General features: G+C 59.3%; 37 protein-coding genes and 1 pseudogene (1 of these 38 running past the window's edge). 24 read left to right on the forward strand and 14 right to left on the reverse strand.

All coding sequences use genetic code 11. The features are described 5' to 3' along the window. Both ACUY2T_RS06050 and ACUY2T_RS06055 read left to right on the forward strand, forming a co-directional pair. Positions 1–63, forward strand: the 3' portion of a protein-coding gene (locus ACUY2T_RS06050; protein ID WP_448307939.1) for a hypothetical protein. It extends 528 nt beyond the left edge of the window; the window shows 63 of its 591 coding nt (coding positions 529–591); its start codon lies beyond the left edge, outside the window; the stop codon is at positions 61–63. A 263-nt stretch (positions 64–326) separates the two neighbouring features. Next, entirely contained in the window at positions 327–677 is a 351-nt protein-coding gene (locus tag ACUY2T_RS06055) for a transglycosylase family protein (protein ID WP_293791710.1), read from the forward strand. A gap of 28 nt (positions 678–705) precedes the next feature. Here ACUY2T_RS06055 and ACUY2T_RS06060 read toward each other — a convergent pair whose 3' ends face one another. Beyond that, positions 706–1473, reverse strand: a complete 768-nt coding sequence (locus ACUY2T_RS06060) for a PaaI family thioesterase (protein WP_448307940.1) — start codon at positions 1471–1473, stop codon at positions 706–708. Positions 1474–1629: 156 nt separating this feature from the next. Here ACUY2T_RS06060 and ACUY2T_RS06065 point away from each other — a divergent pair, with 156 nt between their 5' ends. The 3 genes from ACUY2T_RS06065 (at position 1630) to ACUY2T_RS06075 (ending at position 4174) form a co-directional block, all read left to right on the forward strand. Beyond that, positions 1630–2418 carry an HNH endonuclease family protein gene (locus ACUY2T_RS06065; RefSeq protein WP_448307941.1) on the forward strand — a complete coding sequence of 263 codons (789 nt, stop codon included), beginning with the start codon at positions 1630–1632 and terminating at the stop codon, positions 2416–2418. A 154-nt stretch (positions 2419–2572) separates the two neighbouring features. Continuing rightward, a complete protein-coding gene (locus ACUY2T_RS06070; RefSeq protein WP_448307942.1) occupies positions 2573–3736 on the forward strand; it encodes a cystathionine gamma-synthase in 1164 nt (387 codons plus the stop codon). Between the two features lie 12 nt (positions 3737–3748). Continuing rightward, on the forward strand, positions 3749–4174 hold the full coding sequence (locus ACUY2T_RS06075) for a hypothetical protein (RefSeq protein ID WP_293791706.1): 426 nt from the start codon (positions 3749–3751) through the stop codon (positions 4172–4174). Between the two features lie 9 nt (positions 4175–4183). Here the strand turns inward: ACUY2T_RS06075 and ACUY2T_RS06080 are convergent, their stop codons facing one another. Next, complete coding sequence (locus ACUY2T_RS06080) at positions 4184–5188, reverse strand: hypothetical protein (RefSeq protein ID WP_448307943.1); 1005 nt, start codon at positions 5186–5188, stop codon at positions 4184–4186. Positions 5189–5344: 156 nt separating this feature from the next. Further along, positions 5345–6352 (reverse strand): hypothetical protein, encoded by a 1008-nt coding sequence (locus ACUY2T_RS06085; protein ID WP_448307944.1) that lies wholly within the window; start codon positions 6350–6352, stop codon positions 5345–5347. A gap of 146 nt (positions 6353–6498) precedes the next feature. Between ACUY2T_RS06085 and ACUY2T_RS06090 the strand changes: the two genes are divergently transcribed. Then, positions 6499–7275: an SDR family oxidoreductase gene (locus ACUY2T_RS06090; RefSeq protein WP_448307945.1), complete on the forward strand. Its 777-nt coding sequence runs from the start codon at positions 6499–6501 to the stop codon at positions 7273–7275. A gap of 27 nt (positions 7276–7302) precedes the next feature. Here the strand turns inward: ACUY2T_RS06090 and ACUY2T_RS06095 are convergent, their stop codons facing one another. Next, positions 7303–7620 (reverse strand): YbjQ family protein, encoded by a 318-nt coding sequence (locus ACUY2T_RS06095; RefSeq protein WP_448307946.1) that lies wholly within the window; start codon positions 7618–7620, stop codon positions 7303–7305. Positions 7621–7897: 277 nt separating this feature from the next. On the opposite strand from ACUY2T_RS06095, the gene dcm reads away from it, so the two are divergent. Next, the gene (gene dcm / locus ACUY2T_RS06100; protein ID WP_448307947.1) at positions 7898–9145 is read left to right on the forward strand and encodes a DNA (cytosine-5-)-methyltransferase; all 1248 of its coding nucleotides are present in this window, start codon (positions 7898–7900) and stop codon (positions 9143–9145) included. On the opposite strand, the gene ACUY2T_RS06105 is transcribed toward dcm, so the two are convergent. Further along, positions 9125–9895, reverse strand: a complete 771-nt coding sequence (locus tag ACUY2T_RS06105; protein ID WP_448307948.1) for an Eco47II family restriction endonuclease — start codon at positions 9893–9895, stop codon at positions 9125–9127. The genes dcm and ACUY2T_RS06105 overlap by 21 nt on opposite strands. Before the next feature lie 78 nt (positions 9896–9973). Here ACUY2T_RS06105 and ACUY2T_RS06110 point away from each other — a divergent pair, with 78 nt between their 5' ends. Further along, positions 9974–10804: an NAD-dependent deacylase gene (locus ACUY2T_RS06110; RefSeq protein WP_448307949.1), complete on the forward strand. Its 831-nt coding sequence runs from the start codon at positions 9974–9976 to the stop codon at positions 10802–10804. A 16-nt stretch (positions 10805–10820) separates the two neighbouring features. Here ACUY2T_RS06110 and ACUY2T_RS06115 read toward each other — a convergent pair whose 3' ends face one another. Together ACUY2T_RS06115 and ACUY2T_RS06120 are read right to left on the reverse strand one after the other, a co-directional pair. Then, positions 10821–13220: an acyltransferase family protein gene (locus ACUY2T_RS06115; protein ID WP_448307950.1), complete on the reverse strand. Its 2400-nt coding sequence runs from the start codon at positions 13218–13220 to the stop codon at positions 10821–10823. Between the two features lie 109 nt (positions 13221–13329). After that, positions 13330–13741 (reverse strand): annotated as a pseudogene (locus ACUY2T_RS06120) (gamma carbonic anhydrase family protein). Between the two features lie 89 nt (positions 13742–13830). On the opposite strand from ACUY2T_RS06120, the gene ACUY2T_RS06125 reads away from it, so the two are divergent. Then, positions 13831–14340: an NAD(P)H-dependent oxidoreductase gene (locus ACUY2T_RS06125; protein WP_448307951.1), complete on the forward strand. Its 510-nt coding sequence runs from the start codon at positions 13831–13833 to the stop codon at positions 14338–14340. 6 nt (positions 14341–14346) lie between these two features. Here ACUY2T_RS06125 and ACUY2T_RS06130 read toward each other — a convergent pair whose 3' ends face one another. After that, positions 14347–14700, reverse strand: coding sequence for a hypothetical protein (locus ACUY2T_RS06130; RefSeq protein ID WP_448307952.1), 354 nt, complete (start codon positions 14698–14700; stop codon positions 14347–14349). A 121-nt stretch (positions 14701–14821) separates the two neighbouring features. On the opposite strand from ACUY2T_RS06130, the gene ACUY2T_RS06135 reads away from it, so the two are divergent. The 3 genes from ACUY2T_RS06135 to ACUY2T_RS06145 all read left to right on the forward strand — a co-directional run bounded on the left by ACUY2T_RS06135 (position 14822) and on the right by ACUY2T_RS06145 (position 16807). After that, positions 14822–15793 (forward strand): NAD(P)H-dependent flavin oxidoreductase, encoded by a 972-nt coding sequence (locus ACUY2T_RS06135; protein ID WP_448307953.1) that lies wholly within the window; start codon positions 14822–14824, stop codon positions 15791–15793. Positions 15794–15901: 108 nt separating this feature from the next. Then, the gene (locus ACUY2T_RS06140) at positions 15902–16285 is read left to right on the forward strand and encodes a DUF488 domain-containing protein (protein ID WP_448307954.1); all 384 of its coding nucleotides are present in this window, start codon (positions 15902–15904) and stop codon (positions 16283–16285) included. A 204-nt stretch (positions 16286–16489) separates the two neighbouring features. Continuing rightward, complete coding sequence (locus ACUY2T_RS06145; protein WP_293791689.1) at positions 16490–16807, forward strand: GlsB/YeaQ/YmgE family stress response membrane protein; 318 nt, start codon at positions 16490–16492, stop codon at positions 16805–16807. A gap of 41 nt (positions 16808–16848) precedes the next feature. Here the strand turns inward: ACUY2T_RS06145 and ACUY2T_RS06150 are convergent, their stop codons facing one another. Beyond that, on the reverse strand, positions 16849–17178 hold the full coding sequence (locus ACUY2T_RS06150) for a hypothetical protein (protein ID WP_448307955.1): 330 nt from the start codon (positions 17176–17178) through the stop codon (positions 16849–16851). Positions 17179–17665: 487 nt separating this feature from the next. Here ACUY2T_RS06150 and ACUY2T_RS06155 point away from each other — a divergent pair, with 487 nt between their 5' ends. Next, positions 17666–18334: a DNA-3-methyladenine glycosylase I gene (locus ACUY2T_RS06155; RefSeq protein WP_293791685.1), complete on the forward strand. Its 669-nt coding sequence runs from the start codon at positions 17666–17668 to the stop codon at positions 18332–18334. An 8-nt stretch (positions 18335–18342) separates the two neighbouring features. Here the strand turns inward: ACUY2T_RS06155 and ACUY2T_RS06160 are convergent, their stop codons facing one another. Then, the gene (locus ACUY2T_RS06160) at positions 18343–20679 is read right to left on the reverse strand and encodes an FAD-dependent oxidoreductase (RefSeq protein WP_448307956.1); all 2337 of its coding nucleotides are present in this window, start codon (positions 20677–20679) and stop codon (positions 18343–18345) included. A 352-nt stretch (positions 20680–21031) separates the two neighbouring features. Between ACUY2T_RS06160 and gltB the strand changes: the two genes are divergently transcribed. From gltB to ACUY2T_RS06185, 5 genes are all read left to right on the forward strand, one after another. Further along, positions 21032–25639 (forward strand): glutamate synthase large subunit, encoded by a 4608-nt coding sequence (gene gltB / locus ACUY2T_RS06165; protein ID WP_448307957.1) that lies wholly within the window; start codon positions 21032–21034, stop codon positions 25637–25639. Further along, complete coding sequence (locus ACUY2T_RS06170; protein WP_448307958.1) at positions 25640–27178, forward strand: glutamate synthase subunit beta; 1539 nt, start codon at positions 25640–25642, stop codon at positions 27176–27178. Further along, positions 27175–27870 (forward strand): LysE family translocator, encoded by a 696-nt coding sequence (locus tag ACUY2T_RS06175; protein ID WP_448307959.1) that lies wholly within the window; start codon positions 27175–27177, stop codon positions 27868–27870. Before ACUY2T_RS06170 ends, ACUY2T_RS06175 begins: the two co-directional genes overlap by 4 nt. A 20-nt stretch (positions 27871–27890) precedes the next feature. Beyond that, entirely contained in the window at positions 27891–28271 is a 381-nt protein-coding gene (locus ACUY2T_RS06180; RefSeq protein WP_293791678.1) for an RNA-binding S4 domain-containing protein, read from the forward strand. A 78-nt stretch (positions 28272–28349) separates the two neighbouring features. After that, positions 28350–29162, forward strand: coding sequence for a VOC family protein (locus tag ACUY2T_RS06185; RefSeq protein ID WP_448307960.1), 813 nt, complete (start codon positions 28350–28352; stop codon positions 29160–29162). A 4-nt stretch (positions 29163–29166) separates the two neighbouring features. Here ACUY2T_RS06185 and ACUY2T_RS06190 read toward each other — a convergent pair whose 3' ends face one another. Continuing rightward, complete coding sequence (locus tag ACUY2T_RS06190) at positions 29167–31287, reverse strand: M13 family metallopeptidase (RefSeq protein ID WP_293791676.1); 2121 nt, start codon at positions 31285–31287, stop codon at positions 29167–29169. A 219-nt stretch (positions 31288–31506) separates the two neighbouring features. Here ACUY2T_RS06190 and ACUY2T_RS06195 point away from each other — a divergent pair, with 219 nt between their 5' ends. From ACUY2T_RS06195 to ACUY2T_RS06205, 3 genes are all read left to right on the forward strand, one after another. Then, on the forward strand, positions 31507–32319 hold the full coding sequence (locus tag ACUY2T_RS06195) for a hypothetical protein (protein ID WP_448307961.1): 813 nt from the start codon (positions 31507–31509) through the stop codon (positions 32317–32319). After that, positions 32312–33280: a PrsW family intramembrane metalloprotease gene (locus tag ACUY2T_RS06200; RefSeq protein WP_448307962.1), complete on the forward strand. Its 969-nt coding sequence runs from the start codon at positions 32312–32314 to the stop codon at positions 33278–33280. Before ACUY2T_RS06195 ends, ACUY2T_RS06200 begins: the two co-directional genes overlap by 8 nt. A gap of 123 nt (positions 33281–33403) precedes the next feature. Next, on the forward strand, positions 33404–34825 hold the full coding sequence (locus ACUY2T_RS06205) for a glycoside hydrolase family 25 protein (RefSeq protein ID WP_448307963.1): 1422 nt from the start codon (positions 33404–33406) through the stop codon (positions 34823–34825). A gap of 251 nt (positions 34826–35076) precedes the next feature. Here ACUY2T_RS06205 and ACUY2T_RS06210 read toward each other — a convergent pair whose 3' ends face one another. From ACUY2T_RS06210 to ACUY2T_RS06220, 3 genes are all read right to left on the reverse strand, one after another. Then, positions 35077–38544: an arabinosyltransferase domain-containing protein gene (locus ACUY2T_RS06210; RefSeq protein WP_448307964.1), complete on the reverse strand. Its 3468-nt coding sequence runs from the start codon at positions 38542–38544 to the stop codon at positions 35077–35079. Between the two features lie 158 nt (positions 38545–38702). Beyond that, positions 38703–40802: a galactan 5-O-arabinofuranosyltransferase gene (locus tag ACUY2T_RS06215; protein ID WP_448307965.1), complete on the reverse strand. Its 2100-nt coding sequence runs from the start codon at positions 40800–40802 to the stop codon at positions 38703–38705. A 48-nt stretch (positions 40803–40850) separates the two neighbouring features. After that, positions 40851–42209, reverse strand: a complete 1359-nt coding sequence (locus ACUY2T_RS06220) for an NYN domain-containing protein (protein ID WP_448307966.1) — start codon at positions 42207–42209, stop codon at positions 40851–40853. A 166-nt stretch (positions 42210–42375) separates the two neighbouring features. On the opposite strand from ACUY2T_RS06220, the gene ACUY2T_RS06225 reads away from it, so the two are divergent. The 3 genes from ACUY2T_RS06225 to ACUY2T_RS06235 are packed head-to-tail and all read left to right on the forward strand — an operon-like array spanning position 42376 to position 45046. Continuing rightward, the gene (locus tag ACUY2T_RS06225) at positions 42376–42750 is read left to right on the forward strand and encodes a GntR family transcriptional regulator (RefSeq protein WP_293791666.1); all 375 of its coding nucleotides are present in this window, start codon (positions 42376–42378) and stop codon (positions 42748–42750) included. Next, a complete protein-coding gene (locus ACUY2T_RS06230; RefSeq protein WP_448307967.1) occupies positions 42747–43679 on the forward strand; it encodes an ATP-binding cassette domain-containing protein in 933 nt (310 codons plus the stop codon). The genes ACUY2T_RS06225 and ACUY2T_RS06230 overlap by 4 nt, the downstream gene beginning before the upstream one ends. Positions 43680–43684: 5 nt before the next feature. Next, complete coding sequence (locus ACUY2T_RS06235) at positions 43685–45046, forward strand: ABC transporter permease (RefSeq protein WP_448307968.1); 1362 nt, start codon at positions 43685–43687, stop codon at positions 45044–45046. The last annotated feature ends 249 nt before the right edge of the window (positions 45047–45295 follow it).

Here is a 45295-nt window from a genome sequence, read left to right on the forward strand (position 1 = left end):
GCCATTGCCTATGTGGTGCCGACACGCATCGAGTCGGCAGCGGTGTACGGGCCGCGTCGCTAAAAGCCCCCGAGCAGTGAACTACAAACCCCCGGGATGTCCCGGGGGTTTCGTCGTGAACAGGGGCGGAAAGCCAGGTTTCGGGCAAAGGCAGGTTGATAGCGCAGGTTGATGAGGAGTACCTGAGTATTCGTTATCAATTCGAGATTTTTTGCTGATTTAGGGCTTTTTCGTTTGACGTACCCCCGGGGAGGGTGCGTAAGTTAGCGAACTCAGTGGCAGATTGCCTCTAAACGAAAGTCCCCTAAAAAGGAGTGTTCGACTACATGAAGAAGTCCGCGAAGACCGCTTTTGCCCGTATCGGTATGGCCGCAGGCCTGATTGCCGCCCCGGCTGCCGCAGCTGCAGCCGCTGCTCCAGCTGCGGAAGCCGCTCCTGTCAGCGCCTGGGATCAGGTCGCGCAGTGCGAGTCCGGCGGCAATTGGAAGATCAACACGGGCAACGGCTACTACGGTGGACTGCAGTTCAACGCACAGACCTGGGCTGGCTTCGGCGGAACGAAGTACGCACCGACGGCTAACCAGGCCACGAAGGCGCAGCAGATCGAGATTGCCGAGAAGGTGCTGGCCAAGCAGGGTGCCGGCGCATGGCCCAACTGCGGCAAGGTGCTGGGATAACCAGCGACATGCCTGACCTGGGCGGGCGCTAAGCGTCCAGGTATTTTTCGGGAATATCCAGAGCCACCAAGTCCTCCCGGGACTTGGTGGATTTTTCTAGCGCAACCTTAACGACATGGCGCATCTGCTCCTCCGGATCGGGGATGCGCCTCTGCTCGGACATGAGGACAGTCAGTATCTCCGGCTGATCCTTGAAGCAGTGCCACACTACGGCGTTGGCCAGCGATTCCAGCACCAGACCCCGTGGCTGCAGAGCCTGCTTGGGGCGCTCGGCGCGCTTTCCGCCGCCGCGAGGGCGCACGTGGAGATCCTGTTGGCCGATACCAACGACGGAACCATCCGTGTTGTAGATGATCGAGGTGTACGGCACATTGCAGTAACCATCCTCTTCAACGGTGGCGATAATCCAGTCGATCAGTTCGCGGCTGAGTTCTACGTCCATGTATGCCCCGCTGCGACCCGGCTTGAGGAATTGGAAGGTGCCGGTGCGCGTCCACGCCTCATATTCGGTGCCAAGGCGGCGGGCGATAAGGGTGCCGAACAGCACGTCGGTCATGGAAAATAGCGTGCCGCCGAATGCTGCTCCGTGCATGTTCGCGTTCCACCAGCGCAGGTTCAGCACGATGCGTGCGAAGGACCAGTCGTCCGAGACGCGTGTCATCTTAATGCCGGAAAACAGCAGTGGTGGCCAGAGGTTCATCATTCGCCGCATGCGGTCCGGCTTCTTCGTCATCTTGTTGACGAAGCCCGGAACTGCTTTCATCTGTGCTTGGTAAATCTTCTTAAGTGGTTTCATGATGCGTTTATGCTACCGCGCCCGGTCAGCGCGGGCAGGTATAAAAGTATTCTCTTTTTGTGACGCCACTACGTTCGCGCCGGGCCGCACGCGTATTCGAAATTATAGGCGGAGACCAAACGGGTCTGTCTGGAGCGATTGCTAGCGTGATGAACCATGAGCAATAGGTTGAGTGGCGTCGGATTGGCGCTGATTGCGGGAGTGAGCCTGCGGCTAGGCAGTTGTGCAGAGGGAGCGGAGTTTCTAGAGGGTGCAAGTTCAGCGTCACAAACTTCGCACGCTCCCATAGAACAACCTGCCGAAACGGTGACAGCCGAGCCGGAGCAGCCGCAACAACCGCAACAACCACAAGAACCGAAACAATCAGAGCAACCGGTCACGCCCGAACGGTCGCTTCACCAGCAGAACATGCTCGACCTTCTGGAGACGTTGGCGGTGAAGGGACGTGCGCCGAAGACGGGTTATAGTCGCGACCAATTTGGCCAGCGCTGGAAGGATATCGACCGTAATGGTTGTGATCAGCGCAACGATATTCTTGCCCGCGACCTCACCAATGTGGAAGCTCCGAAGGGTTGCCGGGTGCAAAGTGGGGACTTGCAGGATCCCTACACCGGCCAGCTGATTCATTTTGTCCGTGGGCAGAACACCAGCCAGGCGGTGCAGATCGACCATGTGGTGGCGCTTGCCGATGCGTGGCAGAAAGGAGCGCAGCAGCTCACGCCGGAACGGCGCGAGGAATTCGCCAATGATCCGTTGAACCTGCTGGCCGTGGACGGGCCGTCCAATATGCAAAAAGGCGCTGGTGATGCCGCCACGTGGCTGCCGAAAAACAAGGGATTCCGCTGCACTTATGTCTCTACCCAGGTGCGGGTAAAAGCGGAGTATCAGCTGTGGGTCACCCCGGCGGAAAAGGAGGCTATTCAGCGCGAACTGGGACGTTGCTAGCAAGGGCGCGGGCATCGCGACTGTGAGTTGCGATCTATCCATTATTGCCGCTAACTAGACTGCTTGGTCTATACTTGTTGAAACATTGCGCGCTGAATCGTCAGACGCAGCGCCACCTAAGCACTGACAAGCGATAGTTCGAAGAGGAGTTTCCATGGCCCACAACACAGATGCCATCCATGCAGGGTACGAGCCCGACGAGTTCATGGGCTCCATCAATATCCCGATCTACGCATCCACCACCTTCGCCCAGAACGCGCCGAATAACCTGCGCGGCGGATACGAGTACGGACGAGTAGCTAATCCAACCGTGGACTCGCTTGCCCGTACCATCGCAGCCCTTGAGGGCGGGGAGTTCGGCCGGGTGTATGCCTCTGGCATGGCCGCAACTGATCACCTTTTGCGGGTTTTGCTACGCCCCGGCGATCACTTGATTATGGGACACGACGCCTACGGTGGCACATACCGCCTGATTGCGACCGCTTTCAAGGACTGGAACGTGGACTTCACCGTAGTGGACACCACCGACGCAGAGGCAGTGCGCGCCGCGCTGACCCCGCAGACAAAGCTGGTGTGGTTGGAGACTCCGACGAACCCGCTGCTCGCTGTGTCCGACATCACCGCCATCGCCGATGTTCTCGCCGATGAATATGATGGCGACGCCCCCACACGCCCGAAGCTGATCGTGGATAACACCTTCTTTAGCCCCTACCTGCAGCGACCTCTAGACCTGGGGGCGGACGTGGTGCTGCACTCGACCACAAAGTACATTGGCGGGCACTCCGATGTGGTGGGTGGCGCGATTGTAAGCAATGACGCGAAACTGGATGAAGATCTGGAGTTCCTGCTCGGTGGAGCCGGCCCCATCGCCTCGCCTTTCGACGCTTATCTCAATGCCCGTGGTTTGAAAACCTTGGGTGTTCGCATGGATCGTCACTGTTCGAATGCACAGGCCATTGCGGAGTACCTCGACGAACGCGCGGAGATAGCGACCGTTTTGTACCCTGGCCTGCCACAGCATCCGGGCCATGAGGTGGCCAAGCGCCAGTCCACGGGTAAGGGATTCGGCGGAATGATCTCCGTTCGTTTCCACTCGGAGGAGGCAGCGTTGAAGTTCTGCCAGTCCACCAAGTTGATCTGCCTGGCTGAGTCGCTGGGCGGAGTGGAATCTCTGCTGGAACACCCGGCGACTATGACTCACCAATCGGTGGCAGGGTCGCAGCTGGAGGTTCCCCGCGACCTGGTTCGCATCTCCATCGGTATTGAAGATCTGGAGGATCTGCTCGCAGATATCGCACAGGCTCTGGAGCAGCTCTAAACTATTGGACTTATGAGGATCTTTTCTTCTTCCAAGTCCCTAACCGCACTAGTCACCGCAAGCACCATCACCCTCGGCGCGGTCAGCGTCGCCGGCGCTGCCCCGGCGCAAGCGATCGCACCGTCGGAGGGCAGGGGTTCCAGCACCGCCCCGATTACTCAGCCGGTCGACCCGGATCACAACCCCACAAATCCGCAGGCAACCAACGAAGGTTCGTTGGCCAGCAGTGTGGAGTCGGCGAACCCGGGCGCAGAATGGCTGCTGAAGACCTTCCCCCTGGGTAGCACTGACCCGGCAGGTTCTCTGGGCAAAGAAGCGCCGCCGATCGCAGGCATCCTAGCCTGGGTCGGCGGCATCGTCGGGGCAGTTGCGCTGGGTGCTGCAGCGGTTGGCGGCTACCAGTACGCCGTGCAACAGGGCTGGATCAAGCCACTCTAAGAAGTCTTTCTACTTCTTGTAGCCCAGCTGCTCCATCAGCTGCTCAGCTTCTTCGGTGTCGCCACCGAAGAGTTCAGATTCCATCGTGATGTGCTTGTCCTTATTGATGACAAAGACATAAATCTTGGCGGTTTCTTCGATGTAACCCGCGAATGCGTTCGGGTCATCGTTGATAATTGTCGCATCGTGGTCTTTGAGGTCCTTTGCCTGCTGATTGGCGTACTCCGAGTCATCAACGAAGTCCACGGACCAGTAAGCCCAAGGGCTGTCCTTTACGCCCTTACACTTAGCGCCCTTAACGTCGCGGTTGGACTTGGAGCTGTAGTCGTAGCGCAGGTTGAAAGTGCCAGTCTCGCACTTGTTGATCAGGTCGTTGATCTTTGAAGGCATTGCGCCCTTGTACGGCTCGGTGAGAGAATCGTCCGGGCCACCAATGTCGCCGCGTTGTGCCACAGTCGACGTAGCGGCACTGGAGCTGCTTGACGAGCTACTGGAAGAACTGCTGGTCTCCTCGGCGCCGTTTTCCTCAGAACTTGTCTCCGAACCCGGATCTTCCTCAGCGGTTGTGGTCTCGGATTCCTGTGCGCTGGTGTTTTCATCGCTAGAACCGTCATCCTTGGTCACGAAGAAGTAGCCACCTACTGCTAGGCCGATGACAAGGACGAGCGCAGCGATGATGCCAACGACCTTTCCGCCGCCTCCGCCGCCACTCGGGGTCTGGCCATAGGCGGTGGGCTGACTACCGGCAAAAGGATTCTGCCCCGGCTGGCCGGAAAAGCCGGGCGCAGCTTGGTTGCCTTGGTTACCCGGGGTGCCTTGTGAGCCGTAACCGTTCTGAGAAACGGGCTGTCCATAGCTACCGGGTTGGCCTGGCTGTTGGCTCTGTGGCTGTGCTTGGTTTTGGTTCCACTGGGTCGTCTCATTCGACGCGTTGGAACCGTTGCCGAAGGGGTTAAAGTCGCCATTGTTCTCACCCGGATTGGGGGTGTTACCGAAAGGGTTATTGTTCGTCATGTGGGTTAAATCCTTTAGACCTCATAGAAACGTATCAACCTTGTGGTCGCGCCTTTTTCAGCGCGTTCAGTAGTCGAATGCGTTTGGCTGCGTGCGATGTTCCGCGCTGGCGAACATCAGAGAGATAGGGGTAAACAACGGGGGTACGCGGAAGCGTTAGTTCTTCTTGTAGCCCAGTTCCGTCAGGACCTTTTCCAAATCGTCCTTCTTCTTCAGGGGCATCTTGGTCTCCATGACGATTCCCTTGTCCTTGTTGATGACGAAGACAATCGGCGAGATATCGCTTTCCAAGTATCCCGCGAAGTTATTCGGGTCATCGGACCAGATTTGCGCATCGTGGTTCTTCAGGTAGTCGATCTCATTCTTTGCGAACTTGGGATCGTTGACGAAGTCGACGAGCTTGAATTCCCAAGCGGTGTACCAAACGCCGTTGCACCGCATTCCGTCGACCTTGCGGTTGTTCTCTCGTGCAAGCTCAAAGCTTCCGGATTTGCAGTCTTGAACCATGTCCTTCATCTTCGCGGGCATCGCATCGGCGTACTTCTTCAGCATCGAATCATCCGGCCCGCCGATATCACCACGCTTTGCCGGTTCTTTTGTGGAAGACGTCGAGGACTCAGAAGACTCAGAGGAAGACGACTCACTGCTGGACTCGGAAGAGCTGGAGGACGTCTCCTCGCCGGTGTCTTCTGACGAACTGGAGGATTCGGACTTCGCGGTGTTCGAGTCATCGCCACCATCGTCCTTATTCAGTAAGAAATAGCCACCAATGACGAGACCGATGACGAGAAGTGCGGCGACGATGATGCCGATGATCTTGCCGCTGTTCCCATTGCCGCCGTTTCCACCGGAGTTATTTGGCTGGCCATAAGCGCCATAGGGCTGAGAGTTGAAGGGATTGTGAGCCTGCTGACCTGGCTGACCCTGTTGGCCATAGTTTGGCTGACCATATGACTGTTGGCCCGGCTGACCCTGTTGCCCATAACCCTGCTGGCCGTAGCCTTGCTGACCATACGGCTGTTGGCCTTGGTTCTGTGCTCCCGGGTACTGCTGTCCACCCTGAGGCTGCTGACCAAATGGGTTCTGGTTCGAGTTTTGGTCAGGGTTGTTCTGGGGGTTGTTGCCGGGTTCCGGGAAGCCCCCGCCATTGTAATTGTTAGACATGGCAGATCCTTAGGGTTAATTAAACGCTACTTATTACCCAAGAGGTTAATGCATAGGTTAGAAACCCGCATTGCGTTGGATGAATCCCTAACACCCGTTATGGAATAACGCTTTCCCGGACTTTTCTAGCAGCTACATTGGAGCCTATGACCACTAACAATGCAGCATCCACGATCACCCCACCGTCTCACACTCGCATCGCTGTCGTGACCGGAGCCAGCGCAGGAATCGGCGAAGCTACTGCGAAGCTTTTAGCTGCAGATGGTTGGTACGTCATTCTGGCGGCTCGTCGCCTAGAAAAGCTCGAGGAAGTTGCGCAAGACATCGCTCAGGAGGGCGGCAAGGCAACGGCCCTTGCACTCGATGTGACGGATAAGGCGTCAATAGATAATTTCACCGCCGCCCTGGCTGAGCTGACGGGCTCCAAGCTGGATCTGCTGGTCAACAACGCGGGTGGCGCTCGCGGACTAGATCCGGTTCTCGAAGCTGACCCGGCGGATTGGCGCTGGATGTTTGAGGCGAATGTGATGGGCACGTTGGAGGTAACCCGTGCGCTTTTCGATCAGTTGAAAGTCACGGAGGCACCGCAGGTGGTTAATGTTGTTTCCGTTGCAGGTCGCGGCGCATATCGCGGTGGTGCGGGCTACAATGCCGCCAAGTTCGGACAAACTGCGCTGACCGACGTAATGCGCATGGAGTTCGCCGAAACGGGTGTGCGTGTGTGCCAAGTCGATCCGGGGCGGGTTGCCACGGACTTCAGCCTGAATCGCTTTAAGGGAGACGCCGAGCGAGCTGAAGAGGTATACGCCGACAAACTAAACTTGCAGGCCGAAGACATCGGCGAGGCTATTCGTTGGATTGCGGATCGTCCCCGCCACATGGACGTCGAATCAATTATGATCCGCCCGCTCGACCAGGTGTAAGCCCGGCTCGCACCGGGTTAAACGTCCTTACTGAAAAGTGACGGCAGTGCCGGTTGCGCTGACCATCACCATGCCACCCTGACCCAGGGTTTCGTAGTCCACATCTACACCGACGATGCCGTGCGCGCCCATCTCCAGGGCGCGATCCACCATTTCCTTCAACGCGGTCTCGCGAGCCTGCAGGATCTCGCCCTCGTAGCTGGAGGAACGGCCACCGGTGAGGTTGCGGAAGCCCGCGCCGATGTCCTTGAACATGTTGATGCCGGCAACGGTCTCGCCCGAGACGATGCGCAGGTACTGGGCGATGCGGTGCCCCTCGACGGAGTTAGTGGTGGTGACGATCATGGTGTGTTGACCTTTCTGCGATTCTCTCTTAGTGGCTCTGTCCTCGTGACGCCCACATTTCCGCGGGCGCGCCTATGCCACCGACTATAGAGGACTGTGGTGGCGTTACGCCCTCAAAAACGTCACTTGGTGGTGGGGTGTTTTGTGAAGTAGCGACTCAGGGCGCGATTGGTCGATAGGTGATAGGGAATTTTCTGACGTCGACATTTGCTCGAAGGAATGTTGTTTGACTAGGGTTATGGTAACCATTGCATAGGTGAGGATGGGCAGACAGAGAATGAGCTTGATCCAGATTTCGGAAGCTGCAGCCAAGTTGGATGTGTCGGTGGACACCATTCGACGCTGGGAGAAAAAAGGCCTAGTGAAGGCTTATCGGAATGCCCGCGGACAACGAGAGTTCGACTTCGATGAGATCGAGCTACTGGCTAAGAAACTAAGTGGGGAATCTACTGGTCGGGGTTTTCAGGTCTTTAGGAATAGCCCTACTGGTCGAACTGCGATTGACCTTTTCGCTGGTGCTGGCGGTACGGCGTTAGGGCTAGAGAACGCCGGTTTTGAGCACGTCCTGGTAAACGAAATTGATAAGTGGGCGGCGAGCACCTTGCGGGTTAATCGACCGAATTGGAATGTCGTCGAGGGGGATGTTCACGAGCTCACTTTTGCAGATGAGTTTCCTGATCTCGACCTCGTAGAGGGAGGTTTCCCTTGCCAGGCATTCAGTTATGCAGGAAACAAGAAAGGGTTTGCTGACACACGCGGCACGCTTTTCCATGAGTTTGCGCGGGTTGTGGATGAAACACGACCTAAGGTAGCTATGGGTGAGAATGTTCGAGGACTTCTCCGACACGACAATGGGCGAACCTTGGAAACAATGATCGGGATCCTGCAAAACTTGGGCTACAAGGTGGCATACAAATTGTTGCGTGCCCAGTACCTAGATGTTGCGCAAAAGCGCGAACGGCTCATTTTGCTTGCGGTACGTGGCGATCTCGATATGCCGATACTTTTCCCGAAAGAAAAGAACTACACGCTTTCCCTTCGGGAAGTAATCTTTGATGTGCCAGCAGGGCCTGGGATGGAATACAACGACTGGAAATATGAGGTCATGGCACGAGTTCCGGAAGGCGGGAACTGGCGTGATCTTCCTGATGCTGTCCAGCGGTCTTATATGAAGGCTAGTTACTTTTTGGGAGGCGGTAAGACCGGGATGGCGCGCAGACTTTCCTGGGATGAGCCTTCTCTGACACTGACCTGTAATCCAGCTCAAAAGCAGACAGAGCGGTGCCACCCGACAGAAACTCGACCTCTGAATGTCCGTGAGTATGCCCGCATCCAGTCATTTCCTGACGAGTGGGATTTCCAAGGAAGCGTTTCGCAACAGTATAAGCAAATCGGGAACGCTGTACCGGTAAATTTGGCTTATCATGTTGGCGTAGGAATTCAAGCAATGCTCGATGGCCGAATTCCCGAAGGGTATGAAGAAGTGCAGCCTGTAGGAAAAGTTTTAACGACCGTCACCAATTAGAGCGGAACGAGCTGGAAGGCTCTGCTTAATAGACTGGTCGATATAAACATTCGTAATGAGATTCGTTTTATCGATACCGCTTTCCTTGGATTCATCCATAATTTTTCCAAATACTTTTGGTAACGCATGAAGTAGCTGATTGAGAGCATCTGGTTCACCGGTAACAAGATGGTAAGCGGTAGTGCCATCCATGCATCGGACATAGGGAAGGGGACTTCGTCCGGACACCTTCCATGGACGATCGTATGCTTCTTGGGTCTTTGGAACGATTTGGATTAGGTAGGCAACGCACTGAGAACTACCGCCACGCGAGTTAACCGCGTCTTTTAGTTTGTCCCATGTTTTTGCCTCATCAGATGCTTTGATGGTGTTGTAACGCATTTTCACTTCCGCTACAACATTGCGGTCGCCGGCAAGAGTGACCTTGTCATTTGAGTAAATGTCAAAAACTCCGCCATTGGCGCCGGAATCTGTCCATCCAGCGACTTCACCAAGAATGGCTTGATGGAAATTACCAATCGCGTTCTGCAGAGTTTTCACAACGGAGACATCGTCGGCAATGCGAATGACGTCTTTGTAAGGTAGATCTAGGAAGGAGCTCAGCGCGATAACGAGGGTAGGGTCTGTCTGAAGGTTTTTCTTTTGTTTTGCCTTCACACGCTTAATTATGCCCGCGAAACTCTTACGGGCAATGGTTTCTACCTGCTCTTCTGAAATCCAATCAATAGTCCAGCTAGCGGAATCTGTCACAACTACCTCCGATCCTCTCTCTTAGTTTAGTCGTTCTAGTTTGATCATGAGAGCCCATTATCCCGCTAGCCTGGGGGCATGGTCACAGTGATTACCAGCCCAGAATCCACCGCCGGGAGGGTCCATCCATTGCAAAAAGAGGATCTCCCGGAAGACCTCGTTGCGGTAGTCCGCGCAGCGAAATATGTAGAAGTATTCACCGGTGCGGGCATGTCCGCCGACTCTGGGCTGGATACCTTCCGCGATGCGCAGACCGGCATTTGGTCACATGTTGACCCACAGGCAATGGCCAGTTTGGATGCCTGGGCAAAAGATCCCGAGCCCATGCTTGCCTGGTACCTCTGGCGGGCGGTGCTTTGCCGCCGCGCCGACGCAAATGCGGGGCACCGAGCGATAGGTCAGTGGGCGGAACGAGGGGGCGTCACCGTACACGTAACCACCCAGAACATCGATGACCTGCACGAGCGTGGCGGCAGTAAGAATGTGGCGCACTTACATGGGAGCCTGTTTCGCTATCGCTGCAGCATTTGTAGCAAGCCCGCGCGGATGCCGGAGCTGCCCACAGAACAGATTGAGCGCGCAACACCCCCGACGTGCACGCTGTGCGGAAATCCGGTGCGCCCAGGCGTGGTGTGGTTCGGCGAGCCACTACCGCACCGGGAATGGGAAGCCGCGGAAGAGGCCATGCGGATGGCGGATTTGGTGGTGATTATCGGAACGTCCGGAGTGGTCTGGCCGGCTGCGGGGCTCCCCAGTATCGCAGCTCAGCGTGGCACCCCAATAGTGGAGATCTCTCCTGCGCGCACCGACCTGACGGATATGTGTACGTGGTCGCTGCGCACTACCGCGGCGAATGGGGCACCATTGCTGGCGCAGGCAGCCGAAGAAGCTAGAGGATCCGGCGACTAGCCCCGCTAATCCTCAGCTAGTTCTGCTGGTTCTGCGGGTTCGGCGGCTGGGGCTGCTTGGGCTTGAGCCCAACATTCATTGGGGGGATCTTGTGGTTCGGGTCGAACATCTGCGCTTCCATCTCCGGGGCGAGGGTCTCGGCGAAGATGTTGTTGAAGTGGTGCGCATCGCGGTAGACCGCCATGTTGCCGATGATGGACGGGCACCAATCCTCGCGGCAGATCGCGGCCGTCAGATCCATGAGGGTCACGTCCATACCCTTGTACGCCTCGATGGAGGGATCCACAGGCAGCAGGGAATCCCAGACGCTCTGGCCGCACTCGGCGTTGATGGCCAGCACCTCGTCGAAGTTCGGGCGGCCGGGGTTGGCCAGGCCGGGGAAGTCCTCATTCTCCGCAACCTCGCCTTGCTTGCCTTCCATCATCTCGGCAACGCAGGCGCGCATGTCGCGAGGTGCACCCTTGTCAGTGGTCTGCCACGGGTTATCGCGCATCAGCCAGCTGTGGATGCCCTGGTCCGTGAAGCTCTGCACTAGGTCTTTGTACTCCTGTGGCACCTGCTCCGGGCCAGCGCCGCCGATCGAAGTTGGGCGCGTACCGGTCATGAAGATGCCCTCTGTCGGCGGATTCTCCTTGATGTAGTCCACGACCTTCTCCGACCAACTGATGCAGGAGGGGTACTCTTCGCCATTGACGCGCGTGATCTTGGCGTTTACCGGGCAGCCCATCTTCAGCAGCGGGATCATCTTCACGTGCCGGTTGCGGCCCACGATGTCCAGCGCCGGAATGTAGTGCTCGGAGTGCGAACCACCGATGACGTAGATCGTCTTATCGGAGTGAATATCGCCATAGGCGCACTCTTCATCGGAGCGGTTGTAGTTCTTCTTCAGAATCAGCGCATCGCTATCGAAGCCGATCTGGCACCCATCCGGTTGAGTCTGCGGCAGGAGGGAATGGAAGTCCTCTAGCGGCGGAACCAACGGCATGTTCTCCGGCACTGGGGCATTCACCAGGAAGCTTGCCGCACCCGGGTAGATTGCCTTGTCCTTGGCTAGATCCCACAGCTGTTCGCTGTTTACATCTTCCCGGTGTTGTAGATACTGGGGCGACGCCACCACAGCGCCAGCGATAACCAGAATCAGAACGGCGTAAACAGCCTTCGGCCAAGCGGACAGGGACTTAGCCCAGTATCGGGGACTAAACAGAATCCAGCTGCGCTCGGGCTTCTTACCCTGACGTAGCGGACGCTCCACTAGCTTGTTGGAGATCCAGGCCAAAACAACGCTGCCTGCGATTACCGCTGCGCCGAGGGCAGGCGTGACCTTGGGAACGTTGAAGTAGTAGACGCACAGCACCAAGATCGGCCAGTGCCAGACATACAGTGCATAGCTGATACGGCCCAAGAATTGGAATGGGCGAGTCAGCAGCAGTCGAGTAACACCTACCGGCTCGCCGGAGTGGCCAGCCAGTACAACCAGCAGTGCGCCGATGAGCGGAACGAGTGTCCACGGGCCGGGGAACTGGTCAGCACCGTCCAGGAACAGGCCGGTGCTGATGATCATGGCCAGACCCACAATGCCCATGATGGTGCGCGTCCAGCGACCCATGGGGCGCAGGACAGGATTGCCGTTCTCGTCGCGGCGCAGCAACAGCATGCCGAGCAGACCACCCAGGCCAATCTCCCAGAAACGGCTCAGTGTGGAGTAGTAGTTGATGGTCTGGTCTTCCATGTGGAAGTACGTCGCGTAAGCGAACGAAAGCACAGTGGCAGCAGTTAAGACCACCAACAGTGCCTGGCGGGCGTACTTCCTGAAAATCAGGGCAAGTAGAGTCACTACCAGGAGAGATCCGACGTAGATCTGCAGCTGTGCGGACATGGACCACAGGTGTTGGAATGGACTGACTGTGGTGCGTACGGAGGTGTACTCACGGCCGGAATATGCAAGCTGCCAGTTGATGTAGTAGCCCAGGGAAGCCACTGCATCCTTTGCCATCTGCACATGCACAAGCCGGTTCATCAGCAGCAGCGATGCCGCCAGCACGCTGGCGACAACCACCGCAAGCAGCGGGAAGAGGCGTCGAATAATACGAATCAGGGACTGCAGGAACGTGAGTCCCTTCGGGTTCTGTGCATTGCGCAGCTGGCTGCCGAAGAAGAAGATGCCGCCGAGCAACAGGAACACGTCCACACCAGAGCTGACCTTGCCAACAAAAACGTGGAAGATCACGACCAGGCCGATGGCTAGGCCACGCAGTCCCTCGATGTCGTAGCGCATCGTGGAAAGACGTGCGCCGGATTTACCGGAAGTGCCCGCTTTAGCAGCTTTCTCCGAGCCGCGGGGCTCCGTCGGTTTCTTGATTTTTGTGGAGTTCGACTGTTCGGTCGAATCGTCCGTCGAAGATTTTCCCTGTTCCATAACTCGAATAAGTCTATTGACCAGTGGGATAAAATTCGAAACGACTCACCCGGCGAGCCTAAAGGGAAGGCGTTAAGAGCCTCACAGTTTGTTATAGGTGCGTGGCGTGTTAGTCGAAGTACACGTCTTCCAGAGATAGCGCTTCAGCCGGATTTGCCTGGTTGCGTGCCGTTTCTACGTAGCGTGCCGCGTGGACAATGAACCCTTCTCGCTCTTGCTTGGAGAGTTCGCGCCGTACCTTCGCAGGCAGGCCAGCTGCCAGGGATCCGGCGGGAATTTCTTGCCCTTCCAGCACCACTGCGCCCGCGTTCCACATGCATCACCGAGTTGTCCTGCACATTTGTGCGCGTGCCAATGCGGATCGCCCCGACATCACCGCGCAGAACGCAGCCATAGAACACCGAGGAATCCGCCCCGATTTCCACATCCCCAATGATGGTCACGCCAGGGGAGATCATTGCGCTGCGGTGGATCCTTGGCGCCTTGCCCTGAAACGGAAGGATAAGCGGTGCTGCGTTCATGTTCCTCATCCTAACTATTTATTGACGCCCCCACGTCTCCTTTCCCTGAATAGTCCACGCGGAATCACAGGATCTGTAGCGTTGGCGTCATGAGCGAAAACCCTGTGACCGCTAAGTCAGTAACAATCCTCGTCGTCCATCACAGCCCGACTGAAAAAGCTCAGAAGTTGGCAGACACGGTACTTTCGGCGGCGCGCGCCGCTGCCGACGAGGTGAATACAGAGCTCGACGGTGCTGCCGTGGAAATCGTGGAGCGGCAAGCTCTAGAACCGGACGTGGAGGAGCTGCGCGGGGCGGATGCTGTCATCTTGGGAACCACCGCCAACTTCGGCTATATCTCCGGTGCGCTCAAACACTATTTCGACACGGTGTATGTGCCCGTGCTCGAAGAGAAGAAAGCCACTCCGACTAGCTGGTGGATCCGCGGAGGCTACGACACGACAGGCGCGGAGAAGGCGATGCGCTCCATCCTCACAGGATTGGAATGGGACACAGTCGCCGAACCCGTCGAGTTCACTGGAGAAATTGAGCCCCACCTGGCGGAGCTGGAGGCGATGGCTCAAGCTGTGGTGGGCCAGGCGGTGGCGTCACAAATGTAGGCGCCTTTAACGCAGGTCGGATAGAACACAAGCGGCACCGGCAACCGCGGTGGTGACGGAGAGAACCGCAGGCCAGGGACCGATCTTCTTGGCGAGTGGGTGGGAGAGGCCAAACGCGGCGATGTATCCGGCAGTCAGCCCTGCAGCTACGCCCGCGCCGGCCTTTGCGTTCCACGAACGGGCAGCGTAACCGCCGGCGGCGGCCAGAATTGCACCACCGAGGGGGCGGATGCCGGTCTCGCGGGCTGTCAGCCAGCCACCGACCAGGCCAGTAATGACGACGGATGCGGTGTTGACTTCCTTGGCGGGCTTCAGGGTGGAAGTGGGCTTAAGTTTGTTCAGCGTGTTCTTCTGTGCCATGCTTTCCACCTTACGCGCGAGACTCTGTGAGGTTTTCGGCAATAACACAGAAGGACGACTAGGGTGGTGGCGGACAGATTATCCATGGCCATGAGTCCAACGTCATGAGGAGGAAGATTTCATGATTGAACGCCTCGATACCCGACTGACCAAGCTCTGGGGAATCGACAAGCCAATCATCGGTGCTCCAATGGCGGGGCGCTCAGACGGCAATCTGGCTGCGGCCGTGAGCCGAGCTGGTGGCCTGGGAATGTTTGGCGTAGGCGCGGGCACTAAACCCGAGTGGATTCTGGAAAATGCACGCATCGCCGCAGAAGCCGGGCCTTATGGAGTTGGCCTGATGGTCTGGGCGCTGGAAGATAACCCCGCTCAGTTCGACGCAGTGCTGGAGGCCAAGCCGACAGTAGTGAGCCTGGGCTTCGGTGATCCGAAGCCCTATGTGGATCGGGCCCACGAGGCCGGGATCTCCGTCGTCGCGCCGATCAACACTATGGCGCAGCTCCGCCAAGCACTGGCGGCGGGAGTCGACGCTATTTGTGTGCAGGGTACGGATGCTGGCGGTCACACCGGGCGTATCGGCACCCTGCCACTGATCCAGATTGTGTTGGAGTACATGCAGGTCAACGCTCCGGGTGTGCCGATCGCGGTTGCAGGTGGCATTGCTACGGGCCGAGGCGTGGCATCCATGCTGGTCGCGGGAGCGGATGCGGCGTGGGTCGGTACGGCACTGTTGGCTTCCCCAGAGGCTGCCGGTGCGCCGGAACTGCGGCAGGCTGCGATTAAGGCCACGGCCAGCCGGACCGTGCTGACCGACATCTACGACCGCGCCGAAAAGCAAAAGTGGGATACGGAGCAGTGGCCCACCCGCACCGTGCGCAATGCATTCGTGGACGTGTATCGCCCGCTGTCCGAAGCAGGGGAGGTTACCGACGAGGAACTGGTCGCGGCCCGCGCCGAGGGCGGAGACTTTGCAGGCGAGTTGAAGCTGCACGCGGGGCAGGGTGTGGAACTGCTGCGGGCAGAGGTGCCCGCCGGTGAGGTCGTGCAGGGTATGTACGACGAAGCGCTGCACTGCCTCGGACGTTTCTCCTAAAACGTAAGCCCCGAAGCTAAACCTCGGGGAGCCCCCAGAAAAATCTTGGTGCTCAAGCTGGAGAGCTCTCGAAACTTCAAAAGCTTCAAAGTCTAAGGAGGAAACCGCATGGACATCGACCGCGTGTACAACTGGCGCGACCGACAGCGCCAAGGTCTGTATTTAGTGGACCGGTTGTGGCCTAGGGGCGTCAAGAAAGAAAGCCTAGATTTGGCCGGCTGGCCGAAAGAACTAACGCCCAGCAGCGACCTGCGCCGAGAGTTCCACAATGGCTTGAGCTTTGCCGAGTTCCGTGAGAAGTACGTGGCGGAGCTGGAGGAACGGAAAGTCGCAGGGGAACTGGACGATGCCCTGGCCGAAGTGCGCGACTACCAGAAGCGGGCGACCGATGAAGGCGCTCCGGAGCTCCTGCTGCTGTATGCCGCGAAAGAAAAAGAGCACAACCATGCGGTTGTGCTCCGAGATTGGCTGGCGCCCCAGCTGGAAAGCTAAGGCGCCGGCTAACTAGCCGGTCGCGCTAGAGGCGCTGGCGGGAAGCCACAAGCGTTACGTCGTGCGTAGCTATTGACCAGGTCGCGGACAGCCATGTAGTGGGCACCGTTGTGGCGGTAGCTGCGTTAGGGAGCCCTGTGGGTTGTCTTCGCAGCATATCGATTAGCCGTAGAAAAATACTGTGAGGGTCGGTACAGTCAGGGTATGACTACTGAAATCCTCGCCGCAAATTCTTTCCTGCTTGCAGAAGGCTCTGCCGTCCCGCCGCTGGGCATGGTCGGGTGGGTCGTTATCGGTGGCCTGGCTGGCTGGATCGGTTCCAAGATCATGGGTACCGACGAGCAGATGGGCTTCTTCCTCAACATCATCGTCGGTATTATCGGTGGCTTCCTGGGCGGTTGGGTCCTCGGCCTGCTGGGTATCGGCAGTGGTGGCATGATCTGGAGCTTCCTGACCTGCCTGCTGGGTGCTTGCCTCCTGATCTTCATCGTGGGGCTTGTTACGGGCAAGCGAGGGAAGTAGGAACTTCCCGGATTAAAATCGGCACCGGCGACAGGCTGGTGCTAGAACAAACGTACGACTGATTGCGCACCTTCACTGAAGCGTGCGCTTTCGTTTTCTAGGCCGTGGCCGAGCCATAGGACAAGAAGCAGAATGATCAGCGCGCAGATAATAAAAATCAGTGCGCCGATGAAAAAATAGGAACGGAAGGGGCCGGTTTTGGCTTCTTCCTTTAGGGGCGCCTCGACGGACGGTCGGGCGTCCTTTTTGTTGATCTTCACGGCGGGTGCGCCCGATGCGTCTACGAAGCCGCCGCGCTGGACAGAGACAGCTCGTAGCGTGCCAGTATCGCGTTGCTGGTCTGCGTTACCAGCGTCGGTATGGCGTTCCATCGTTTCCTCCGGTTTTAGTATCCATGTGGTCGTGCGGCGTTAAAGCGGCAGAGTTCCAGGCTCTACTTCTGTGGTGTGAGCCGCGCGTGACCTCTGCGAGATACATGCAGGACTGTGTGGAGTCCTACAAGTACCTAAAAAGCGAGGAGGGGTAGCAGTCGAAAATTTTGGGTTGCTTTAAGTTTAGTATCACATTCTCAACCTGCCGGAACTATCCCCGTTCCTGGGGGTGTAATGCCAGGTACGGATATCGTGTTCCACCCCCAAATAAGGGTTATTCACAGTCCGGGGAAATGTGGATAACCTCACCCTGTGGGAGGGGCGGAAGCCAACTCGCACAGAGCCTGTTCCGAGATTGAATTACAGTGATGAATGTCTGTCAGCGTTGAATTTTTACCAGCGCTCCAAGGCGCACAGCAAATCACTTGCCACATACTTCCCACCCCCATGATCGCCTTGTTCGAGAAGGGGATCCGAAAGGAATTTAATGGACGGTACACGCCAGCTCCTGACGACCAGCACTGGTCAGCTTGTGGACGAATCCGGCGTTGCGCGCCCACCATGGGCGTATCGCAGCGAGATTGAGATGGATTACTACGACAACGAGTGGGGTCGCCCGGTCATCACCGAACACGGTCTGCTGGAGCGTATCGCCCTCGAAGGTTTTCAATCCGGACTGTCCTGGGCCACGATCCTACGCAAGCGCCGGGATTTTCGCTCTGTGTTCTTTCTTTTTGACGCCCAGCGCATCGCTGAAATGAGTGAGCCCCAACGCCGTGCCGCCCTGCAGGACGAGCGTTTAATCCGGAATGCCCGCAAGCACGAGGCTCTATATGAAAACGCTCGGGCGACGATGGAGCTCCGGCATGCGGAAGAGTATCAGGTGCTACCGGAAGATTCCCCGGCCCGGGAGGTGCTGGGCGGTGCAGCAAATAGGCTGGCTCCCGGCCTCCCGGTACTGATGTGGTCATTTACCCCAGCCGAGCACACTCGGCCACGGACGTTGGACGAGATTCCCTCGACATCGCCAGAGTCTAAGGCGCTAGCAAAGGAGCTCAAGCGTCGCGGTTTCCAATATGTGGGCCCCACGACGTGCTATGCAACGATGCAGGCGATTGGCATGGTTGATGACCGGGTGATGGAGCCGGAAAGCTAGCCCGGCAGCTAAATGCGAGCCGCTAGTTCCACCGCTTGGCGGATGGCACGCTTGGCGTCAAGCTCCGCGGCAACATCTGCACCACCGATGATGTGAACATTCGAAGCGCCTTCTTGTTCGGCGCCCTCCGGACGGATGGATTCCTGTCCCGTACAGAGCACGACGGTGTCCACGTTGATCACTCGCTGCTCGCGGTTTTCCTTGGTCTCGCGTTCGATCTGCTCCAGAAGTTCCTGCTTTTCCGCACGATCCAGGGTGCGACCCTCGAAGGTGCCAGATTTAACCTGCTTGATCTTCTTTAGAGTGACCTGCGGATCCTCCACTGGCACGGTGATGTGCAGACCCTCGGAATCAATCTTTTCGTAGGTTACGCCCACGATCTGTTCCGTTCCACCCAGAGCAACCGTTGCACGGTGGACCCAGCCGGTGGTCTTGCCCAGCGATCGGCCCATGCGGGTCGGCTTTCGCTGCAGCATTACAACTCGGCGTTGCGGGCGTTCAGGCTTGGGGGTGGAGAGGTTGCCGTGGACATCCGAGGCCTCGACCACGCCCCACTGGCTGTTCCAGGAGTTCAACGTCTGCGGGGTGCCCTGGCGATCCTCTAGCAGGAACTCCGCCACGTCGTAACCGATGCCGCCTGCGCCGATTACGGCTACGTACTCGCCGGGGGTCCTCTCACCGGAGATCAACTCGGCGTAGGTTGCGACGGTCACGCCGTCGATCTTGCCCTCCAAGCCTTCGGCCACGCCTGGGAATTCTGGGATACGCGGACGCACGCCGGTAGCTACAACTATCTCCTCAAAGCCTTCGTCCTGCAGTTCCTTAGGGCTGACGGCCTTGCCCGTGGAGATGTTTACCTTCAGGCCCTCAAGGCGGTTGACGACTGCATACAGAGCCTGAACGAACTCCTCCTTTCCGGGCACGCGCATTGCTAGGTTGAACTGGCCACCCAGAGTGTCCGCAGCCTCGAAGACGGTGACATCGTGCCCGCGCAGTGCAAGCGCTTCCGCGGCAAAGAGGCCGGCCACGCCGCCACCGATAACACCGACTTTCTTGGAGCCCTGTGCAGGAAGTAGTTCCAGTTCGGTCTCGTAGGCCGCTCGTGGGTTAACCAGGCAGGTTGCCCGCTGATTGCCGAAGGTATGGTCCAAGCAGGCCTGGTTGCAGGCAATGCAGTGGTTGATCTCGGTATTTAGCCCGCGTGCGGCGCGGTTAACAAACTCCGGATCTGCCAGCAGGGGACGAGCCATTGACACCAAATCGGCCTGCGGGGCGCCAGCTGGCTGGCCATCGCCACCGTCCCAGGAGCCATCCAAAATGGCCTCGGCAACTTCCGGAGTATTAATGCGGTTAGAAGCCACAACCGGGATGTCCACGTGGTCGCGCACTTTCTGCGTGGCCCAGGCGAAAGCACCACGCGGCACGGAGGTAACGATCGTAGGGATCTGTGCCTCGTGCCAGCCCACGCCGGAACTCAGCATATCCGCGCCGGCCTCTTCGATCTTCTTCGCCAGCTGCAGAATCTCCTCTTGGCTCTGGCCTCCCTCGACCAGCTCCAACACGGAGATGCGGTAATCGATAACGAAGTCCTCCGGCACCTTCGCACGGATGGCTTTGATGATTTCCACGGGGAAGCGCTGGCGGTTCTCCACCGAACCACCCCACTCGTCAGTGCGCTGATTCGTACGCTCTGCCAGGAATTGGTTAATGAGGTAGCCCTCGGAGCCCATAACCTGCACGCCGTCATAGCCTGCGTCGGCTGCGAGGGCGGCGGAGGTGGCGTAGGCGTCAATAAGCTTCTCGACCTCTTCTGCCGTCATCTCCCGGGCGGGGAAGGGGCTGATCGGCGACTGAGAAGCAGAGGCCGACTGCGTCATCGGGTGATAACCGTATCGGCCTGCATGTAGGAGCTGCAGCAGAATCTTCGCGCCACCGGCGTGTACGGCGTCAGTGATTTCGCGGTGGGCAGCAGCAATGTCCGGGGTGTTGAACGGGGTGCCATAGGGGGTCAGATTGCCTTCCATGACCGGCGGGTAGCCGCCGGTCACCATTGCTGCGACACCGCCTTCGGCGCGGGCGGCGTAGAAGGCGGCGAGCTTCGGGACGTCTTCGATGGAGTCTTCCAGTCCGGTATGCATGGAGCCCATGACGACGCGGTTGCGGAAGGTTGTCTTGCCGACCTGGATAGGGGAGAGGAGGGCCTTATACGCCGTAGCCGGGTCTTCGACCGGGGTGGCGGTGAGGCTTGTTGCCCCCGGAGCCGTAGAAAGAGGCAGAAGGGTACGGACAGAAGAGTCGGCAGAAGCTGTGTCAGCAGTGTTGTTCGTGGAAGGCTGGTTCGTCATGGGGGCAATTATCTCTAACAATGCAAAAAGTTGTGGGGCTTTTTGAGAAACCAAGACCATACAGCCCATGCGGGCTAAAGTATGTATCAAAATGTGAGTAATGTAACTCAATCATCGCTGTTCAGAGTGGTTTCGATCACAAAGTGCTGGGAGGCTAGAAAGAGTTAGGCAAACCTAATTTTGTCTGCTCGCACCGCACGGTGCACTCTAGATAACCCATGACGAAACGATGTGATCGGAACTACAGCTGATTTCTGACGGAGACCCACGTCACCAACAGAACTGCGAACCGATTGCAACTTTATTCGCATATGCAACTGCAGTACCTGTGACGAGAGTTAGGCCGTAAATCATGAAAAACTACCCTGCACGCCAGGGTCTTTACGACCCCCAGTTTGAGCATGATGCGTGTGGTGTCGCCTTTGTGGCTGACATGCACGGCCGCGCGACACGCGACATTGTGGACAAGGGCATTCAGGCCCTTGTGAACCTGGACCACCGCGGAGCAGCCGGAGCGGAGAAGAATACCGGCGACGGCGCCGGCATCCTTATCCAAATCCCCGACCGCTTTTACCGAGAGGAAATGGCCAAGCAGGACATCACCCTGCCGCCCGCCGGTCAGTACGCCACCGGCATCGCCTTCCTCCCGAACTCCCGCATGGCAGCACTCGACGCAGTGCGCGCCGTGGAAGCCATCGTGGAAGAAGAGGGCTTGAACCTTATCGGCTGGCGCGATGTCCCCGTCGACGATTCGAGTCTGGGCGCAATTGCACGCGATGCTGAACCGCTGTTCCACCAGCTCTTTATCTCTGGTGTTGACGCCGACGGTTCGCCCCTGGAAGGGCTTGAACTCGACCGTCGCGCGTTCTTCGTCCGCAAGCGTGCAGAGCGTGAGCTCGGCAGCAAGGGGCCAGGCGAGGGCTCCGGTGGAGATACCGTCTACTTCCCCTCTTTGTCCGCACGCACGGTTGTTTACAAGGGCATGCTGACCACCCCGCAGCTGCGGGAGTTCTACCTGGATCTGCAGGACGAAAGAATGGAGTCCGCACTGGCAATCGTGCACTCCCGCTTCTCCACCAACACCTTCCCGTCCTGGCCGCTGGCGCACCCGTACCGTCTGGTTGCTCACAACGGTGAGATCAACACCGTGCGCGGTAACGAGAACTGGATGCGCGCCCGCGAATCCCAGCTGCGTTCGGAGGTGCTGGGCGACCTGGATCGCGTACTGCCCATCTGTGATCCGGAAGGTTCGGATACCGGACGCTTCGACGAAGCCCTAGAGCTGCTGCACCTGGCCGGTCGCAGCCTGCCCCACGCAGTTTTGATGATGGTGCCGCAGGCTTGGGAGCGTAACCCGCACATCGACCCGCAGGTTCGCGCGTTCTACGAATACCACTCCAGCTTTATGGAGGCCTGGGACGGCCCCGCTGCCATTACCTTCACCGACGGCACCCTCATCGGCGCCACCCTGGACCGCAATGGCCTGCGTCCGGGACGCATCTGGATCACCAAGGACGGACTCGTCGTCATGGCGTCGGAAGCAGGTGTGCTGGACATTCCGGACAGCGAGATCGTCAAGCGCACCCGTGTCGAACCGGGCAAGATGTTCTTGGTCGACACCGTCCGCGGCTGCGTGGTCGAGGATGAGGAAATCAAGCAGGCTCTGGCGAACCAGCCTTACCAGCAGTGGGTAGAGGAAAACCTGGTTCACGAGTCTGACCTGCCTCAGGCTGAGCCGATCGGTATGAACCACGAGCGAATCGTGCTGCGCCAGCGCGTCTTCGGCTACACCGAAGAGGATCTGCAGACCCTGCTCCTGCCAATGGCCGCCAAAGGTGCCGAAGGCATCGGCTCCATGGGTACCGATACTCCCATTGCTGCCCTGTCCAACCGCCCGCGCCTGCTGTTCGACTTCTTCTCCCAGCGTTTCGCACAGGTGACGAATCCGCCGCTGGATAGCTACCGCGAGAAGATGGTCACCAGCATGTTCACCCAGTTGGGTGCGCAGGCGGATGTTCTTAACCCCGGTCCTGACGCTGCCCGCCGGATCCACCTGGACAGCCCGATTCTGGGTAACCAGACGCTGGCTAACCTGGCACATGCCGCGGACAACGCGGAGGCTGCCAGCAACGGCGTGGATCTCAGCGCCTTCAAGGCCGTCCGCATCCCGGGGCTGTACTCCGTGGCACACGGCGGTAAGGGTTTGCGCGAGGCCATCAAGCGGGTACGTCGTCAGGTCACCGACGCCATCAACGATGGCGCGACCATCCTGATCCTCTCCGACCGGGAATCCGATGAGCGCTACGCACCGATTCCGTCGCTGCTGCTAGCCAGCGCCGTGCACCACCACATGGTGCAGGAGAAGACCCGCACCCGAGCATCTCTGGTGATTGAGTCCGGTGGGGCTCGTGAGGTGCACCACCTGGCCATGCTCATCAACTTCGGTGCGGATGCCGTCAATCCGTACATGGCGCTCGAGACTGTACATGAGATGGCGAACAACGGACGAGTGGGCGTCAGTGCTGAAGAGGCCGAAGAAAACTACATCAACGCCGCAACCACCGGTATCCAAAAGGTCATGTCCAAGATGGGCATTGCGACGGTAGCAAGTTACCGCGGCTCGCAGCTGGCCGACGTGGTTGGACTGCATCAGAGCCTGCTGGACGAGTACTTCGTCGGAGCGTTTAGCCCGATCTCCGGCATCGGCCTGGATGAGATCGCCGATGATGTGGCCAAGCGCCACCGCGAGGCCTTCCTGCCCCGCCCCGAGGAGCAGGCACACCGCGAGCTGGAGATCGGTGGTGAGTACAAGTGGCGCCGCGAGGGCGAATACCACCTGTTCAACCCGGAGACCGTGTTCAAGCTGCAGCACGCAACCCGCACTGGTCAATACCGTATCTTCAAGGAATACACCGAGAAGGTCGACAAGCAGTCCGAGCGCCTGGCTACACTGCGCGGCCTGTTCAAGTTCAAGTCGAACCGCCCCTCTATCCCGATTGCGGAAGTCGAACCGGTCAGCGAGATCGTGAAGCGCTTCGCCACGGGTGCGATGTCCTACGGCTCCATCTCCGCTGAGGCACACGAGACCCTGGCGATTGCGATGAACCGCCTGAAGGGCATGTCGAACTCCGGCGAGGGTGGCGAGGACCCAGCGCGCTTCGAGCCGGAACCGAATGGCGATTGGAAGCGTTCCGCGATCAAGCAGGTGGCCTCCGGCCGCTTTGGCGTGACCAGCCACTACCTCAACAACTGCACGGATATCCAGATCAAGATGGCCCAGGGTGCCAAGCCGGGTGAGGGCGGCCAGCTGCCACCGGGCAAGGTGTACCCCTGGATCGCCGAAGTGCGCGTGACCACGCCAGGCGTGGGCCTCATCTCCCCGCCGCCGCACCACGACATTTACTCCATCGAGGACTTGGCTCAGCTGATCCACGATCTGAAGAACGCCAACCCGGATGCGCGCATCCACGTCAAGCTCGTCGCTGAGCAGGGCGTGGGCACCGTCGCCGCCGGTGTGTCGAAGGCACACGCGGACGTGGTGCTGATCTCCGGCCACGATGGTGGTACCGGTGCCTCCCCGCTGACCTCCCTGAAGCACGCAGGTGGCCCCTGGGAGCTGGGCCTTGCCGAGACTCAGCAGACCTTGTTGATGAATGGTTTGCGCGACCGCATCACCGTGCAGTGTGATGGCCAGCTAAAGACTGGTCGCGACGTGATGGTGGCAGCCCTGCTGGGCGCCGAGGAGTTTGGCTTCGCGACCGCCCCGCTGGTGGTATCCGGCTGCATCATGATGCGCGTCTGCCACCTGGACACCTGCCCGGTAGGCGTGGCCACCCAGAACCCGGAGCTGCGCAAGCGTTACACCGGCCAGGCAGAGCACGTGGTGAACTTCTTCAAGTTCATCGCCGAGGAGGTACGTGAATACCTCGCCGAGCTGGGCTTCCGCACCCTAGAAGAGGCTGTGGGTCACTCCGAGTGTCTCACCGGCGGCAGCATGGAGGTTGAGCACAAGACCGCGGGCAAGCTGGACTTGGAGCCGATCTTCGCCCAGCCCGAAAGCCCCTTCATGCACCAGGACCTGCACCGCACCAAGGATCAGGATCACTCGCTGGATAAGGCACTGGACAACCAGATCCGCAAGGACGCGGAGGATACGATTCGCCGCGCCGCCGCGGGCGAGGATGCCTCCATCGAACTCAGCTACCCGATCACCAACGTCAACCGCACCGTCGGCACCATGACCGGCTCACTGATCTCCCGCGTAGCGGGCCGTGATGGATTGCCACAGGACACCGTGAACCTGCAGTTCACCGGATCCGCCGGTAACTCCTTCGGCGCCTTCGCCACGCACGGCATGACGCTGACCCTTAACGGTGACGCCAACGACTACGTCGGCAAGGGGCTATCCGGCGGTCGCATCGTCATCCGCCCGGCGGCAGAGGCCGCAGCTGAGGACATCACCACCGATGTCATCGCAGGCAACGTGCTGGGCTTCGGCGGTGTGCAGGGTGAGATGTTTATCCGCGGTACCGTCGGCGAGCGCTTCTGCGTACGTAACTCCGGCCTCACCGCCGTCGTCGAAGGCGTGGGCAACCACGGCTGCGAGTACATGACGGGTGGTCGTGTGATCATCCTGGGCAAGATCGGCAACAACTTCGCAGCCGGTATGTCCGGTGGTATCGCCTACCTATTGGATGACGGTAGTGGCGTCACAGACAGAATCAACACCGAGCTCGTAGACATCGAAAAGATCACCGACGAGGAAGAACTGCGATGGGTCGAACAGACGATCCAGACTCACCGCGACCTGACTGGGTCTACCGTGGAGGTCAACGCCGCGGACCTGATCAAGGTCATGCCCCGCGACTACGCGCGCGTGCTCAAGACGATCGCGCGCGCCGAAGCTGAGGGGCTCGACAAGGACGGCATCGCCGCCGCAATCATGGAGGAAGTGAACTAAATGGCTGATCCACGCGGATTTCTTAAGCACCGCCGCGAATCGGCGGCACACCGACCTGTCCCGCTGCGTCTGTTGGACTGGAACGAAGTCTACGAGGACTTCTCCGACGACAAGGTGCAGACCCAAGCCAGCCGCTGCATGGACTGCGGCATCCCGTTCTGCCACGATGGTTGCCCGCTGGGCAATATCATCCCCGAGTGGAATGACCTGGTGCGCAAGGGCAATTGGCGCGAGGCCTACGACCGCCTGCACGCCACCAATAACTTCCCCGAGTTCACTGGTCGCCTGTGCCCCGCGCCCTGCGAAGGTGCATGTGTGCTGGGCATCGGCGACGACCCGGTGAATATCAAGACGGTTGAGTTCACCATCGTCGAGCACGCCTGGAAGGAGGGCTGGATCAAGCCAATCAAGCCCAGCTTCAAGACCGGCCAGCGTGTGGCTGTAGTTGGCTCCGGTCCTTCCGGCTTGGCTGCCGCCCAGCAGCTGACCCGCGCAGGTCACGATGTCACCGTCTTCGAGCGTGCCGACCGTATTGGTGGCCTGATGCGCTACGGCGTGCCCGAGTACAAGATGGAAAAGAAGTGGATCGACCGCCGCCTGGAGCAGATGGAAGCTGAGGGCACGAAGTTCGTCGTGAACACGTCGCCCACCGGCGAGGAGCTCAAGGAGTTCGACGGCGTGATTGTCGCCATCGGCTCCACCGTGGGCCGCGACCTGCCGGTGACCGGCCGGGACCTGAAGGGCGTCTACCAGGCAATGGAGTACCTGCCAGAGGCCAACAAGGTCTGTGAAGGCGACCGCGAGGAGTCCACCATCAACGCAAAGGGCAAGCGCGTGGTCATCATCGGCGGTGGCGATACCGGTACCGACTGCTTCGGTACCGCCCTGCGCCAGGGTGCCATTGAGGTCTCCCAGTTCGATATCACCCCGAAGCCGCCGAAGACCCGTGGTGCCTCCACCCCGTGGCCGACCTATCCGCGTATCTGGCGCGTGGCGTCTGCCCACGAAGAGGGCGAATACCGCGTGACCGGCAACGAGTCCGCAGACGAGATCGCCGCCCTGGGCCTGGCCGAGCGCCAGCCAGGCGACGAACTTGGCATTCGCCGTTACTCCATCAACACCGTCGAGATCACCGGCGATGGCGAGAAGGTCACTGGCCTGAAGGGCGCCGAATGCCGCTTCGGAGAAAATGGCCTGGAGAACATCCCGGAGTCTGACTTTGAGATGGATGCGGACCTGGTGCTGCTGGCAATGGGCTTTGTCTCCGTCGAAGAGACCCCGGTTGTTAAGGATCTTGGGCTGAAGGTCAACGACCGTGGGCGCCTGGAGCGCGATGGCACCTTCCGTGCTCAGACCACCAACGCGGAGTTCGCGGACATCCCGGTATTCGTCGCCGGCGATGCGGGCCGTGGCCAGTCGCTGATCGTCTGGGGCATTTCCGAGGGCCGTTCTGCCGCTGCGGAACTAGACCGCGTGCTGATGGGCGAAACCGCACTGCCGCGCCCGATCAACCCGACTGACGTGGCGATGCAGGCTTGAGCCTTGCCGCTTATCTAGGGCTGCTCGGTGCCTGGGTGCTGGCCATTACTGTGCCAGGCCCGGACACCGTGCAGCTCATTCGTTTAGGTGCCCGGTCGCGCCGCTCGGCGGTGTTCGCCGCCCTGGGGATCTGTACGGGCAATGTGCTGTGGCCTGTGGTGACGATGCTGGGCCTGGCTGCGTTGATCGCCGCCTTCCCGTGGATGCTGACCACGTTGTACCTGTTCGGCGGCTGTTTCCTGGTGTACATGGGCCAAAGTGCCTTCCGTTCCGGCCATGCGGACTGGCGCAGCCGTGCGGCACTACCTGCTGTCTCTTCTTATGACGCCCCCACCGGGGAGTCCGGTGACCGTGGACCGCAGGGTACTGCGCTGGCGCCGCTGGGGGATTTCGCCTCCTGGCGCCTGGGTTTGGCAACGAACCTATCCAACCCCAAGGCGTTGCTGTTCTTCGGCTCGGTGTTCGCGCAGTTTATCCCCGTAGAAGCTACGCTGTTGGATCGATTGATCGTGCTGGTGCTGATGACTCTTGTGGGTCTGCTGTGGTTTTGTGGCTTTGCTTTAGCGGTGGCCGCAGGGGCAGAGAAGATCCAGCGCATAAATCCATTCATCGAGATGGTGGCCGGGGTTTTGTTTATGGTGTTGGGCGCGTTCCTAGCCTTGGAGGGCGTGCGCCTGCTGGTGGGGGTCTAAAGGTCGCTAGACTAAAGCGCATGGAGTTTCCTTTGGTCAGCATTCGTGATTCCGAGATCAAGTTGGGGCAGTTCATCAAGCTAGCCAACCTGGTGGAGACCGGCGGGGAGGCCAAGGAGGCCATCGCCGCAGGCGCTGTACAGGTTAATGGCGAGGTCGACACTCGCCGAGGCAAGGCGCTGCATCCGGGCGACGAGGTGACCCTGGTCGACGGAGAAACCGGAGAAGTGCTGGCAGGGGCGGTCGTTGCCAGTGCAGCCAGCGCGGATTCACCTTTGAGCGGCGAGAATGACGATGATCTCGGCGAGTTCTTCGACGAAGACACCGCGGACGATGACTTCGACCCGGAGAAGTGGCGCAATGTCCGCCTGGAGGATGTCCGGGAGGACAACGCGATCTAGGGCTTAAGAGCCTGAGGCGCCGGAGGACGAATCGGCGTCAATAAAGAGACACCAGAAGAAGAAAGCAGTGGAGGAACAATGCCTGCGATGATTGCCCAGCCCGGAATGCCCCTGTGGCTGGATTTGGCCAGCACCGACGCAGCTGCGGCGCGGAAATTTTATGGCGAGCTGCTGGGGTGGGAGTTCGAGCACCCGACCGAGGGCTACTCCGTGGCAAAGAAGCAGGGCATGCCGGTGGCTGGCATCGCGCAGATCCCGGAGGGCAATCAGTCTCTATGGGGGATGTTGCTGTACACCCCGGACGTCCAGCAGGCTCATGACAAGGCTGTAGAGGCCGGCGCCAAATCCGTGCTGGAGCCAAAAGATCTGGGCGAGCGCGGAGAGATGGCCATTCTGATTGACCCGTCGGGGGCGACCGTGGGGCTGCGTAATCCCGCCGACGAACATGCGCTGATCGCTGCCGGCGAGCCCGGAACCCCGGTATGGTTTGAGCTGATGGTGGCGCAGAACTGGGATCCGACGTTGGAGTTCTATCACGAACTCGCGGGGTGGGATGTGAAGGTTACTGGTTCCGACGCCGACTTCCGCTACGCCACCGGTGAATTCGATGGCGCCGCCGTAGCCGGTTTGTGGGATACCTCCGCGCTGGACGTGCCCGGCATGTGGACCGTGTATCTTGGTGTGGCCGAGGTGGATGAAGCGGTCGCTCGCACGCCCGAGTTGGGTGGAAAGGTGATCCGCGAACCCTGGGAGTCCGAGTTTGGCCGCATGGCCACCATCGAGGACGCGACCGGTGCGCTGGTGAACCTCTGCGAGATCGAGGAGTTCGTCCCGGACGAGGACGCGCACGAGCCGGATCTGCTGGCCCCGGAGAACTTCCAGGCGTTCTAGCGCGCTACCAGATGCAGACGCGCTCGTCCTCGGCGAGCCACATGCTATCGCCTTCGCGCACATCGAAGGCTTCGTAGAACTCCGCAATATTGCTGGAGACCACGTTGCAGCGGAACTCCGCGGGGGAATGCGGATCAATGGAGGCGTACTGCGCCGCCATCTGCGGGCGGATAGCGGTCTGCCAGATCCGGGCCCAGCGCAGGAACACTCGCTGCAGAGCAGAGTATTCGGTGGTATCCGGGTTGCCTTCAGCATCTAACAGTCCGTCCACCGGCAGCTTTTCTGCAGTCTCAAACGTCTGGCCTTGGTCGGCGAGATAGCGCCGCAGGGCAACGATAGCGATGCCCAGTCCGCCCAGGTCGCCAATGTTTTCGCCGAGGGTAAAGCTGCCGTTGACCTTGTGCTCGGTAATGCCGCGCTGGCGCAGACCAGTCGGAACCAGGCCGTCGTACTGCGCGACCAGCTTGTCGGTCAGAGCGGTGAAGGCCTCCCGATCCTCCTCGGTCCACCAGGAGTTTAGATTGCCGTCGCCGTCGTACTTGGAACCCTGGTCGTCGAAACCGTGTCCGATCTCATGGCCGATCACCGCACCGATGGCGCCGAAGTTACCGGCCATATCCGCCGCCGGGTCGAAGAATGGCGGGCGCAGGATCGCTGCGGGAAAGGTGATGTCGTTTTTCACCGGGTTGTAGAAGGCGTTAACCGTCTGTGGGGTGGCGAACCAGGTTTCGTTATCACTGGGCTTGCCCAGCTTCTCTACCTCGTAGTTGTGGTTAAAGCGGCTGGCCGCCCAAACATTTGCCAACAGGTCCGCACCGGTCGAGCCGAACTCCAGGCCACTGAAGTCTCGCCATTTGTCTGGGTAGCCGATCTTCGCCTGGAACTTGTCCAGCTTGGCCAAAGCCTTCTCGCGGGTGGCGGGGGTCATCCACGCCAGTTCGCTAATGCGCTCGCGGTAGGCGGCGATCAGGTAATCCACCAGCTCTAGCATCTTCTGCTTGTGCTCAGGTGGGAAGTGCTGGGCGACGAACTTCTTGCCGACCTCTTCGCCCACGGCGCCTTCGACCAGTCCGACGCCACGCTTCCACCGCGCCCGCTGCTCCGTAGCCCCGGAGAGCGTGCGACCGTAAAACTCCCAGTTCCGCAGGTTCACTTCCGTCGGCAGGTAGGCCGCGTTGCTGAGGATGACTCGCCAATATGCCCAGAGCTTCCACTCGTCGAGACCACTGACCTCTGGTTTATCGCCCTCGCCGGTGGCCATCGCAGCCACGTGCTCCAGGTAGCTGGGCTGGCACACGACGATGGTGGAGCCGCCCGGGCTCTGCGGATCCACGCCCGTGGCCGCAAGCCACTCGCGGAAGGGGAATCCCGTCGGCAGGTCATCCACCTTGGTCGGGTTGTAGGTTTTCTCGGCATCGCGGCTGGTCACGTTATCCCAGTGTCCGCGTGCGAGCTCGGTTTCGAAGGCACAGATGGCATCGGCTGCTGCGGTAACACCGGCGTCGGCGTATCTGCCCGGCAGTTCTAGTTCGCTGACCAGCTGCAACATGTCTTCGACGAACTCCCGGTATGCCTCGCGGGTAGCTGCGTGCTGCTCTTCGCGGTAGTAGGCCTCGTCCGGTAGACCCAAGCCCGTTTGCACCAGGTAGGCACGCTCAACGTCCTGGCTGGAATCCTTTTCGATCCAATATCCGACAACACCTCCGGTGCCTTCCACGTCAAGCCTGCCAAGTACCTCGGCGAGGTCGCGCACTGAAGTGGCGTCACTAATTAGACCCAAAGGCTTGCGCAGGCCATTAAGTCCGGCGGCGGCAATGCCTTGAACGTCCATAAAAGAGGAATACAGTGCTCCTACCCGACCGTTCGGCTCATCGCTAGCTGCGGTCTCGACGATCTGGCGAACCTCTTGCTCAGCGCGGTCTCGCAGTTGGTGGAAGGTGCCATCCACGGGACGATCGCTGGGGATCTTGTGAGTACTGAGCCATGCGCCGTTGACATGGCGGTACAGATCCTGAGCAGGGGAAGGCTGGGTGGCTGTGCCCGCCTGGCCTTGCTCCGGCGCCTCGGAGATATCGTCCGGAATCGCTGCGGACGGGGTGTTGTCTTGCGCGTTGTTTTCTGTCATGCCCACCACCTTAGACATCGCCAGGCACCGCTGTGGACGCCGGTACGAACGGCGGTGTCGTGCGTAGTAGTTAGGCTATTGCGTATGTTCCATCATTCAGCACCCCAGGGGCGGCCACCTGGTCCACCGCCCGGACCTCCACTAGGCCCGCCGCATCGTCCAATGCCACAGCCAATGCCGGCGGTGCCGGCGATGCAGCCGATGCCAACCAGACAGCCTGTGCAACCCCCACCCACGGTGTACCGTCCTGCGCCGACTAATCCGAAACGTCGCGGAGCCTATTCCGCGTACCTTTTGGGGGCGCTGTTTTTGCTGGTCGGTAGCGCTTTTATTGCCGACGCCACCCTGGAAGACGAGCCGCAGGGTCTAACAGTCGCGGACGGGATGGCGGACTCGGTGCTTACTTATTCAGAGTGGCCGCTGCGGTTTTCGACGCTCGAAGAGTGCCATGATTCCGCTGGCCTGGGGCGCCCTGGAGTAATGGAGTTGAATTGCGATGGGGAAGACTATGGCGTGACTGGGTTTTCGGGAGTGGACGTGAAGGGGGACGCCGAGAACGTTGAGCACGCGATCAACCGTGCTGTTCGCGCCATTATTTTCCAGGACGGCGTGGAATTGAAGTCGACTGATGTGATGAACAAGCTTTCCGCGGAGGATCGAGCCACATTAGAAAAGGCGGAGGTCAAGCAGCTGCGCGTGACTCAGAGCTATTCGCGGGGAGACCAGAAATACCTGGGAGTTGCGTTTGTGCGCGATCCCGACGCAGCCAAGAAGACCAAAGACGGTGAAGAAACAGAGGGCAGAGAAGGGGCAGCTGACACGGAGCCTGGAAACGAGCTGGAGCATAGCCTACAGCCCGATGGCAAGGTGCCGATGGTGGTGGTGCAGGTGCCGGTGAAGTCGGCGTCACTACAAGAACAGATGGAAGAAATCGGCGAGCTTGTGCGTGGTGTGCGCCTTGGCGGGGAAAAGGATAGCGACAGTGCAAAGAGCAACCATGGGGAAGAAAGCACGGGTGAAATAGATGTTTAAGGCTCGAAATTACCGTGTCTTCGAGGTGCCGCTGGAGTTTCACCTCAAACATGCGCCACATCAACGTCCAAAGCTGGGATTGTTTCGCGACGCCTGGATGGTCTTGTACTGGCTGATTCTGATTCCATGCTTGGGGATCTCACTGTTCCTGCTGATTGGAAATAATCCTTCTAGGGTGAGCCCCACGCTGGGTGTGGTGTTTGTGATGGGCATGGTGCATCTGGCGTTGGCACTGTTGTGCGTTTGGGCGCTGCCTATATTTAAAGGCACGCCGAAGCGATTAACGGTACTGGCGCTGCTGTGGGGCGGAGCGGCTTCGGTTGTGCTGGCGGCAGCGGTGATCCAGCCGCCCGTGGTTAATACCGTGGACAAGCTGGGGTGGCATTCCGTGACCGCTAGCTTCGCAGGTGCCTATCCGGAGGAGATTGCGAAGGGGCTGGGCATTTGGCTGTTGCTGTGGATGGGGCGCACCTGGTGGAACCGGCCTTGGCATGGCATTGTCGCTGGGCTGCTGGTCGGTTTGGGCTTTGAAGTGTTTGAGAACATGATGTACGCCATGATGTTGGCCGTGATGAATCCTGTCTCTGACCAGCAGGGTGCGATATCAATGTATTTACTGCGGCTGGTAGCGGGGCCTGCAAAGCACATGATGTTCAGCGCGTTGGTCGGGTACGGGATTGGCCTGGCAATGTACGTCGGCGCAAAGGCGGGAAAGCAGCGTTCCGCATTGTGGCGGCTGGGGGCGATTGTGCTGTGGGGTGGCCTAGGATTCTTGACGCACTTTGCGTGGAATGTTCGCTGGATGGATGAATCCGCGGGGTTCCAGTTGGTGTGGATGGCGCTGGTGTGGGTGCTTCTCGCTGCGTTGGTGGTGTGGCTCATCGTGTGGACCAGCAGGGAGTATAACCAGTGGAAGAAGCGGGGTGTTTGCCCAGCTGTGACGATATACCAGCGAGTGTGATTAAAATCACATATGGATTTGAGCAGGGGTTTTACCCTTAAAGCTTTCGTGCAGCGAAAGGTGTTCTCCGCGTTACCTGTGGGGGCTGTGTGAAAGTTGTGACTTTTGGGTATGGTGTGATTCATGATTTCACTGCCTTGGCGCCGCTCCACGCGCACGTCCGTACCTCAACGCCTCACCGCAACGGCACTCGCTGGCTCCGCTTTGACGGTGGCAGCACTCGTCGCCACCGATGTCGTTCCCGTCCCGTCATGGGCTCTGAACGGCATTGATGTCGCCTCTCACCAGCACCCCGGTGGCGCAGCTATCGACTGGACCGCTGTGAAGCAGTCCGGCCAGTCCTTCGTCTTCGTTAAGGCCACCGAGGGCACGGGATACACCAACCCGGCCTTCACTACCGACACCGCAAAGGCACAGCAGGCCGGCCTCGTGCCAGGAAGCTACCACTACGCTCGTCCGGGTAACCGTGACCCGCGTGGTGAGGCACGCCACTACGCTGCCGTGCTGGCAACTGGCGTGCAGCCTTCCCTGCCGCCAGTATTGGACCTGGAAGAAAATGGTGGTCTGAACCCGACTGAGCTGCAGAACTGGGTTCGTGAATGGATCGACGAGATCAAGACCCTGACCGGCCGCGATCCGATCATCTACACCTACTACAGCTTCTGGATCCAGCGGATGGCGAACACCACTGAGTTCTCCGAGTACCCGCTGTGGCTGGCTTACTACCGTGATTCCCTCCCCGAAAACATCCCAGGCGGTTGGGATCACGTGACCTTCTGGCAGTACTCCGGCTCCGGCAACGTTAACGGTGTACAGACCCAGGTGGATCTAAATAAGTACTACGGCGATGACGCCGCCCTGAATGCTTTGGCCTCTGGTATGCCCGCAGATTCCGCTGCAGGCCAGGCCTCCCAGGCTATGGATGCTCTGCGCCCTGCCGTAAATGGCGAGGCAGCAGTTGCTAACCAGATTGAGCACGCAACTGGTGTGAACGTCCCGCTGGCCTCGGACTTTATGATGCAGCTGCTGGGCGTTATCGGCGGTCGTGTACCGGCGGAGACGCTGCTGACCCAGGGTGCAGCACAGATCCAAGGCATGGATCCCGCGCAGGTAGCCGGTTCCGCCGGTGGCCAGGGCCAGGGCGCACAAGTATCCGGCTCGATGAAGACCGCCCAGGAAGTGCTGACTGCCTACACAGCACTGTCCGGTGCCCTGAAGGAGTTCAATACTGGTGGCAAGAAGCTGCCGGTTGACGCAATCCTGAAGCTGGTTCAGGGCGTAGCGCCGGGCGCGGGCGCCCAGGGTGGCACCGTGAATATCGGTCAGGTTCTGGATCTGCTGCAGAAGTTCGGTGGCATTTCTGACTGGAGCGCCAAGCTGGAGAACGGCGAGGTTGCTCCTGATGCAAACGCCTTTGCCGATCTTGCTGATGCCGCTAAGTCCGCCCAGCTCGACGGGCCCGCTCCGGCTGAGGCAGCTGCAGCTCCGGCTGCACCTGCAGCAGCGGTTCCGCCCGCTGCGCCAGCTCCGGCAACAGCTAACTAGGAGACTAAATAGGAGAGTCGTAGAGCTCCCACGCTGTTGGCATCCACAGCGCCGCCCTCGCTCAGGGCGGCGCTTTTCTTATGCGCACTTCCTTGTGTCTGCGTGCGTTCGGTGCCAGGTGCGTGGCTGTGCGCGTAAGTGCTGGGTGGCGGTGCTGTCTGCGCCCAGTACTGCGCTCAGCCCGCTCGGGGTTCTTGGCTACCTCAGTACTGCAAAACCCGGGCTCGGGAGCCCGTCCCCCCCACGGGACTCTAGTCCGAGAACTTCATCGGGCCGTTGTACCAGAGCCCGGAGCGCTTTTCCGTCTGGGTATCGAGCTTTACGGGCTTCGGTGCGTCACCGTTCGCGTTCGGGAACGCCGTCAGCTTATCCAGCACGCCCCAGTCGCGCTGCCAATCGTCCTGCAAGTAGGTCGGCAGTTCCTCGGCCTGCGAGGTCATCTGCACCAGACCGTAGGATCCACCACCGGCGTAGTCCATCACTGGCGTGTGGTTGCTGCGCACGTCGTGGTCAGGGGAAATACGGAACTTGGCTGGCTCTGCCACGCCCGCCCAGTGATCGTATGGCTTCTGGCAGGGGAATTGGAACGCAATGGTCCAGTCCAGCAGTGTCGGCGCCTCCGATCCGACATAGTCGTTCAGAGACTCCATCTCCGGCACTCGTGGCGGCGTGATGGCGATCCACTGTGCGGGCGTCAAGTTCGGATCATTGGCGACGATCCGCACAGAATCCGCATCCTGCGGCACCTGATCCATCGGGATGCGCAGGTTGCGCCACTCCGGTGCGTAGCCGGGATCCAGCGGAATGTACTCGCCGACCTTCTCGAAGTCCTCGGCATTCTTGGATCCACCGGACTTACCAAACTCGACCTTGATCTCCTGGCCGTACTTGTAAATGCCATCCATGTCGAAGTGTCCGACCTGACCGGCCACGCTGAACACCAGCAGAGGCTTGCCATCGCGATCCTTCGGCAGGCTGTACCAGCTGGTTGTGGTGTTCGCTGGGACCTGCAGACCCTCGGTGTACGAGCCCACAACCGGCACCTTGTTCGGGTCGATTCCGAACGGCAGTACAGCATACGAGCCGTTTACGCCCTTGTCGGCGTGCAGGCCACCGGTGGTGCCGGAGGCATCGTTGCCGTTGTTGCTGCTGCTCTCTTCGTCCTTGGACTTCTTAGTTGCCTTATCTTGGGACGCCGAAGCCTGCGAGTCGTCGCTATCAGAGGACGTGTTGGAATCCGCAGAGTCCGAGCTCTCCTTCTTGAACTGGTCGGCCGAACCAACGGTCGACTGGGAGTCCCCGCTGGACTTGGAGTCAATCTTCGCGGGGATGTTGTTCGGCTTGAAACCGTGCCCACCACCGCTGGATAGGGAGTCCTTCAGCGACGTGCCGTCGGCGGGTTCCAGGAAAGACTCATTGGTGTTGGTCTCCACCAGAACATCGGCGGCCTGATTACAGCTCTTGCCTGCGAGGGCCATCACGTTGCCCTTGCCAACGGAATAGGCGGGCCATTGGCTGACCATTCCCTTTGCCAAGGAGGCCAGAGTAAACAACACAGTGATGGTCGTTAGAACGGCGATCGGAGCGGCCGTGAGGCCGCGGAAGCGGTTGACCTTTTTAATCTCAGCTCGTTCGATGTTCGCGACTTCGGATGCATTGGTAGCGCGCGCCTGCTTGGCGTCGACAAGAAAGCCCACGACGGCACCCCAGATGAGGACGACCACGGAAATAGCGAGCACCATGCTGCTGATGGTGATTCCGGCGATCTGTACGGGCTTGTCCCACCACGGTACGCCGTAGGAGGACAGGTACCACCAGCCGTTGGGGCCGGCGAGCGTGAAGGCGAACAGCATCAGGGTAGAACCCAAGAACAGGATCTGGTTGCGCCTCGTTTCTAGGGCGAAGCGCGATGCGGCCACCGCGGCCAATGCGGTGAGCGCTGCGCCGATACCGGCGAACACGCCGAAGTGGTGGGTCCACTTGGTAGGCGTGAACGTCATAAAGAACAGGGTGCCCAGGGTGACCAGCAGTAGACGAGTGGACGGGCTTTTCGCCGCGCCGGCGATGCGTCCGTTGCGCAGCATGGCAGCCACGACAATACCGATGCAGAAGAACAGCATGACCATGGTGAAGCGACGCGGGAAGCTGCCGTCGACGGTCTGTTCCATGAGCGCCTCGTAGCGACGGAACTCGTCGTACCAGTGCATAGATGGACCGATTTCGCCGCGAAGCTTGATGGCTTCGGTGACAGTGCGAAGAGTCTGGTCAGCGAAAACGGCTGTGAGGATGGCAGTGCCCGCGGCCAAGAAAGGTGCGACCTGCGCCAGAATGGCCACGAAAACCGTCTTCTTGGGGGCGCCCTTTTCAGCGCCCAGCAGCGGAAGGCGGCGAGTGAGGATGCGGATCAAGGCACCCAGGGAAGCCAGCAGCGCCGATACAGCCATAAGGCCTGTCGGGCCGGCGCCCAGAGCCAAAGTGGCGATGATCGTGCCGACTGCGGCGGGCAGCAGGCGGTGCGTGGCAATGGCGCGCTCAAAGGAGACCCAGGCCAGCAAGGACAGTACGGCGATGATTGGCTCGGGGCGCGTGCCGTTGTTGAACGTCATCCAGAACAGCAGGAAAGTGGCGGCCATGGTCCAGTGGGCGACCTTGCGCTGGTTGATTTTGGTGCCAAGGCGCGGCATGACTTCGCGGGAAAGTATGAGCCACGTGACGATTCCTGCGATAAGCGAAGGCAGGCGCATCCAGATGGAGGCACTGCTGACGTGTGTCATCAGTGCGAGTAAGTCATAGAACGGGGAGCCGAAAGGAGATTCCGGTACGCCGAACCAGCGGTAGTAGTTGGCCATGTAGCCGGATTCGCCGGATACCTTGGCCATAGTCAGCAGGTAGCCGTCGTCCGAGGTATTGGCGCCAACAAAGTACCAGGCCAGCAGGATGAACCCCACTACGCCGTCCAGCGGGCGAGGCTTCCACCAGTTGCGGTGGAACAAGCGGCGGGAGGTAGTGCGCTTATCTAGGATGTCGATGCGGTATAGGCAGTACAGCGAAATCGCGGTGGCGACGATGCCTACGAAGATGGCCAGATATTTGATGACCGAGGGGGAGGACGTAAAGCGCGAATCGACGGTGACGCGTGCCTGGAAATCAGCGCCGATTGTGTCCTGCGAGTTCTTCTCGGTGTTCTTGATGTCCGTGTAGATACCAGTCAAAGCCGGGCGGACATCGTCATTGATGGTGGAATCGAGCGGGTAGTCCAGGGATTTTTCCGCGTCGGGAACCCAGGCGTGGGTGGTCTCGTAGTCCGAGGTGATGTGCAGCTTGGCGTCATCCGGCAGCTGCTTCAGGGCATCCTTATTGATGGTTAGTGGCACGATGTTTCGCACGACGACGTCAAGGCTGTCGTCTGTGGAGCGAACGAAAAGGCCACGCAGTGTAGCTTCCGTGGACTCTGGTGGCAGGGTCGACAGGATGTTTGTCGCTCCATTGTCCAGATCTCGGATCTGCTTGATGGGCACCGTGATGTCTACGTCTTGGGGGACATAGGAGATCAGTGGCGCCTGGACAGATGTGAGTTCTTCGTCCTGAGGCCAGTTAAAAGAGGACTGCACCTGGTTTACAGGCAGGAAAGGCAAAGAAAGGAACATCAATAAGCCGATGAGGCCCGAGACGATGGACGCTAACTTTAGTTTCCCTGTTGGCTGCTGAACTTTAGACACAACAGGTAATTGTAGGACACAAAGGAGCGAACGTAGAACTCAAACGGCCTGATTTCTGGGACTTCAGTCAATTAATGTTACGAAAATGATGTTCTGTGGCGCCCCTCAGGAAGTGGTCTGCGGTTCGACGCCCACATCTCAGTGTCTGAGCGAGGCGTTTAACGCTGGCGTACGGCGATGACGAACGGCCCCACCTGGTGCAGATTCCAGCCCCGAGCAAACGCACTTGCTTCGAATTCGATGGGGCGGAAACGTACATTCGGCTGGTTGGGATAAAGGTCATCCGCTACCAAATAGGTGAATGTGCCATTTCCGGCCCCCTTCACCTTTGGAAGCGGACGGTTGACCCGATCGGCATCAATTGCCTCGTTCTTAGCCTCCGCCTTGTTAGTCTCCTTTTCCTTGTTGTCAGCAAGGTCCAGCTGTCCCCGTACCAATAGTGCATCTGGCGCCTTCCAGCCATGAGCCTTTTCTGCCTCGTCCATAGCTGCCAGCAAGTCCTCGGGTTTGGTGATTTTCGCCCAGCGTTCGATCTCCTCGTTACGGCGGGCGAATTCTCCCAGTGGGTTGGCGTAGTGTGCGGTAAAGGCCTGGTAACCGTGGTAGGGGTAGTAGGCCATGAAGCTCTTCTCGTCTGTGAGCAGCACTTTATCCGCCCGGCCACCGAGCTCTTCGGAAAGAACTTGATCCACCTTTTGGTAGTACACGGCGGAGTCGCCTGGGAGCTTGTCGCCGCGCTTTCCGTCCCCGTCGGTATCTGTATAGGCCGTGTCGATATAGCTTTCGTGGACGGTAGGAATCTGCGTGGCGTAGTGAATGCCACAGATGGCCATCACGATGACCAACACGCGGCTTATCGAAACTGTGCCCCCGGCCTTCCGGAACTCTGGTGACAGCATCTGCGGCATGTACACCAGTCGCATATCCGCGATGGCAAGCACGCCGGCCACAGCAAGGATGATGCTGATGGGGACTGCCACGCGGAATCCCAGAAGCGTGGTGCCAAATACCGTCACAAGCAGTGACAACACAACCCATGCGTAGCACACGATGAGCCCGTAGGTCAGGGCGCGAACATCACCGTCTTTACGGCGGAGTACGAACCACATCAGCGCGATAAGCGAAAGAATGCCGATGGCGACGGATTCGAAGAAGGGAGTCGGCACCTGTGTAGCGACTTCCGGCAGGTAGTGCTGTGCGGTGCCCGTAGGCCCATGGGGTTGGGTAAGAAGTGCCCAAAGGTATGGCGCCCATCCCAATAGCGCAATAGCCATGGAACCCATACCGATCATCACCAGTCTGATAAGTGGCTTTAGTGCGCGAGCGGTGACGGCACCGGCCACGGCCAGCACTATTACCGTCAATGCGGAAATGGCGGTGTACAGCGTGTAGAGGTTGGCCGATAGCCCGAGGTACAGGATGGATCCAACCAATGCGAAGCGACCGCCGTGTAGTGCGCGCCGGGCGATAATAAACGCCGGTGCCATGCCCATTGCCACGATCGCGGCGTAGGGTTCATCGCCACCCACGGTTAGCGTCACCGTGACAGTGACCAGTGCCAATGCGGCAGCGATCGGCAAGGACCCACAGATGCGCTGCCACACTGGCACCAACATACTGGCCGACATGGCCATAGTGATCAGTGCCCAGGGCTGCATTGCGACCCAGCCGGCGAGGCCGAACGTGCGGGCGAAAAGTCCGCCGCTAAAGAACCACAGTCCCGGATAGAACGAGGGCTGATCCAGGTATGCCATGTCCTCCCAGCCCAGGTGGTCCGTCATGCGTGTAAGGAACTGCGTACGAAACGCTTGGTCCACGCTGATGCCACCGAGATAAAGCTGCGTTGCTGCTAGCGGGATTCCCAAAGCTGCCAGTACAAGAACAGCAGGGGCGAGGTACATCACCAGCTGCAACACTATAGAGGCCCAGGGGCGTAGCTCAGGACGATCCGTGCCGCGAGATGCCTCCTTATTGGCACGCTTGCCGACCATCCACTTTGTTGGATAAGTCCACCAATAGCAGGCCAGGCCGGTTAGCACGACCACGATGACAATTGCGGCCGTCGTTAGGCCCCGCAGTACAAAACTACTTGTAAACGCAGGGAAGTTCGTCTTCGCCATGAGAAACCACCCCACGGTGGCTCCAGCGAAAGCAAGCATGCCGGTGATGGCCAAGCGTAAGAGAGTTTGGCGCGCCGACAGTGCGTCCTTGGTAAACGGTACTGTCCGGTCGGCCCGCGGAACAGAACTTGAGCTCATTGTTTCATTTTTACACACACCCCGGACAATCCCTGTTGCCCCACCGTTTTAGCGCAGCATGATTGCCCTAATGCCGGAGTGGAATCCGTCGCGCAGGCCTACGCGCTGAGCTTCGGAAAGCGTGTATTCGTGGAGCGTCTCGCAGGCGAATTGCAATAGCGGCCGATCGATTTCCGGGGGCAAGCCACCGCCAGAGAGCAGGTGGGCATTGTCGCGCTGCTCCTCGTTGGCCACGTTGTCAAACCACCACACGGCGTACTGCTGGCCGATATCCGAGGGGCTTTGTTCGCCCGCCGTTGCCCACACCTCATTCGGTAGGGGAACGTAGCGGCTACGCAGTTTGCGGTGTCGCGCCATCATGCCGGGGTTCGGGCGCGGCTTTGGCTTCGGTGCTTCGTCCGCTGTCTTTTCTGGTGACGCCACCGCCTCCGGCTTCTCCGCCTTATCAGCTGAACTGTCCCGCTCCGGTTCTGGCTCTGGGGTTCGCTCCGGCATGGAGTTCGGAGTAGGAGTCGGCGAAGGAGCAGACGTTGAGTGGGTGGCGGCGCCACGCGAAGTGGCGGCGGGGCCACTGCGCACGGGCGCCGGAATCTGTTGTGCGGGAGGTTGGTCTGTGCCTTCCTCTCCAGGTTTGTTCCCGGTCTCCTCAGTGGGGTTTTCCGCGCTGGGGGTGTCGCTGGCACCTTCCTCTTCGTTATCGCGCGTGTCGTCCTTTGCGCTAGTACCGTCGTCTGCGCTGGCGCTGTCGCCGGGAACGTCTGCGGAGGTAAGCACACAGGGGCTGGAGTCCGCTGGTGCTTCTGCATCGCCCAATGGCTTTTCTTCGGGCTGCTCTGGTTGCTCGCCGGCGGGCAGTGGGCCTTCCAAGATTTGCAGGCGCATCGTGTCCCGGAAGTCCTCGCGGGGATCCAAGATCGTCGTAGTATCGCAGGCGAATCGCAGTGCGGAGGACATGGAATCCCAGCCGAAGCCATAGAGGTGCACACGGATGCCCGCGGCGACTACCTCTTCGACGCCGGGCAGCATGTCGGCGTCGCCAGAAACAAGCACGATATCCGAAACCTGACGCTTCATCGCAGCGATAACGAGATCCGCCACAAGCCGCGTGTCGACTGCTTTTTGTGTGCGACGGTCGCCCCATTCAATGAGCTGGCCAGCGCGCAGTTGCACGCCCGGTTCACTGCGGAGGGAACGTTGGTAGCGGTGTGGTCCGGAGTCGGGAATGCCGTCGTACCAAAACTGCCGGTGAATGGGCTGTTTCAGCTGGTCTTGGATCATCTGTCCAAGTACGGAGACGACCTCCGGAAGGTCGATTTCTAACTGGGCGCGGGCGCCTGTGTCCCAGGAGTTATAAAAGCTCGCAAGCAGGTAAGACGTGTCGACATAGACCTGTGTTCTTTCCAACATTGTTCATTGCTCTTTTCGTTTCGTTAGTAGTTTGTTCTTTCCCTCTAGCATGCCTGAAAACTTTGTTGTATGGTTAGTTACACAAGTAACCAACCAGCTAACCAAAGGTGTTATCTCTGAATGAAAGCTGGGGACTTGTTTAGACGCTCATCGAAGAAGGTGCCCCGTGGACGAATCATCAACACCGCTTTTCCAGCAGGTCGCAGACCTCATTGCGGATGCGATTGTGGATGGGTCACTTCCTGAAGGTGAACGCGCCCCCTCGACAAACGAACTCGCAGAGTTTCACAGCATCAACCCCGCCACCGCCAGAAAAGGATTGTCGCTGCTCGTCGATCAGGGCGTTTTATCTAAGCGTCGCGGTGTCGGCATGTTCGTGGAACACGGTGCTCGCGAGACAGTTCTGGCTTTGCGCAAGGAGGCCTTCGCAGCCAGCTATCTGGTTCCCCTCGTGGATGAAGCCGCCAAATTGGGCATGAATCGCACACAACTCAAAACCCTCATGGACAAAGTCGCAGAAAGTAGAGGACTGTACGAATGAACGGCGCTCAACCTCGCGGCGCTAGATCTGGCGTCGCTCCCGATATCGAGCTGCGTGACATCAGGCGCAAGCTCGGCTCCACTCACGCCCTTGATGGCGCGACTGCGCGCCTGTCCGGTGGCCGCGTCTATGGCCTGATCGGCCGCAACGGTGCAGGTAAGACCACTTTGTTGCGCACAATTGCCGGACAGCTGCGCGCTAAGGGCGAGGTTCTTGTTGGTGGCCAGCCAGTGTACGACAACACGGAAGTGCTGAACGGCTTGATCCTTTCTGGCCCCGATGTGCCGTGGCCTTCGGATATTAAGGTCAAGCACTTACTCAGTGTGGTCGCTGCGCGCTGGGAGACCTGGGATCAGCGCTATGCGGACCAACTCTGTGAAGACTTCGAGGTCGATACGCGCAAGACTCTTTCCAGCCTTTCGCGTGGTCAAAAATCTCTGGTCTCAATCGTTATTGGCCTGGCCTCCCAGTGTCCCGTCACCCTTCTAGACGAGCCGTACTTGGGCCTCGACGTGCAAAACCGAGAGCTGTTTTACAAGCACCTGCTGCAGGATGTGGAGCGTAACCCGCGCACGTTTATCCTCTCGACCCACCACGTCGACGATGCAGCGCGCATCCTCGATTCCGTCGTCCTACTGGACAAGGGGCGAATCACGGGTATTGGCACCCTCGATTCGATCACGGAGCGCATCGCGATCCTCTCCGGTTCCGCCACCGCTGTCGAGGCCACGCTCGGCGAGGTGGGGGCTAGCGGTTCTGTTCTTCATGACGCCACATCCTCCGGCCTGCGCCGCGTCGTCCTCGACACTCACGAGTTGGGCGTCGATAGCGCCCGAGACCTTGCGGCCCGCATAGAAGGCAGCGGCGTGCGCGTGGCCAGTGCGGACCTGGAGCAGGCAGTGTTGGCTCTGACCGGAAGGGAGTTTTAATTCCGATGCAAACCCCAACGTCTACAGTCGCGGCCTCGAAAGTGGAGAACGTTTTCCAGCCACTGCCCTGGGAAACGCATTGGAAGCTGGCCTTGCGCCAGTTGCTGGCTAAATCCGGGAACCTTGGCCTGAGCATCGCGTTCACACTTCCTGTCCTCTTCTTTGTGATGGTTGGGGAGGGAATTAACGGATTCAGGCTCGGAATATACTTTCTTTTCGCACTCTCACTGGGGCTGCAACCGATTACAATGGTGTGGGATAAAGCGCAGCTCCGTGCTCTAGGTTTTAACGTGGCGGATATCCGCCGAAACTTCCTGATAGTTATGCCAATCTCCTCGGCGATGGTGTGTGGAGCGCTGCTGCTGTGTTACCTCGTGACCCAAGCATTCAGCTGGCGAGTACCCGCATTCTGGATCGTCTTCGCCGCTGTTCTGATCGTGCACGTGGCCAGCATTATTGCCGCAGTTGCTCGGGTGGAAGATAACAGTGAAGTCATCAAGTCCCCCAAGAAAAACAAGGCTGCAGTGGCAGAGGAAGAAGCCGAACTCGCTGGCAAAACCACCGGCGGTATCTTCGGTTCTTTTGCTGGGTTGTTGGGTGCGGAGACGAGGTGGCGTCAACAACAAAAGAAGGGCCACAACCCCTCGGCGGTGGATTACCTCGCCGCTTGGCGGATTGACAGCTATATGGCAAGGACGTTCCTTGCTGTACTTGTCGCAGTGACCATCGGAACAATTGGCTGGTTTGTCACAGGGGTGACGACCAGTGGCGCGATGTGGCTCTACCCGGCAGCAATGATCCTGACGGTGCTAGCGCTCTACTCCGGTGAAACTCTTAACTCGAGCCTAGGGAACTGGCTGGTGTTCTCCGGTGATCGGCGCCAGTGGTTTGCGAAAGCAATGGGGCGGGCGGCGCTGTGGCTGCCGAGCATTGCGCTGCTAGTGCTGTTGGGGATCGTGGAGTTCCTGCTCCTGCATGCCGTTTTTCCGAGCGTGGGAGATCTGGAAGTGCCAGTCGATGCACAGAGCGTGACGATAACCCTGCTGGTCGCAGTGACAGTGGCGGCGACTTTCGGTCTGGTTGGCATCATGAGCTTCTGGGTGAGTAACCGGTTCAGCGGGTGGCTGAAATTCGTGGTCATCATCCTCAGCATCATGGTGGTCTCTTCTGTGCTGGCTGCAGTCATTGTCACCGTTCAGGAGGTGATCGAAGCCGATGGGAGCGTGCTGAAGTTTGTGCTGGCGATAGCCGTTGCGGTTGTCCTGGTGCTAGCCCTTGCTTCTGGTGCGCTGAGTCGGGGTATTCAGCGTTTCGATACGACCAACAAGTCGGTGAAAGAAAACCTGGGCCTGGCTGCGGAGGCTTAAAGTTAAGTCCGAGGAGTGGAAGCTGACCCCGTAGATACGCCGCCGCCTTTCATATGCATTCACGCGGCGGATGACAGTTTCGCTGAAAACCTGCTTTGACCTGGTTGTTTGTGTTTGTGTTGGGGTGTGTGTACATTTATTCGAGTCAGCGCGACACGGCGCTGTGAGTGAGTAGCTTGCAGCAAGCCTTTGATGAGCGTGTCTGGCTAATCACTTTAGCTGTAAAAACAGTCTTTGTTGTGTGCGAGT

This window comes from Corynebacterium sp. 22-2729, from assembly GCF_053479475.1.

Excerpts from the sequence above, each read along its gene's own strand:
- ACUY2T_RS06065 (WP_448307941.1), top strand. The coding sequence starts at position 1,630 with ATGAGCAATAGGTTGAGTGGCGTCGGATTGGCGCTGATTGCGGGAGTG.
- ACUY2T_RS06080 (WP_448307943.1), bottom strand. The coding sequence starts at position 5,188 with ATGACGAACAATAACCCTTTCGGTAACACCCCCAATCCGGGTGAGAAC.
- ACUY2T_RS06185 (WP_448307960.1), top strand. The coding sequence starts at position 28,350 with ATGCCTGCGATGATTGCCCAGCCCGGAATGCCCCTGTGGCTGGATTTG.
- ACUY2T_RS06200 (WP_448307962.1), top strand. The coding sequence starts at position 32,312 with ATGTTTAAGGCTCGAAATTACCGTGTCTTCGAGGTGCCGCTGGAGTTT.
- ACUY2T_RS06125 (WP_448307951.1), top strand. The coding sequence starts at position 13,831 with ATGAGCGAAAACCCTGTGACCGCTAAGTCAGTAACAATCCTCGTCGTC.
- gltB (WP_448307957.1), top strand. The coding sequence starts at position 21,032 with ATGAAAAACTACCCTGCACGCCAGGGTCTTTACGACCCCCAGTTTGAG.
- ACUY2T_RS06145 (WP_293791689.1), top strand. The coding sequence starts at position 16,490 with ATGACTACTGAAATCCTCGCCGCAAATTCTTTCCTGCTTGCAGAAGGC.
- ACUY2T_RS06085 (WP_448307944.1), bottom strand. The coding sequence starts at position 6,352 with ATGTCTAACAATTACAATGGCGGGGGCTTCCCGGAACCCGGCAACAAC.
- ACUY2T_RS06095 (WP_448307946.1), bottom strand. The coding sequence starts at position 7,620 with ATGATCGTCACCACCACTAACTCCGTCGAGGGGCACCGCATCGCCCAG.
- ACUY2T_RS06110 (WP_448307949.1), top strand. The coding sequence starts at position 9,974 with ATGGTCACAGTGATTACCAGCCCAGAATCCACCGCCGGGAGGGTCCAT.
- ACUY2T_RS06235 (WP_448307968.1), top strand. The coding sequence starts at position 43,685 with ATGCAAACCCCAACGTCTACAGTCGCGGCCTCGAAAGTGGAGAACGTT.
- ACUY2T_RS06055 (WP_293791710.1), top strand. The coding sequence starts at position 327 with ATGAAGAAGTCCGCGAAGACCGCTTTTGCCCGTATCGGTATGGCCGCA.
- ACUY2T_RS06155 (WP_293791685.1), top strand. The coding sequence starts at position 17,666 with ATGGACGGTACACGCCAGCTCCTGACGACCAGCACTGGTCAGCTTGTG.
- ACUY2T_RS06075 (WP_293791706.1), top strand. The coding sequence starts at position 3,749 with ATGAGGATCTTTTCTTCTTCCAAGTCCCTAACCGCACTAGTCACCGCA.
- ACUY2T_RS06115 (WP_448307950.1), bottom strand. The coding sequence starts at position 13,220 with ATGGAACAGGGAAAATCTTCGACGGACGATTCGACCGAACAGTCGAAC.
- ACUY2T_RS06070 (WP_448307942.1), top strand. The coding sequence starts at position 2,573 with ATGGCCCACAACACAGATGCCATCCATGCAGGGTACGAGCCCGACGAG.
- ACUY2T_RS06130 (WP_448307952.1), bottom strand. The coding sequence starts at position 14,700 with ATGGCACAGAAGAACACGCTGAACAAACTTAAGCCCACTTCCACCCTG.
- ACUY2T_RS06090 (WP_448307945.1), top strand. The coding sequence starts at position 6,499 with ATGACCACTAACAATGCAGCATCCACGATCACCCCACCGTCTCACACT.
- ACUY2T_RS06150 (WP_448307955.1), bottom strand. The coding sequence starts at position 17,178 with ATGGAACGCCATACCGACGCTGGTAACGCAGACCAGCAACGCGATACT.
- ACUY2T_RS06140 (WP_448307954.1), top strand. The coding sequence starts at position 15,902 with ATGGACATCGACCGCGTGTACAACTGGCGCGACCGACAGCGCCAAGGT.
- ACUY2T_RS06135 (WP_448307953.1), top strand. The coding sequence starts at position 14,822 with ATGATTGAACGCCTCGATACCCGACTGACCAAGCTCTGGGGAATCGAC.
- ACUY2T_RS06160 (WP_448307956.1), bottom strand. The coding sequence starts at position 20,679 with ATGACGAACCAGCCTTCCACGAACAACACTGCTGACACAGCTTCTGCC.
- ACUY2T_RS06180 (WP_293791678.1), top strand. The coding sequence starts at position 27,891 with ATGGAGTTTCCTTTGGTCAGCATTCGTGATTCCGAGATCAAGTTGGGG.
- ACUY2T_RS06220 (WP_448307966.1), bottom strand. The coding sequence starts at position 42,209 with ATGTTGGAAAGAACACAGGTCTATGTCGACACGTCTTACCTGCTTGCG.
- ACUY2T_RS06205 (WP_448307963.1), top strand. The coding sequence starts at position 33,404 with ATGATTTCACTGCCTTGGCGCCGCTCCACGCGCACGTCCGTACCTCAA.
- ACUY2T_RS06170 (WP_448307958.1), top strand. The coding sequence starts at position 25,640 with ATGGCTGATCCACGCGGATTTCTTAAGCACCGCCGCGAATCGGCGGCA.
- ACUY2T_RS06190 (WP_293791676.1), bottom strand. The coding sequence starts at position 31,287 with ATGACAGAAAACAACGCGCAAGACAACACCCCGTCCGCAGCGATTCCG.
- dcm (WP_448307947.1), top strand. The coding sequence starts at position 7,898 with ATGAGCTTGATCCAGATTTCGGAAGCTGCAGCCAAGTTGGATGTGTCG.
- ACUY2T_RS06060 (WP_448307940.1), bottom strand. The coding sequence starts at position 1,473 with ATGAAACCACTTAAGAAGATTTACCAAGCACAGATGAAAGCAGTTCCG.
- ACUY2T_RS06230 (WP_448307967.1), top strand. The coding sequence starts at position 42,747 with ATGAACGGCGCTCAACCTCGCGGCGCTAGATCTGGCGTCGCTCCCGAT.
- ACUY2T_RS06215 (WP_448307965.1), bottom strand. The coding sequence starts at position 40,802 with ATGAGCTCAAGTTCTGTTCCGCGGGCCGACCGGACAGTACCGTTTACC.